At 37.1% G+C, this 46536-nt stretch carries 49 protein-coding genes; 12 read left to right on the forward strand and 37 right to left on the reverse strand.

Annotation, left to right across the window (positions count from 1 at the left end):
• Positions 1-236 precede the first annotated feature (236 nt).
• From T323_RS0123495 to T323_RS0123505, 3 genes are read right to left on the reverse strand one after another with little or no spacing between them, the layout of a single operon-like run.
• The gene (locus T323_RS0123495; protein WP_026675462.1) at positions 237-800 is read right to left on the reverse strand and encodes a GNAT family N-acetyltransferase; all 564 of its coding nucleotides are present in this window, start codon (positions 798-800) and stop codon (positions 237-239) included.
• A 20-nt stretch (positions 801-820) separates the two neighbouring features.
• Positions 821-1720 carry a fumarylacetoacetate hydrolase family protein gene (locus T323_RS0123500; protein WP_026675463.1) on the reverse strand — a complete coding sequence of 300 codons (900 nt, stop codon included), beginning with the start codon at positions 1718-1720 and terminating at the stop codon, positions 821-823.
• A gap of 5 nt (positions 1721-1725) precedes the next feature.
• Positions 1726-2802: a GGDEF domain-containing protein gene (locus T323_RS0123505; RefSeq protein ID WP_026675464.1), complete on the reverse strand. Its 1077-nt coding sequence runs from the start codon at positions 2800-2802 to the stop codon at positions 1726-1728.
• Between the two features lie 580 nt (positions 2803-3382).
• Here T323_RS0123505 and T323_RS0123515 point away from each other — a divergent pair.
• The 3 genes from T323_RS0123515 (at position 3383) to T323_RS0123525 (ending at position 6940) form a co-directional block, all read left to right on the forward strand.
• Positions 3383-4360 (forward strand): S8 family peptidase, encoded by a 978-nt coding sequence (locus tag T323_RS0123515; protein ID WP_035179832.1) that lies wholly within the window; start codon positions 3383-3385, stop codon positions 4358-4360.
• Positions 4361-4529: 169 nt separating this feature from the next.
• Positions 4530-5078, forward strand: coding sequence for an NADPH-dependent FMN reductase (locus T323_RS27580; RefSeq protein ID WP_051556701.1), 549 nt, complete (start codon positions 4530-4532; stop codon positions 5076-5078).
• Between the two features lie 104 nt (positions 5079-5182).
• The gene (locus T323_RS0123525; RefSeq protein ID WP_026675466.1) at positions 5183-6940 is read left to right on the forward strand and encodes a B12-binding domain-containing radical SAM protein; all 1758 of its coding nucleotides are present in this window, start codon (positions 5183-5185) and stop codon (positions 6938-6940) included.
• Positions 6941-7005: 65 nt separating this feature from the next.
• On the opposite strand, the gene T323_RS0123530 is transcribed toward T323_RS0123525, so the two are convergent.
• Together T323_RS0123530 and T323_RS0123535 are read right to left on the reverse strand one after the other, a co-directional pair.
• Positions 7006-7539, reverse strand: coding sequence for a GNAT family N-acetyltransferase (locus tag T323_RS0123530; RefSeq protein WP_245613762.1), 534 nt, complete (start codon positions 7537-7539; stop codon positions 7006-7008).
• A 44-nt stretch (positions 7540-7583) separates the two neighbouring features.
• Entirely contained in the window at positions 7584-7847 is a 264-nt protein-coding gene (locus T323_RS0123535; protein ID WP_026675468.1) for a hypothetical protein, read from the reverse strand.
• Between the two features lie 182 nt (positions 7848-8029).
• On the opposite strand from T323_RS0123535, the gene nfsA reads away from it, so the two are divergent.
• A complete protein-coding gene (gene nfsA / locus T323_RS0123540; RefSeq protein WP_026675469.1) occupies positions 8030-8785 on the forward strand; it encodes an oxygen-insensitive NADPH nitroreductase in 756 nt (251 codons plus the stop codon).
• Between the two features lie 50 nt (positions 8786-8835).
• On the opposite strand, the gene T323_RS29050 is transcribed toward nfsA, so the two are convergent.
• The 10 genes from T323_RS29050 to T323_RS0123595 all read right to left on the reverse strand — a co-directional run bounded on the left by T323_RS29050 (position 8836) and on the right by T323_RS0123595 (position 20822).
• Positions 8836-8976: a hypothetical protein gene (locus tag T323_RS29050; protein ID WP_156942521.1), complete on the reverse strand. Its 141-nt coding sequence runs from the start codon at positions 8974-8976 to the stop codon at positions 8836-8838.
• Positions 8977-9494: 518 nt separating this feature from the next.
• Complete coding sequence (locus T323_RS0123555) at positions 9495-10262, reverse strand: TatD family hydrolase (RefSeq protein WP_026675471.1); 768 nt, start codon at positions 10260-10262, stop codon at positions 9495-9497.
• An 11-nt stretch (positions 10263-10273) separates the two neighbouring features.
• On the reverse strand, positions 10274-11320 hold the full coding sequence (locus T323_RS27585) for an EAL domain-containing protein (RefSeq protein WP_035179805.1): 1047 nt from the start codon (positions 11318-11320) through the stop codon (positions 10274-10276).
• Between the two features lie 99 nt (positions 11321-11419).
• Positions 11420-11920: a DNA topology modulation protein gene (locus T323_RS0123565; RefSeq protein ID WP_026675472.1), complete on the reverse strand. Its 501-nt coding sequence runs from the start codon at positions 11918-11920 to the stop codon at positions 11420-11422.
• 80 nt (positions 11921-12000) lie between these two features.
• Complete coding sequence (gene meaB / locus T323_RS27590; RefSeq protein ID WP_035179807.1) at positions 12001-13005, reverse strand: methylmalonyl Co-A mutase-associated GTPase MeaB; 1005 nt, start codon at positions 13003-13005, stop codon at positions 12001-12003.
• Positions 13006-13031: 26 nt separating this feature from the next.
• The gene (gene scpA, locus T323_RS0123575) at positions 13032-15191 is read right to left on the reverse strand and encodes a methylmalonyl-CoA mutase (RefSeq protein ID WP_026675473.1); all 2160 of its coding nucleotides are present in this window, start codon (positions 15189-15191) and stop codon (positions 13032-13034) included.
• Entirely contained in the window at positions 15188-17290 is a 2103-nt protein-coding gene (locus T323_RS0123580; protein WP_026675474.1) for a methylmalonyl-CoA mutase family protein, read from the reverse strand. The genes scpA and T323_RS0123580 overlap by 4 nt, the downstream gene beginning before the upstream one ends.
• A 29-nt stretch (positions 17291-17319) precedes the next feature.
• Positions 17320-18870: an acyl-CoA carboxylase subunit beta gene (locus T323_RS0123585; RefSeq protein ID WP_026675475.1), complete on the reverse strand. Its 1551-nt coding sequence runs from the start codon at positions 18868-18870 to the stop codon at positions 17320-17322.
• Positions 18871-18888: 18 nt separating this feature from the next.
• On the reverse strand, positions 18889-19515 hold the full coding sequence (locus tag T323_RS0123590) for a TetR/AcrR family transcriptional regulator (protein ID WP_026675476.1): 627 nt from the start codon (positions 19513-19515) through the stop codon (positions 18889-18891).
• A gap of 134 nt (positions 19516-19649) precedes the next feature.
• A complete protein-coding gene (locus T323_RS0123595) occupies positions 19650-20822 on the reverse strand; it encodes an acetyl-CoA C-acetyltransferase (RefSeq protein ID WP_026675477.1) in 1173 nt (390 codons plus the stop codon).
• A gap of 130 nt (positions 20823-20952) precedes the next feature.
• Here T323_RS0123595 and T323_RS0123600 point away from each other — a divergent pair, with 130 nt between their 5' ends.
• Positions 20953-21144 carry a hypothetical protein gene (locus tag T323_RS0123600; RefSeq protein WP_026675478.1) on the forward strand — a complete coding sequence of 64 codons (192 nt, stop codon included), beginning with the start codon at positions 20953-20955 and terminating at the stop codon, positions 21142-21144.
• Positions 21145-21153: 9 nt separating this feature from the next.
• Here the strand turns inward: T323_RS0123600 and T323_RS0123605 are convergent, their stop codons facing one another.
• Positions 21154-21792 carry a PilZ domain-containing protein gene (locus tag T323_RS0123605; RefSeq protein WP_026675479.1) on the reverse strand — a complete coding sequence of 213 codons (639 nt, stop codon included), beginning with the start codon at positions 21790-21792 and terminating at the stop codon, positions 21154-21156.
• 405 nt (positions 21793-22197) lie between these two features.
• Here T323_RS0123605 and T323_RS28215 point away from each other — a divergent pair, with 405 nt between their 5' ends.
• A complete protein-coding gene (locus T323_RS28215; protein WP_051556704.1) occupies positions 22198-23718 on the forward strand; it encodes a pectate lyase family protein in 1521 nt (506 codons plus the stop codon).
• 104 nt (positions 23719-23822) lie between these two features.
• Here T323_RS28215 and T323_RS0123615 read toward each other — a convergent pair whose 3' ends face one another.
• The gene (locus tag T323_RS0123615) at positions 23823-24119 is read right to left on the reverse strand and encodes an IDEAL domain-containing protein (protein ID WP_026675480.1); all 297 of its coding nucleotides are present in this window, start codon (positions 24117-24119) and stop codon (positions 23823-23825) included.
• A gap of 281 nt (positions 24120-24400) precedes the next feature.
• On the reverse strand, positions 24401-25024 hold the full coding sequence (locus tag T323_RS0123620) for a pyroglutamyl-peptidase I (protein ID WP_026675481.1): 624 nt from the start codon (positions 25022-25024) through the stop codon (positions 24401-24403).
• 162 nt (positions 25025-25186) lie between these two features.
• Here T323_RS0123620 and T323_RS0123625 point away from each other — a divergent pair, with 162 nt between their 5' ends.
• Positions 25187-25531 (forward strand): YhjD family protein, encoded by a 345-nt coding sequence (locus T323_RS0123625; protein WP_026675482.1) that lies wholly within the window; start codon positions 25187-25189, stop codon positions 25529-25531.
• A 146-nt stretch (positions 25532-25677) separates the two neighbouring features.
• On the opposite strand, the gene T323_RS0123630 is transcribed toward T323_RS0123625, so the two are convergent.
• From T323_RS0123630 to T323_RS28600, 11 genes are all read right to left on the reverse strand, one after another.
• Positions 25678-26850, reverse strand: coding sequence for a cation:proton antiporter (locus T323_RS0123630; RefSeq protein ID WP_308417669.1), 1173 nt, complete (start codon positions 26848-26850; stop codon positions 25678-25680).
• A gap of 3 nt (positions 26851-26853) precedes the next feature.
• A complete protein-coding gene (locus T323_RS0123635; protein ID WP_026675484.1) occupies positions 26854-27345 on the reverse strand; it encodes a cation:proton antiporter regulatory subunit in 492 nt (163 codons plus the stop codon).
• 57 nt (positions 27346-27402) lie between these two features.
• Positions 27403-27780 (reverse strand): fluoride efflux transporter CrcB, encoded by a 378-nt coding sequence (gene crcB, locus T323_RS0123640; protein ID WP_026675485.1) that lies wholly within the window; start codon positions 27778-27780, stop codon positions 27403-27405.
• Complete coding sequence (locus T323_RS0123645) at positions 27777-28199, reverse strand: fluoride efflux transporter FluC (protein WP_026675486.1); 423 nt, start codon at positions 28197-28199, stop codon at positions 27777-27779. The genes crcB and T323_RS0123645 overlap by 4 nt, the downstream gene beginning before the upstream one ends.
• A 376-nt stretch (positions 28200-28575) precedes the next feature.
• Positions 28576-29031: a chemotaxis protein CheX gene (locus tag T323_RS0123655; RefSeq protein WP_026675488.1), complete on the reverse strand. Its 456-nt coding sequence runs from the start codon at positions 29029-29031 to the stop codon at positions 28576-28578.
• A 22-nt stretch (positions 29032-29053) separates the two neighbouring features.
• Positions 29054-29413 (reverse strand): response regulator, encoded by a 360-nt coding sequence (locus T323_RS0123660; protein WP_026675489.1) that lies wholly within the window; start codon positions 29411-29413, stop codon positions 29054-29056.
• A gap of 33 nt (positions 29414-29446) precedes the next feature.
• Positions 29447-29872 carry a chemotaxis protein CheW gene (locus tag T323_RS0123665; protein ID WP_373279362.1) on the reverse strand — a complete coding sequence of 142 codons (426 nt, stop codon included), beginning with the start codon at positions 29870-29872 and terminating at the stop codon, positions 29447-29449.
• Positions 29873-29913: 41 nt separating this feature from the next.
• A complete protein-coding gene (locus T323_RS0123670) occupies positions 29914-31929 on the reverse strand; it encodes a chemotaxis protein CheA (RefSeq protein WP_026675491.1) in 2016 nt (671 codons plus the stop codon).
• Between the two features lie 272 nt (positions 31930-32201).
• Positions 32202-32678: a thioredoxin family protein gene (locus T323_RS0123675; protein WP_026675492.1), complete on the reverse strand. Its 477-nt coding sequence runs from the start codon at positions 32676-32678 to the stop codon at positions 32202-32204.
• On the reverse strand, positions 32675-33115 hold the full coding sequence (locus T323_RS0123680; RefSeq protein ID WP_026675493.1) for a disulfide oxidoreductase: 441 nt from the start codon (positions 33113-33115) through the stop codon (positions 32675-32677). The genes T323_RS0123675 and T323_RS0123680 overlap by 4 nt, the downstream gene beginning before the upstream one ends.
• Positions 33116-33356: 241 nt before the next feature.
• Positions 33357-33512 (reverse strand): DUF1540 domain-containing protein, encoded by a 156-nt coding sequence (locus T323_RS28600; RefSeq protein WP_084309391.1) that lies wholly within the window; start codon positions 33510-33512, stop codon positions 33357-33359.
• A gap of 307 nt (positions 33513-33819) precedes the next feature.
• Here T323_RS28600 and T323_RS0123690 point away from each other — a divergent pair, with 307 nt between their 5' ends.
• The 4 genes from T323_RS0123690 to phnE (T323_RS0123705) all read left to right on the forward strand — a co-directional run bounded on the left by T323_RS0123690 (position 33820) and on the right by phnE (T323_RS0123705) (position 37264).
• On the forward strand, positions 33820-34788 hold the full coding sequence (locus T323_RS0123690) for a phosphate/phosphite/phosphonate ABC transporter substrate-binding protein (RefSeq protein WP_026675494.1): 969 nt from the start codon (positions 33820-33822) through the stop codon (positions 34786-34788).
• A 115-nt stretch (positions 34789-34903) separates the two neighbouring features.
• On the forward strand, positions 34904-35680 hold the full coding sequence (phnC, locus tag T323_RS0123695) for a phosphonate ABC transporter ATP-binding protein (protein ID WP_026675495.1): 777 nt from the start codon (positions 34904-34906) through the stop codon (positions 35678-35680).
• Positions 35673-36464: a phosphonate ABC transporter, permease protein PhnE gene (gene phnE, locus T323_RS0123700; RefSeq protein ID WP_026675496.1), complete on the forward strand. Its 792-nt coding sequence runs from the start codon at positions 35673-35675 to the stop codon at positions 36462-36464. Before phnC ends, phnE (T323_RS0123700) begins: the two co-directional genes overlap by 8 nt.
• Entirely contained in the window at positions 36464-37264 is an 801-nt protein-coding gene (phnE, locus tag T323_RS0123705; protein WP_026675497.1) for a phosphonate ABC transporter, permease protein PhnE, read from the forward strand. Before phnE (T323_RS0123700) ends, phnE (T323_RS0123705) begins: the two co-directional genes overlap by 1 nt.
• 154 nt (positions 37265-37418) lie before the next feature.
• Here the strand turns inward: phnE (T323_RS0123705) and T323_RS28605 are convergent, their stop codons facing one another.
• From T323_RS28605 to T323_RS0123745, 7 genes are all read right to left on the reverse strand, one after another.
• Entirely contained in the window at positions 37419-37565 is a 147-nt protein-coding gene (locus tag T323_RS28605) for a YrzI family small protein (protein ID WP_084309392.1), read from the reverse strand.
• Between the two features lie 428 nt (positions 37566-37993).
• The gene (locus T323_RS0123720) at positions 37994-38605 is read right to left on the reverse strand and encodes a YesL family protein (RefSeq protein ID WP_026675498.1); all 612 of its coding nucleotides are present in this window, start codon (positions 38603-38605) and stop codon (positions 37994-37996) included.
• Positions 38606-38711: 106 nt separating this feature from the next.
• On the reverse strand, positions 38712-39755 hold the full coding sequence (locus T323_RS0123725) for a LacI family DNA-binding transcriptional regulator (RefSeq protein WP_026675499.1): 1044 nt from the start codon (positions 39753-39755) through the stop codon (positions 38712-38714).
• Between the two features lie 22 nt (positions 39756-39777).
• Positions 39778-40623 (reverse strand): carbohydrate ABC transporter permease, encoded by an 846-nt coding sequence (locus T323_RS0123730; RefSeq protein ID WP_026675500.1) that lies wholly within the window; start codon positions 40621-40623, stop codon positions 39778-39780.
• Positions 40623-41546, reverse strand: a complete 924-nt coding sequence (locus T323_RS0123735) for a carbohydrate ABC transporter permease (RefSeq protein ID WP_026675501.1) — start codon at positions 41544-41546, stop codon at positions 40623-40625. Before T323_RS0123735 ends, T323_RS0123730 begins: the two co-directional genes overlap by 1 nt.
• A gap of 72 nt (positions 41547-41618) precedes the next feature.
• Positions 41619-42917, reverse strand: a complete 1299-nt coding sequence (locus T323_RS0123740; RefSeq protein WP_026675502.1) for an ABC transporter substrate-binding protein — start codon at positions 42915-42917, stop codon at positions 41619-41621.
• Positions 42918-43020: 103 nt separating this feature from the next.
• Entirely contained in the window at positions 43021-44361 is a 1341-nt protein-coding gene (locus tag T323_RS0123745; protein WP_026675503.1) for a GH1 family beta-glucosidase, read from the reverse strand.
• 401 nt (positions 44362-44762) lie between these two features.
• Between T323_RS0123745 and T323_RS0123750 the strand changes: the two genes are divergently transcribed.
• On the forward strand, positions 44763-45473 hold the full coding sequence (locus tag T323_RS0123750) for an SDR family NAD(P)-dependent oxidoreductase (RefSeq protein WP_026675504.1): 711 nt from the start codon (positions 44763-44765) through the stop codon (positions 45471-45473).
• A gap of 58 nt (positions 45474-45531) precedes the next feature.
• Here T323_RS0123750 and T323_RS0123755 read toward each other — a convergent pair whose 3' ends face one another.
• A complete protein-coding gene (locus tag T323_RS0123755; protein WP_026675505.1) occupies positions 45532-45900 on the reverse strand; it encodes a DUF1516 family protein in 369 nt (122 codons plus the stop codon).
• Positions 45901-46536 lie beyond the last annotated feature (636 nt).

A 46536-nucleotide genomic window follows, 5' to 3' on the forward strand; every position in this document is an offset into this window, starting at 1 on the left:
GACACTTTCGCTTCGTTTTCTCCTTGTTTTGTCCTTCATCACTGTATTAATAACAACGGCTATATTGCAACGAAGTTTGACGTGTTCGTTTCATAATAAATATAAAAAGCTAAAGAAAAACGCGGAGCGTCTTTTCTTTAGCTTTCAAAGTATCACTGCTATACCAAAATTTTTATGTGCTTTCTTAATATGTTGAGATAAGAGTCATTCTCCAATCGAGAATGACCCTTTTTCCTTTACGCTCTCTTTATTGATGTAAACTCATGCCTTAATAATGAGTACATAAATAAATCATCAAATTGACCACAAACATATTCATAACTTCGTAACAAACCTTCTTGTTGAAAGCCTATTTTTTCGACTAGACGTTGTGAAGCTATATTTGCTGGTTCGATTAACGCTTCAACTCGCTGTAATTCCCACTCGGTAAATCCGTATAAAAGAATCGGTTTCAACGCTTCTGCTGCAATTCCTTTTTGCCATTTTTCTTTCGTTAATTCAAATCCGATTTCAGTCCGAAAATGGCGGTTAACTTTATTATGAAAACCACAACTTCCAATAACTTTGCCTTCATCTTTCAGTGTAATCCCCCAACGAATTCCTTTGTTCTCTTTCCATAACGAATCGTACCAATCAATCTCATCATACACTTCCTCTATCGATCGAAATGGTGCTAAGCCATAATACTGCATCACTTCAGCATCCGATAAATAGGTAAACATACTCGTCGCATCTTCTTTAGTAATTTTTCTTAAATGCAATCGTTCTGTTTCAAGTGAGGGAAAATCGTTGGATTCCATAACATTGCTCCTCTCCTCCATTATTCAACTTGGTTTCGTAACACGCCTAATTCTTTTACTGATATTTCAATAACATCCCCAGATTGTAAAAACTTCGGTGGAGAAAACCCATTACCTACTCCCGCTGGTGTTCCTGTTGCAATAATATCACCTGGTTCAAGTGTGATTCCTTGAGAAATCGTTTCGATAATCGTTGGGATGTCAAATATAAATTGCTCTGTTGAAGCTGACTGCCTCACTTCGCCGTTCACTTTCGTTTCAAGATGGAAATGAACTCCTTTTTCCACTTGACATGTATGCGTAATCCAAGGTCCCATTGGACATGTCGTGTCTAAGCTTTTTCCTAGTAAATATTGTTTATGTTTTCGTTGTAAATCACGAGCCGTTACATCGTTAAGTAATGTATAGCCAAAAATATAATCATATGCCTCTTCTTTTCCGATCCCTCTGCCTTTTTTCCCGATCACAATAGCAATTTCACCTTCGTAATCTAGTTCTGATGTTACGGTTTGATGATGATAGATCTTTGCGTCTGGACCTATAACCGTTGTTGGTGCCTTAGAGAACACAATTGGATCTTTAGGGATATCGGCTTCACTTCCCATTTCAATCGCATGAGCGGCATAATTTTTCCCGATACAAAATATATTTTTTCGAGGTCTAGGAATTGGCGCAATAACCGTAATATTCGGATCATCCCATTCATACACAACCTCTTTCCCTTTTGTGTTTGTTACCCAAGTTAACACCTTTTCTACTCTATCAACAAAAGAATTGTCTTGTATACAATCAACCAATGTATTTGGAAAACGATGAGATAGTCCCATTGCAGAAGCTGCTTGTTGAATATCAATGATTTGTTTATTTTCATAAACCCCAACGGTTTCCACATCATCTTTAATAAAGGTTACAAATCTCATTTTCATCACTCCTTGTTTGCTATTTGTACATTGTTTCTTCCCATTGCTTTTGCTTCATATAAAGCTTGGTCAGCTAATCGGAATAGTTTAGCTTCATCCAAGGAAGGCTCATACATTGCTACTCCTAGTGAAAGTGTGACTGTAAATATTGTACCATCAGCACAAAACTCATAGTGTTCTACTTTTTCACGTACTTTCTCAGCAATCATTAGCGCTTCTTCTTGAGAACTAGTAGAGACTAGTAGACCAAACTCTTCACCACCGATTCTAGCAACAACATCTGTTTTTGACATACTTTCTTTTATCATTTTTCCTACTTCTTCTAAAACAATATCTCCAACAGAATGACCGTATGTATCATTAACTTTTTTAAAATAATCAATGTCCGCAATAATAAACGAAACAGAGGAAGACTCATTTGCTTCTACCTTCTCCAATACTTTCTTCATTTCTTGAAAAAAACCTCTTCGATTTAACAAACCTGTTACATGGTCTTCTACTGATAATCTTATCATTTTACGATAAACATCATTAGCCTCACGAACATAATTCACACAAATTTTTACAAAAATAGAAGAGAGTAAAAAAATAACATTGAAGATTAAAAGGATATTCATATCTTTTAATAAAAAATACAATGTTCCATTTCCAACAAGTAATGCAAAGGCTGTCATAGCAGTCCAAGAAAATTTTTGCATCTGATAGCGCTGACCGATTATTCCTGTTCCAAAGGCAAGAATTATAATGGTTACAACAGCTGTTATTGAGGATACTGTAACGCCATGAACAAGTAATCGTCCTATCGCTATAATCGTGCCCGCTAGTAATGCTGGAAGTAACCCTGTTGTGTATGCAGCAATCATAACAGCAATATATCTCATATCAATAATTGTCTCTTGTATTTGAAACCCATAAAAGATTAATAAAAATCCTAAAAAACCAGAGCACATTCCGATAACTAGTTTCATTTTCATAGGAGAACGAACGGAAATCCGCTTTGCCCGATATATATAACCAATGACAAATACAAATGAAGCAATAATTGCTGCATTTGTCACCATTTCTTTCATGATAACAATCATAACGACTCTCCTGCTTTCCAGTTTACATGCCTTTTGGTACACGTGTTCGGTTAATAAATTCAATATAATGAAAAAATAGCTAATAAATGACTAGCATAATCATAAAAATGATATGAAAAATTGATTATATAGAACAAGTATTGATAGTTAATTTGAATGAATATTCAAAATATTGTTGTTTGGTTTTATAGCCCATGGTACAATCATGTTGACATATATTCCATAATTATCCTTACCATATCATCCCACTACTCGTCCTAGCAGTTGTCTTCACTGTCTTAGGATTTTTTTGTTTTCGAAAGGGGGTGAGCATTGTGTTTCAGTGGCTAGAGCAAACATTGAAAGTCCTTGTCCTTTTGTCGTCGCTCTTTTCCACTTTTACACTCGGATTAATTAACAGTCGAAAACTTAAGAACAAAACAAAAAGAAAGGACGATTCCTCTAAAGAAATCGCCTAAAGGATTTTAATTGCTTACAGATTCATTATAATATAAATAAAAATAAAAAAGACTAATTTTTTTTAAAACACAAAAAATTTCATAAAAGGATAGGAATATATGTCACTTTTTTGACAGAAAGGATGAATATGATGAGCGCATTTCACCTTATTCCTTATACGATAAAAACGGTTGTCCATGAAACAAAACGAATTCCCCCTGGCATTGAATTAATTGAAGCCCCTTCCATGTGGGAGCAAGGGTATTACGGAAAAGATGTTGTTGTTGCTGTTCTTGATACAGGGTGTCATACGAGTCATCCGGAATTGAAACATCGAATCATAGATGGCTATAACTTCACTTCAGATGACAATTTCGCCTCTGATATTTATGAAGATTACAATGGCCATGGCACCCATGTATGTGGGACAATATGTGCAGAAAAAAACAATGCCGGTATTATCGGAGTTGCCCCATTTACCAAAGTGTTAGTTGTGAAAGTGTTAGCCAAACAAGGGTATGCTGAATCACAATGGATAACAGATGGGATACATTTTGCGAAAAATTGGGTCGGGCCAAATGGAGAACGCGTCCGAATCATCAATATGTCTCTTGGTGGCAAAATTCCTGATTTACAAATGCACGAAGCGATTAAAGAAGCAATTGCTTCTAACATACTTGTTGTTTGTGCAAGTGGAAATGATGGAGACGGTGACGATCGAACAAATGAGTATGCTTATCCTGGAGCTTTTCCAGAAGTTGTTCAAGTTGGTTCTGTCTCGTTACAAGAAGAAATGTCGCGCTTTAGTAATTCAAATTGTGAACTTGACCTTGTTGCACCTGGCGAAGACATCCTTTCCACTTATTTAAACAATGAATTTGCAGTCCTCTCAGGGACATCAATGGCCACACCACATGTATCTGGTGCATGTGCTTTACTCATTGAGCAATTTGAACAAGAATTTGAGCGAACCATTACTGAGCCCGAGCTTTATGCACAACTTATAAAGCGAACAGTATCATTACAGTATAGACGAACATTACAAGGGAATGGCATTTTAAAGCTTTCTACTAGTTTAGGTCATCAAATACAGGATGAAGCAGAAAAGCTTTCAATATAATAATAGGGGTGTTCATAAAGATTATTCTTTTGGACACCCTTTTTGCATAGATAATTCTCATTTTGGTCATATTGGATAATATGATTCTCTTAAAAGAGCGTTATTCTTTTTTTCTAGTGTGTGAATGGTAAAATAAGAATAAATACGTTCAACAAGGAGAGGTGACAGAATGAAAGTAGTAGCAATTATTGGAAGTACAAAGAAAAATTCAACGACAAGAAAAGCAGTTGAAAACATGACCAAAATAATAGAAGACGAAGGGATCGAAACGGAGATGATTCACTTTGCCGAAGTGTCTCTCCCCCTTTTTGATGCCAATCTTACAAAAGAAGAGCATCCCCCTATTGTCCATTCCTTTACTAAAAAAATAGCTGAAGCTGATGGCGTTATATTAGCTTCTCCTGAATATCATGGAAGTGTTTCTGGCGTTTTGAAAAATGCCCTTGATTATTTAGGCGCTAGAGAAATGAAAGGGAAACTCGTTACAATTTTGACGACTGCGGGAAGTGAGCTAGGTGCGACAAATACGATTAACACCCTTCATCAAATTTGTCGAAACTTACACGCTTGGGCACTTCCGCAAAGTCCAACCATTCCAGCAGCCTATGATGCTTTTGCTCCAGATGGAACTCTTCAAGATAAAAAATTAGAAGAACGCCTCAAAACGGTAGCGTCCACATTTATAACTGAACTGAAAAATAAATCAAAGCATCATTGATTTTTTTAAAGGTAGAGTGGAAAAATTACCTAATGTTCTTTAGAGCAAAAGATATGGTATGATACTAGAAGTAATTTTTCCTTTTTAGAATTGAGGTATGTCCGATGAACATTGTTGTTACAACGTTAAATGCAAAATATATCCATACATGCTTGGCACTCCGTTATTTAAAAGCCTATGCAGAACCAGACTTTTCTGTAGATATCGTCGAATATACAATTAACGATCCTGTCATGAACATCGTTTCAGATTTATTTAACAGAAACCCTGATGTTATCGGGTTTAGTTGTTATATATGGAATATTGAAGAGACCATTAAAGTGATCGAGATGATAAAAAAAGTAAAGCCTGAAATCACCATTGTTTTAGGTGGGCCAGAAGTAAGCTATGACACAAACTACTGGTTATCTCGACTAACAAATGTTGACTTTATTATTGTTGGTGAAGGGGAAGAAACATTTAAACATCTTCTAACAGAACTGCAAACAACAAAAAAATATCATATGGTGTTTGGTCTCGCTTATCGGAAAGAGGATGAGGTCATTATGAATCCTCCTCGTCCAAAATTAAATCTTGAAGAGTTGCCTTCACCATATCGTTTTGCAGAAGATCTCCCTGCCTTAGGCAAACGGGTCACTTATTTTGAAACGAGTCGTGGCTGTCCATTTAGCTGTCAATTTTGCTTATCTTCCATTGAAGTCGGGGTTCGCTATTTTGATATGGCAAAAGTAAAGTCAGACTTATTATTCTTAATTCACAATGGAGCTAAGCTTATTAAATTTGTCGACCGTACGTTTAATATTAAACGAGATTACGCAATGGAAATTTTCCAATTTTTAATCGACAATCATAATGGATGTGTGTTTCAATTTGAAATTACAGCTGACATTATGCGGCCTGAAGTGTTAGATTTTCTTAATGAGCACGCTCCAAAAGGGGTTTTCCGTTTTGAAATTGGGGTTCAGTCTACAAATGATGCAACAAATGAATTAGTGAAACGGAAACAAAATTTCGAAAAACTAAAACGAACAGTAACAATGGTGAAAGAAGGCGGAAAAATAGACCAGCATCTTGACTTAATTGCGGGACTACCTGAGGAAGACTATGATTCATTCCGCAATACATTCAACGATGTGTTCGCTCTTCGTCCAGAAGAACTGCAATTAGGGTTTCTAAAAATGTTACGTGGTACTGGATTACGCCTTCGTGCCGATGACCACCGCTATATTTATATGGACCATTCCCCATATGAAATCCTAGGAAATAATATCCTTCCTTTTAGTGATATCGTACGAATTAAACGAGTGGAAGATGTATTAGAAAAATATTGGAATGCTCATCGTATGGACCATACGATTGAATATCTAGTCACAACCGTATTTGAGTCGCCATTTGACTTTTTTCAACAGTTTGGTGATTTTTGGGATGAAAAAGGCTGGGCAAAAATCGGACATCAGTTAGAAGACTTATTTACTCGGCTCCATCAATTTTTACAATCACGCAATATCGAGCAAATGAAAATCGTTGAAACATTAATGAAGTACGACTTTTTCATGAATCATAAACATAAGCCACGAAAAACGTGGTGGCCATTTTCGCTAGATAAACAACAACAATCATCTATTTTAAAACATCTTGCCGATCAGCCTACCGTTGTCTCCACAACATTTGCTAACTTACAGCTTTCGGAAAAAGAACTGCATAAACATACGATGATTGAAATTGTTCCATACAATGTTCCTAAGTTTGTAGAACAAGGTCAACTTGAAGAACAAAACACTTTGCTTATCTTTCATTTTGATCCGAAACAACAAAAGGTTCAGTCCTTTTCATGTAAACAAAACGCGTTACTTATTTCGTAGCGTAAGCGCATAATACAGGTGAGACTTTTTGTGCCTTGCACAAGAAATCTCACCTTTTTTATAGATTAAAACGGGACATCGTTCATCTTTATTGCCGTCTTTGTTCCTCGTTCCCAGTCTGTTCTTATGATAGCATACACGAGTGAATCCTCAACGGACCCGTCAGCATTTTCCCAAGCCTTTCGTAAGTACCCTTCTTTTTGAAAATTACATTTTGAAAATACTTTTCTCATCGCATAATTATCATGACGAGTATAAGCCTCAATCCTAATTTTTTCGTTTGAATGTGTAAATACATGGTTGACAGCCCACTTAACGGCCTGTTCTCCATATCCTTTTCCCCGTGCATCATTTGATAAACGAATATCAAATAGCAATGGAATTGTATCGGAAATGTCACTTATTATGAGTAACCCGATATTCTTTCTGTTTTCCTTAATCCAATATGTTTCCTTCTCTTCTTCATACCATCCACAATGATAGCGATTAATGATTTCTGTTTTAGACACTGTAGGAGAAGCGTGAAATGTCCAACTGTTCGTCACGTAAAAATTAACGAGTTCATCTAGCTCTTTGTTTAGTTTTTTAAATGTTAGCACGATTAGTAACCTCCCCCCTTTTCCGTGATGCTATGATAAGAAAATCACTCTGGAACAGGAAGGAATTTTGTATAATAGGCTGCAATCACGAACAGAACTACATTCATTCCCCAATGAACGAAGCCAGAAAATAAAATGAAATCGAACGTGTAAGCCATTATAGTTAGTAGTGGTATTAGAAAAAAACATACTGGTGTTATCCAGCTTTTTACTCCACCTTTATTAGTTAGTTTTTTTCTTTTTTTAACGATGATGACAAACGCCGTAAGTATACAAATCAACGACACGATCAACATGAATAATTCCACCTTATTTTACCTCCTTAACAAAAGTAAACCGAATAAAGTTTTCACGTTTGTATGTTAACATATATATCCAATTGAGTGTGGTATATCGTCTATTTTTTACATTTCAAATCAGCATATTTGCAACGCTCTCATCCACAACGTATGATGATATCGTACACTTTAAGGAAAAGAGGGGATTTCTTTTGAATGAAACGATTCAAACATTAGTAAACCATCGCTCCATCCGTCGGTATGAAAATAAACCGGTCAAAAAAGAAGATTTACATATGATAGTCGAAGCAGCTCAAGCTGCCCCATCTTGGATTCACGGTCAACAAGTTTCCATTATTGCCATTGAAGATGAGACTCGGAAAGAAAAACTTGCCGAACTAGTCGGCAATCAAATAGCTGTTAAAGAAGCGCCTGTCTTTTTTGTTTTTTGTGCTGACTTTTATCGAGCAAAGCTTGCAAGTGAAAAACAACAAGTACCGTTGGCCGTCACAGACGATGTCGATTCATTACTTGTCGGTGCTACTGACGTCGGTCTTGCAATGGGGAATGCGATTGCTGCAGCGGAATCACTCGGGCTAGGCATTGTTCCAATCGGAGGAATCCGTAAAAATCCCCTTGAAGTTATTGAACTTCTCGATCTTCCTGAATACGTCATTCCGATTTCTGGTCTATGTATCGGTTATGCAAATGAAAATCCTGAACAAAAGCCGAGGTTACCAAAGGAAATTGTCTATCAAGAAGAAAAATACAATGCGGCTTTACAAAAAGAAAAATTAGATACATATGACCAAATGATGTCAGACTATACTTCCGCCCGGACAGATGGTGAAAATAACAGCAATTGGTCTGAACGTATAGCCGCTTTTTATAGGAAACCATATTATGGACAAATTGGGGATATGTTACTAAAACAAAAATTCACTTGTAACAATATGAATCGATCATAATAAGAAAAACTGAGTGAGGAAAACCACCTCACTCAGTCCTTTTTTGTTTTCTACAAATCTGAAAGCCTGTACTCTACTCCATGTACCCCTTTATAATACTCAGGATACAATTCTCCTCCACAAGTTTCACAGGAAAGCATTGGTGGTGTCAGCGGGTCACCACCGTTCATTAAACCAACATCTCTTACCACATCAAAACATCTCTTTTCCCTTTCATGACACATAAACAAACATAGCCGATAGAACCTTCTTATTGGACACTTCTCACCGATTTCACTCTTGTTTTGTCCTATAGAACCCTATAACACACAATTCAAATGCCCTCCGTTAAAGAAAAACGCGTGAACTTCTTTTCGTCTCAAGCGAAGTGCGGAGCCTTTGTTCATCTAGAATAGGCTTTCAAAGCTTCAGTGCTATACCAAAATTTTTCTAGTTTCTTATATAATGAATAGAAGCCTAATGGAACTCCATTAGGCTTCTCACTTAACGTTACGGACATAGATTCCGCTATTTCATAAAAAAACATCTCTTTTTTTATGTTAACGGACATCTGTTCCGCTAGTTTAGTCAAATCTATAGCAAAATCACTTGATTTCTCACGTTTAACGGAACCAATGTCCAATAGCTTCTCAGAAACTGTACTTTTCGTTAAAATACCGGAACAGATGTCCATTAGATGACAACGAACAACGCACCTATCCCTACCCTCTTATCTTTTATATAACCGATACGCGTTTTCTAATGTTTGTTTCTCCACTTCTGCTTTGCTAAGCCCTTTAATCCGTGCTAAAGTTTTGACAATTTCCTTTACAAGCAATGGTGTCGTTTGTTTCCCTTTAAAAGGTCCATCAAAAGGCCATGGTCCATCTGTTTCAACGAGTAACTGTGTTAGTGGGACTTCCTTTACTAGCTGTTGATCCCGTGTTCGATAACAAACTTCTGGGGTAACAGAAATGAAGCACCCGCTCTTGATTACCTTCTGCCTGATTTCAAAGGGTGCTTTTAGCCAATGAAAATGTGCTCGCTGATTCGGAAACTTCCCTACTAACTCAAGTGCTTTTTCGGTTGAATCATGAACAGCATGAATGTTTAACGGAAGACCTACTTCATTTGCAAGTTCAACCCACTCGATAAAATGCTCTTCTACTAATTCGAGTTGAGAAGCTGATAGTTTTTCTTTTGTATAATGGGGCAGACCCACCTCACCAACCGCTGCAATCTGTTGATGCTCCTTTTTAATAAGAGAAATTAACTCTCGTTTTTCTTGTTCGCCAATTGGGGATTGTTCTGGGTGATATCCTAAAGCCGGAAAAACGAATTCTGGAAAACGATGATGCAATTCTAATGTTCGATAGGAAGAAGATAGATTCGTTGACACCGCCATTACGTGTTGAATTCCTTGTTCTTGCCAATGAGCGATTAGAGTGGATAGCTTTGACCAATCATATTGGTCAAGATGTATATGAGTATCAAACACCAAATTCCTCCTTACAAGAATAACTCCTTAATCGGTTTTGGATTAGGTTTTCCAATGTAGAAGCCTTGCGCTAAAGAAATGCCGACATCTTTGCAATATTCTAGCTCTTCTTTTCTCTCAATGCCTTCTGCAAGAAGCGTAATATCGTATGCTGAGGCAATTTCAATGATTTGCTTTATTTTCCCTTGTTTATTCTTATCTTCATCACAGTGGTCTATTAAATGACGATCAATCTTCGCAAAATCTGGTTTTAACTCTTGTAACACTTCTACCGTTGCATAACCAGAGCCTAAGTCATCTAATGCAACATGGATACCGTGCGCTTGGTACACTTGAAAAATAGTCTTTAAATGAGCAATATTTTCTATTTTCTCAGTTTCGACCACTTCAAAAACTAAATCACTCGGATCTACATGAAACTGCTCTACCGCTTTAAATGTACTTTTCAAACAATGATTCGGGTCGTAAATCGACGACGGTAAAAAATTAATAAATCGTTTTTGACCGGTTTCTAGCAAAGACGAACTAATTTCAATCGAAGAAATACGTGCTTGGCTATCTAGCATTGATTGTAATCCTGCTTGCTGAGAAAAGGAAAATAGTTTTCCAGGTTGAAAAGGAAAGTCGTCATTTGTTTGTCGAAGTAAAAACTCATATCCATAAATTTCGTCATTTTCTAGTGAAATAATCGGCTGCAAATGTTGAGTAAACAAACGATGATTAATAACCGTTACAAAATCAATATGGTTAATTCGAGTAAGCAATTCAGAGAAAGAAACCATCTTTGAAAAACGACGGTTTGTTTTATTTGACCAGGTTCCGTATATTTTAGATTGCTCTTGCATTGGCAACAGCTCATGCATTTGTGTAAGGAATGTCAGCACATCCTCGATTGATTGATAATCGATACAAAATATGGAGTTATCCACCGAAAATTCTCGATTCATTATTTTCAATTGATTTTCTATCGCAATCGATTCTTCTCCTTTATAGTAAAGGAATAATCTCCCTTTTTCCTCTATGTCTGGTAACTGTGTACAATAATCGCAACTAGTCATTTGCTCCCCCTCTTTTAGAACCATACCACTTATTATACGTTGAAAAACACACTAATTAAAGCAAGATAAAGAGGAAAATAATACTATTCACTCTTCTAGCTAGCTACATAGAAACTGGTTGATTTCTTTTCGCTTTCGAAAAACCATTGTTTGTTTAGAACTCGAGTATAGAGCAATCACATCTAATGCTTTTTTTCTTCTTTCCTTCGGGTAATGCCATACAAATTTTAAGAACTCAAAATCTAGTTTTTCTGGACACCCTTCAGACATATCAGGTCTCGTTTTATTTTTGTACGTTACATACCGCTTTATTACACGATACATGCAAAGATATCTTGGCATATCAAGGAAAATAATTGTATCAGCTTCTTCAAAACGACGGTGCCATGTTCGACTGTAGTTTCCTTCTATGACCCAGCGCTCACGTTGCAAATAAGGCTCTTGCTTCACCTGAAGCTCTTCCATCGATGATTCGACCCAACCCGGTTTCCAAAATAACGTATCTAAATGGATTACATCTGCATTGAGCCGCTTTGCTAGTTTTCTAGCAAAAGTGGATTTTCCTGATCCAGCAGAACCAATAACTGCTACTTTTTTCAAATGAATCCCCTCCTTATTTAACTAATCTGCAATAAAAAGGATGTCTGAAAAGATCGTCCTCTTCAAACACCCTATATTGCCTATTGGTTATATTCATCAAGTAATGTTGTAGCAACGACAGTTGGAGTTGTTTCTCCATTTTTCATTTGCTCTTTTAATTGTGGCCATAATGTTTTTACTTGCGGATGTTGATAAAATCGCTGAATGAGTTGTTCCTCAATTAAAGCCTTCACCCAATCTTCTGACTGATTTGTTCTCCTCGTTTGAAAAAAGCCTTTTTCTTCACCTTTTTCCTTAAACTCTAAAATCAACTCCCACAACTCCGGAACACCTTCATGAGTTAAAGCCGAAACAGTATAAGCTTTCGTTTCCCAACCTTCTGTCACTTGTGGAAGAAAATGTAGAAGTCGATTAAACTCTGTTTTTACCATTTGAGCAGCTTGTTTATTTGCACCATCTGCTTTATTAATGACAATCGCATCTGCGAGTTCAAGAATGCCTTTTTTCATACCTTGGAGCTCATCACCCGCTCCTGTTAATGTCATAACTAAAAAGAAATCAACCATGGAACGAACCGTTATCTCACTTTGCCCAACACCAACTGTTTCTACAATGATAACATCATATCCTGCCGCTTCACATATTAACATCGTCTCTCGACTTTTTCTGGCGACCCCACCAAGTGTTCCACTTGAGGGCGAGGGACGCACATAGCCATTTGGATGTCTAGAAAGCTGGTCCATTCTTGTTTTATCCCCTAAAATACTTCCACGTGTCAGCGTACTTGAAGGGTCTACTGCTAAGACCGCAACACGATGACCTCGTTCACATAACATCGTCCCAAACGATTCAATTAACGTACTTTTCCCTGCACCAGGAACACCTGTAAATCCAATCCGAATCGATTGACCTGTATGTGGAGAAAGCTTCGTTAACACTTGTTGCGCTATTTCAGTATGTTTTTGGGACTGACTTTCCACTAACGTAATTGCCTGTGCGACAATCGCTCGGTTTTGAGACAACACCCCGTCTACATAATCATCTACCGTTAATTGCTTTCGTCTTGGTTTGTTGTTTCTTGTCATGAACGATTGCCCCCTCCCCGTTTTGTTTATTCGTCTTCATATCCTAACCGATATTTTATTTCTTCGATTACTTTTTGCGCAGCAACAGGAATCACCGTTCCCGGACCGAAAATCGCAGCTGCGCCATGCTCAAGTAAGTAGTCATAATCTTGGGCCGGAATGACGCCACCAATGACGACCGCTATATCTTCACGTCCTAACTGTTTCAATTGCTCAACGACTTGAGGAAGTAATGTTTTGTGTCCGGCTGCCAATGAGCTTACACCGATGACATGAACATCGTTTTCCACAGCTTGTAGTGCGGCTTCCTCTGGTGTTTGAAACAACGGTCCGATATCGACATCGAAACCTAAATCAGCGAACGCTGTTGCAATCACTTTAGCTCCACGGTCATGACCGTCTTGCCCCATTTTCGCGACCATAATACGTGGGCGACGACCTTCAAGTTCCGCAAATTCATCAGCAAGCTGACGGACGACTTGAACTTGTTCTTGCTCACCAAACTCCGACCGATACACACCACTAATCGAACGAATGACTGCTTTATGTCGACCTGATACATGTTCTACCGCATCACTAATTTCGCCTAAGCTTGCCCTTGCTCTTGCAGCCTCTATCGCTAATGCTAATAAATTGCCTTTTCCGCTTTCAGCTGCGTTAGTTATAGCGTTAAGGGTTTCTTTTACTTTTTGCTCATCTCTATTTGTACGAAGCTTTTTTAAGCGCTCAATTTGGGCTTGACGAACCGCTGTATTATCAATATTTAAGATGTCAATTGGCTCTTCTTGCTCAAGCCGATATTTGTTCACACCAATAATCGTTTCTTTACCTGAATCGATATGAGCTTGTCGTCTAGCTGCCGCTTCTTCAATTCGCATTTTTGGCAATCCTGTTTCAATCGCTTTTGCCATCCCGCCTAATTGTTCAATTTCTTCAATATGAGCCCATGCTTTTTCCATCAGTTCGGCTGTTAATGATTCCACATAATAAGAACCACCCCACGGGTCAAGCACATTACATATACCTGTCTCATCTTGTAAATACAATTGTGTATTTCTGGCAATGCGAGCTGAAAAATCAGTAGGAAGTGCAATGGCTTCATCTAGGGCATTTGTATGCAATGATTGAGTATGACCTAAAGCCGCTGCCATCGCCTCAATACATGTTCGCGTTACATTATTAAAGGGATCTTGTTCAGTAAGACTCCAACCCGATGTTTGTGAATGTGTTCGTAATGCAAGCGATTTCTCATTTTTAGGGTTAAATTGCTTCATTAGTTTGGCCCAAATGATTCTTGCTGCTCTCATTTTAGCCACTTCCATATAATAATTCATTCCAATCGCCCAGAAAAAAGATAATCTAGGAGCAAACTTATCGATATCAATTCCTGCTTTCAAGCCTGTTTTCACATACTCTAAACCATCTGCTAATGTATAGCCTAACTCAATGTCTGCTGTCGCACCTGCTTCTTGCATATGGTAGCCGGAAATGCTAATACTATTGAACTTCGGCATATAAGTCGATGTGTACTCAAAAATATCAGCAATAATTCTCATCGATGTTTCTGGTGGATAAATATACGTATTTCGAACCATATATTCTTTTAATATATCATTCTGAATCGTTCCCGAAAGCTCTGATTGTTGGACACCTTGCTCTTCTGCCGCTACAATGTAAAAGGCCATAATTGGGAGAACCGCACCGTTCATTGTCATCGATACGGACATTTGGTTCAATGGAATGTCATCAAATAAAATTTTCATATCTAAAATGGAGTCAACTGCCACTCCTGCTTTCCCAACATCCCCAACAACACGAGGATGGTCAGAATCATATCCCCGATGTGTTGCGAGATCAAACGCAATCGACAACCCTTTTTGTCCTGCAGCTAAATTACGACGATAAAATGCATTACTTTCCTCTGCTGTTGAAAAGCCCGCATATTGACGAATCGTCCATGGTCTTGTTTTATACATAGCAGGATATGGTCCACGAAAGAAAGGGGCAATCCCTGCGACATAATTTAAATGTTTCATTGGAGCAATATCTGCTTTTGTATACACGTCCTTCACATCGATTTTCTCTGTTGTTGAGAACGTGACGTTAGTCGTTGATTCTGTATTTCGCTGTTTCGGTTGATTAATAAGCTCTTCATAACTTAACTCCGAAAAATTAGGCTTTGTCATGTTAGCGTCACTCCCTTCTTTTCTAGAAGGAAACAAAGTTCCTCATAACAATTCGTTCTTCGATGAATAAATCGGTCGACACCCGCTTCTTTAAATTGTTGTTGTTCTTCCTCTGTTGGTAAGCCAACAACATAAACAAGACAATCAGGTATTTGTTGCTTTACGTCACTTATAAAGTTTGGAATCTCTTGACGATATTCCTCATCTGCTCCACATAAAACGATAAGCTTTTCTTTCTTCGCTTTTGCCAAGACTGTTTCGGTTGACTCTTCATTTCGATAGAAGGAAATATCAAACCCTCCTACTTGAAAAAATTCTTGAGCAAAATCCATACGAGGTTTATGACTTGCAACCGAACCAAATAAAAGAAATGGTAATTCAATCGGGTCATTTCCAGACTGTTTACATCCCTCATAAGCTTCTCTAATCCGTTCAAAAGGAATTGCCGCTCGATTTGGCTTTATTCTAATGACTTGCTCTTGTTCTTTTGCAGTCCCTTTGTTACATGCCTTCGCTAAGTCAGAAAGTAATGCTCCAGCTTTGGCTGCTTCGATTAATTGCGTGACAACACTTGTTCCTGCTGATAGAGAGATGTTTTGTTCAGATAGATGATCACTCGCTTTTAAATGTTCAGATAAATACGCTTGTTTATCTGAATGTCTTGTCTCTGCTCTTTCTTCTTTATTACTATATCGATTTGTCCCAACAATGACATCTTTTCGCATCATCACGTTTTTTATTTTTTTCTGTTCTGTTTTGGAAATCATCTTTTGAACAAACTGTTGCTGAGTCGCGGAAAATATTCCACCTTTAGCTTCGATCTGTTGAAAAATAGCCCATGTTTGTTTTCCGACTTCATTTGTTAATGATTCGACATACCAAGAACCGCCAACAGGGTCTGACGTAATTCCGATATGAGATTCTTCCTGTAAAATAATCGATGTATTGCGAGCAATCCTTCTCGAAAACTCAGTTGAACTTCCCAATGCTTCATCAAACTGGCTAACATGAATACTATTTGCCCCACCAACGGCTGCTGCAAATGCTTCTGTAGTACCCCGTAACATATTGACATACGGGTCATATTTTGTTTTTGTCCAAGCTGATGTTCTTCCGTGGATCCACATTTTTTGTGCTTCATCATTCCCACCAAAAACGCGAACAATATTTGACCACAATAAACGGGCAGCCCGTAATTTTGCCATTTCCATAAAATAATTAGAACCGACAGCAAATGAAAAACGAATCGACGAAGCAATTTGCTGAACATCATGACCGCGTTCGCTCAATTCGGCAAGATAAAAAGCTCCCGTCGCCAATGTACAAGCTAACTCCTCCACTGCACTTGCTCCGCCATTATGATACACTTCGCCGCGAACGAGTATCGTTTGTAAAGATGGTGTATGTTCTTTTGACCAAGTTAAAACATCAGACATTTGCTTTAAACATTGCTGCATCGTATACGGAATTTCTCCTTGTTCAAGCAATTCCCCGACCGGGTCAGCGCCAATACAGCCTGTTAGTTTATGAAGAGGTGTACCCGATTTCGTTATTGCACTTCCGATTATACTTAACAAAGGTAACACTGTTGCCCCACAATAAACGAATAATGGGACTTCTTCCATTGCAATGCCTTGGAGTGCTGCTTCCATATGTTCACTCGAAAAGACAGACAATCCCGCGTCTCCTGCGTGGTTTGATCCTCGCCCGTTTTCTCCTCTTCTTGTTGGAACGTCCACAACCATGTTTAATTCGGTTTGCCCCGTTGAAAGAGCATGCTTAGCCACTTCATTCCATTTCCTTGGTGATGCCATATCAATTTCTTGACTAATTTCCCATGCCCGCTTCACTTTTGTCTTTTTCTCATTTCCTCGAACAAAAGGGCGTTCACCAGGCCAATTTTCTATATATTCAAGGGTTTCAAGCGCATCTTTTTGATACATCGGTGAAAGTGTAATTCCTTCATATGTGTCAGTTAAGAGCTTTTCAAACGCTGCTCCTTTTAATGACTGCTCCGCTACTGTTTTCCACTGCTCATATGTTGGTATGGGAAACTCTGCAAATGACTCCCAACGGTTCGATTGTTTTCTCTCTTCCATCGTATACCTTCCTTTCCCTCATTCATTTTTTACAGTGGAATATTGCCATGTTTCTTTTTCGGGTTTGTTTTCTTTTTATTTCTTAACATCTCTAATGCGCTAGCTAGTCGTTTTCTCGTATCTCTTGGATCAATGACATCATCAACAATTCCATTCGCAGAAGCAACATAAGGGTTTGCATATCGTTCTCGATACTCTTTAATTTTGGCCGCTCTTGTTTCTTCTGGATTTTCACTTTCTCGTATTTCTTTTGCGAAAATAATATTGGCAGCTCCTTCAGGTCCCATCACTGCAATTTCTGCATTTGGCCATGCAAACACTAAATCAGCACCTATCGCTTTACTATTTAATGCGACATAAGCCCCACCAAATGCTTTCCGTAAAATAACAGTAATTTTCGGTACAGTCGCTTCTGAATACGCATAAAGAATTTTTGCACCATGTCTTATAATGCCACCATGCTCTTGCTGAACTCCCGGAATAAACCCACTTACATCTTCAAATGTAATTAAAGGGATATTAAAGCAATCACAGAAACGAATAAAACGCGCACATTTATCAGATGAATTGATATCAAGTCCACCTGCCATCATCTTTGGATTATTCGCGATAATTCCAACCGTATCTCCATTAATTCTCGCAAACCCAACAACAATATTTTTCGCAAAAGCGGCTTGAACTTCCATGAAATCGCCATCATCTACGATTTGCGTAATGACTTTTCTAACATCATATACTTTCGTACCGTCAACCGGGACAATATCAATTAATTCTTGAATTCTTTCATCAAGTGGCACTTCATTTTTCGGCTTTTGGACAGGAGGTTTTTCTTCATTATTCGATGGTAAATAGCGAATGAGTCGTCGGACTTCCTCTAACACTTCTTCTTCTGAACTAGCTGTAAAATGAGCATTTCCACTTACAGAAGAATGAACATTTGCTCCTCCTAAATCTTCACTATTAATTTTTGCACCTGTCACACTTTCGATAACTTTTGGACCTGTAATAAACATTTGGCTCGTTTTTTCAACCATAAACACAAAATCGGTAATTGCCGGAGAGTATACAGCTCCCCCTGCACAAGGGCCCATGATAACAGATATTTGCGGAACAACACCTGAATAAATTGAATTTCGGTAAAAAATATGGCCGTATCCATCTAACGATAATACGCCTTCTTGAATACGTGCACCACCTGAATCATTCAAACCAATAATAGGTGCCCCATTTTCAGCTGCCAAGTCCATTACTTTTGCAATTTTTAACGCGTGCATTTCTCCTAATGCACCACCGAATACCGTAAAGTCTTGTGCAAATACAAAGACGAGCTTGCCTTCCACTTTCCCGTACCCTGTGACAACTCCTTCTCCAGGTGCTTCCCCAATTCCAAAGTCTAATCCTCGATTTTCAATAAATGGATTTAACTCCACAAACGAACCTTCATCTAATAGGAAGTCGATCCGCTCTCTTGCTGTTTGTTTTCCTTTAGCATGTTGTGCCTCAATTCTAGCATCTCCACCGCCAAGCTTTACTTTATCCCTTCTATCTTCCATTTCCTCAATTTTGTCAAACATATCCATTCAAGTCACCTCATCCATTTACTTCGTTTTCAAAAAGAAACGTTCATTCTCTTCTTTGTCTATTCCTTGTTTTGTTAAAACAGCATGCATGACAATATCTGCGTACATCATTGAAATTTCCTCAATCGAATATTTCCCACTTGCTTTATACCATTTGTATGTCCAATTAATCATTCCAAAAATCGCCATAGACATAATTTCTACAGGCACTTCTTTTCGAAAAACACCTGATTCAATTCCTTCCTTCACAATCGTCATCATCATATTTTTATATTTATCTCTTTTTTCCTTAATAACTTTTTCGTATTCAGCTGATAAATACAAACTTTCTTGATAAAAAACAGTGACATGGGATCGATACATATCAAACATCATGACAAATGATTTTATTGTTTCATATAATCGCTCCTCTGGACTGTCATACTTCTCGTAAGCCTCTGTTGCTTTATCAAGAACATACGTGATAAAGGAATCATGGATCGTATAAAGTAACTCATCCTTTGACTTGAAATTGTGATAAAACCCTCCTTTAGATGTCTCACTTTTTTGAACGATCGTATCAACTGTTACTGCATGATAACCACATTCTTCAAAAAGCGAAAGGGCTGCCTCAATAATTCGTTCTTTTGTTGGTTTTTCTTTCATTCCATCACCTACTATTCTCGGCTTCATCTGTGACCGACTAGTCAGTCTGTATATACTCATTTTATGTAAGCGCTTTATACATTGTCAAGGAAAAACAACCGCTTCTTCACTAGAAATCGGTTGTTTTTTTAATTTTAACTATTCATATTTTCAATGACGAGCGCGATTCCTTGGCCGCCCCCAATGCATAAGCTGGCAACTCCGTATTTCAAACCTCTTGCTTTCAATTCATAAGCTAAGGAAAGAACGATTCTCGTCCCACTTGCTCCAACCGGATGTCCGAGTGCAATCGCCCCCCCATTCACATTTGTTTTCTCTCGGTTAAGCTGGAGTTCCTTTTCTACAGCGATATATTGAGCAGCAAATGCTTCATTAACCTCAAAAAGATCAATATCTCCTACTGTCAAGTTCGCTCGTTTCAATGCTTGTTGTATCGCTGGCACAGGCCCAATTCCCATCTTTTTCGGATCAACGCCTGCCACAGCCCATGACGTAATTTTCGCTAATGGCTTGTTTGTTGCTAATAAACGGTTTTCATGAACAACAATAACAGACGCTGCCCCGTCATTAATCCCACTTGCATTACCTGATGTTACGGTACCTTCTTTTTTAAAAGCCGGTGAAAATGTTGCTAATTTTTCTTTAGTTATCGTCTGTTTAATATGTTCGTCTTGATCTATTACGGAACCTTCGACTTCAACACCAATAATTTCTTTTGCAAACCGCTGACTTTCCACCGCTTTCTTTGCACGCTCCTGACTTAACAATGCAAAATCATCTTGTTCTTCTCTCGTTATCTCATACTGTGCCGCTAAGTTTTCCGCTGTAATCCCCATCCCACAACCTGCAAGTTCATCTGTTAATGTACTCGTTAACATATCTGCAAACTGAAGACTACCATACTTTACACCACCAAAGCGGCTAGTGAACGAAACATGCGGTGATAATGACATATTTTCAGCACCACCCGCTAATGCCACCTCAGACTCTCCTAACGCAATGCTTTGGGCTGCACTTACGATCGCTTGCATACCTGAACCACATAGACGGTTTACCGTTAACGCAGGCGTTTCGATTGGTACTTCGGCCGTTAGAGCAATATGCCTTGCCAAATACGCAGCATTCGTATGACTATGAATGACATTCCCATACACAACATTATCAATCTCTTTAGGAGCATATCCTGACCTTTTAAGTGCCTCTTTTGCAGTAATTGTTCCTAGCTCTGTTGCTGTTTTTGTACGAAGCGACTTTCCAAACGACCCAAAGGCTGTTCTAGCACCTTCAACAATATAAATATTTTCCATCATATCCCCCTATAGAGAAATTCTAGTCTTTTATTTTTCCTTTTTCTGTTTACCTTTTTTTAATTTTGCGAATACTACTATTAATATGATAACGCTTACGAAATCGAACGACAAGAAAGGAAAATAGAAAATGGACTATCATTCTATAAAAATGCAACAGCTTATTCAAATAGACCGATTTTTACAGGAAACATTTCATGAAGTAACCGAACAAATCGGCGATGACAACCTGGCTCTTTTGCTTATTTATGAGACGTATATTAAGAAAAATGCGATTCATTACAATGCGTATAACTATTTAACAAACGAAGTCACATCATGACTTCGTTTGTTAGATCGTAGACTTCATCAGCTGGACAAACTCAAAAAGTCTTTCTGAATGTTTATCACTAATATTTAAAAATTGTATAGAATAAACATAATCAGCCCCATCTTTACGAACATGAACAATCCGACTTACAATGATTTCACTTTCGTTCACAAACGGCTTATCAAGTTGAACTTCAATTAGCTGACCAGAACTAATATAGTCTGATGCCAGTAATTGAACTCCACCTGTACTAATATCTGAAGCTCTTCCCCGTATCCATTTTTGCCCAATTGGTGGGAACTTTTTAAATGACATTGAAATGGAATAATCATAGATTGCACTTAATTTGATTCTATCACTTTGTCTTTTATTGCTATGCTTTTTCTCTTCAATCGGACGAATAAACATCATCATTGTCGCATCCATATTATGAATAGATTCGATCTTAGCGAGAAGCACATAAACATCCGTAGATTGCTCATTTTCAATTTGGATTTGGTATAAATAGTCTAAGTCAATACTCCCACTACTTCGATCTGAAATTACTTTCATAGCAAAATACTCTTTGTTTATTTTCACAATTTCTCCCACGATAATCCCTGTTTTCAATGTAATAATCGTGACTTTTCCGATTAAATTATTATCAATACACACGGCCATATTAGTGCCCTCCGAATCATTCTTAATACTCAGTATTATACCATATTTTTCATATTTTACATCAAATTTTCGATATCCTATAAAAAACAATGCTTAATTGGTTCATTCTATCGAACCCTTTTTCGATGTCCATTACTGATGGTGAAAAGAAACTATGAAACTTTGTATACAAAACATTCAATGTCATTACAGGAATAAAGATTGAAATTTCTCCAAATAAAACGAAAAAACAAGAAAAAGATAAAGAATCCCTATAGGTATACTGTATTATTTTTTTCTTTCTCTCATTGTTTTTAGGCTATATCAACCATAGGTTTTTTCCATCGTCTTTGTTATCTTTGTTGTATTCATCGCAAATTAACAACGTTGTTAGATGAATAAACTAATCCTTGAAAGGGTGATTGTATGAAAAAAACAGGCGTATCTCAATTTTTCTTAGTCATTGTATTGGTCATCGCAAGCTTTGCTATTTCCTCAACTGGAGAGGCTAGTTCTTATTCAGAAAATAGTTATTACCACATCATTAATGCCAATAGCGGAAAATACCTTGAAGTTGGACATGCCGCAACGGAAAATGGTGGCAATGTACAACAATGGGAATTAACGAATTGTAGTTGCCAAGAATGGCGGATTGTACAAAACCAACATGGATATTATGAAATTGTAAATAGAAACAGTGGGAAAGCACTTGATCTTTATGCAAGATCAACAGAAAATGGCGGTAACATTGTTCAATGGGACCGAAATGGCGGAAGCAATCAGCAGTGGAGTATCTTACCATCTAGCTCAGGACAAAAGCTCATAAGCAGACATAGTGGAAAAGCATTAGAAGTTTTTGAGCATTCTCATAGTAATGGGGCCAACGTTGTTCAATGGGACGATTTAGGAAATCCTAATCAAACATGGATTATTCGCGAAGTTCAAACAAGCTCTTTTCCAGGTAATTTTCACCAACCTATTGGCTTTGCTGCTATGAATGGAGGGACAACAGGTGGGGCAGGTGGAAAAGTCGTGTATGCCTCTACAGGAGAACAGTTACAAAGGCATATTAATGACAGAAGCAGAAGTAGTAATCCTGATGAGCCTATGACCATTTATATAACAGGGACAATCACACAGCAAAATTCTTCAAGTAATAGTATCGAAGTAAAAAATCATCGTGGCCAAGCACATCCAATTAAAAATATCTCTATCATTGGTCAAGGGACGAGTGGAGAATTTAATGGGATTGGCTTGCGATTGATTAATGCACATAATGTCATTGTTCAAAACGTAAAAATCCATCATGTTCGTGAAGGAGAAGGCACCGCGATCGAAATTACAGAAAACAGCCGCAATGTATGGATTGATCATAATGAGTTTTTCAGTGAGTTTCCTGGAAATGGGAATCCAGATTATTACGATGGATTAGTCGATATAAAAAGAGGCTCACAATATATTACAGTGTCATGGAATAAATTCGAAAATCACTGGAAATCGATGTTAGTCGGACATACCGATAATGCTTCATTAGCTCCAAACCATATTACGTATCATCATAATTACTTTCACAACTTAAACTCACGTGTACCTCTTATTCGATTTGCTGATGTCCATATGTTCAACAATTATTTTAAAGATATTAATGACACAGCGATTAATAGTCGAATGGGTGCTAGAGTGTTTGTAGAAAATAATTATTTTGAAAATGTAGGCTCAGGACAAGTCGATCCAACAACAGGGCAGATTAAAACGGCTGTTGGTTGGTACTATGGAAGTCCACAAACAGGATATTGGAACCTTAGAGGTAATACATTTGTCAATACACCTTCTAGTCATTTACGTTCAACGACAAATTATGTTGCTCCATATTCATATCAAGTTCAAACCGCGTCTGATGCAAAATCGTCTGTAGAACGCTATTCAGGGGTCGGAATTGTTCGATAAGCCGAGTTAGTTTTCTCGTTTCGAATTATGAATTCCTTCCTTGATATAAACCTCTGCTGGATAGGATAGAAAAGAAACACGACTCCCTTCTTTATGGAGTCGTGTTATTCTTCAAATTTAATTTTCCACTGTAACCCTCGTTCTTCTAACACTTTACCGTCTTTATATTGCTCTAGAAAACGATTGTATTTCGTCGTAACCGTCATAAACATCTCTTTGTTTTTTTTCTCTAATGCTTCATCTATGTCTTTTAGAAATCGCTCTTTTTGCCAGTGATACAACGACAATTCAATTATAGCTTGGGCGTATAAAGAAAAAATCGTTCGTAGCGGAGTGTGTTGGTCATTTTGTATTAAGGCAAGCTGCTTTAAAATTCTTTCGGACCTGGCAGAATGATTCATAAACGCCCCTCCAATCTTTTTTACATTTTCACTTATTTATGAAATACCCGGTGTAATCCCGATGTAAACATAAAAACGGCATTTTCCAATGCCATTTTTTTCAAAAGAGGGAGTATATAAATTTTGGTCTAGCAGCGAAGCTTTGAAAGCTTATTCTAGAAGAGCGAAGGCTACGCACCTGCGCGTTTCACCCCAAGAAGAGCACTTGGGGTTCACTGTCAAAAGCGGGCAGGGCTCCGCACTTCGCTTGAAAGAAAAAACGTTTCTAGCGTTTTTCTTTATCACCCGTTATCTTTAATTGTTTCTATGATAATATGTAACGCTTTTTTTAGTTGTTCAAAAGGTAAACTTGGGATGTCCGGTTTGTCTATCACCATCTCTGGTGTCGCTGGAATATGGACAAAGCCTGCTTTTATTGGCAACTGATGCTGTTGAATATAATGTAAAACCCCATACAATGTATTATTACAAATATAAGTACCCGCTGTATTTGAAATCACCGCTGGAAGCTGATGTTGTTTCAACGCTTCCACAATAAGACGGTTCGGTAATGTTGAAAATAATCCATCTGGACCATTTGGATCAATCGGTACATCCACTGGCTTTCTTCCTTCATTATCACCTTTCGTTCCTTCACCAAATGTATCTTGTATATTAATACCAATTCGTTCTGGTGTGATTTCACTTCGTCCATAGGCTAAACCTAGCGAAAGCACGACAGCTGGCTTTTCTCGCTCGATTACTTCAATTAGTTGCTCCGTACATCGATGATACACAACCGGTAATAAAACCGTTTCGATTGTGACACCATCAATTGAAAACTTCTTTGCTTCTTGAACAAGTTGTTCAGTCGGATTTGTCGTTAATCCACCAAAAGGTTCAAATCCTGATACTAATACTTTCATGTCGTTCACCTCACCGTGTAGTATAGTTCCATTATATCTTTTTTGTTTCAAAACTCCTACTAACTCACATTTAACCGCCACTTCCCATTTGCTTTACCAATGAAAATCACTTACAATACAAAGAGAACATTTGTTCTTATTTATAATCTGTAGGTGATACACATGTTAACTAAACAACAAGAAGAAGTTATCTACCATTTTGTATTGCTCTCCATTGCCAAAAGGGTACTTGAACTTGACTTAGCTTCTTTAGAGAAAGTTCCTTTAAAACTAAAAATGCTTTACATCGAGCGCACTGTTCATGTGATGGATCAAATTAGTCAAGAGCTAGCAAACGTGAGAAAACAAATGAAAGTAACAAAGCTTCACATCACAAAACTTCGCAACGATGGTACTTTCACTTTTTACTTAGTGAAAACAAAAGACTATGAATGTACAAAACAATATTTAAACATTCATTTGAAACGGCAAATTTTTCAGTATATTGAAGAAAAGTCCCGAAGTTGAAAAATGAACTATTGGCTTTAAAAAATCCTTTAATAGAATAGTGGTGGCCTACATTCATAAGTGCCCTTGTCGCTAAAAAATCACCTTCTCAAAAAAGAAGGTGATAATGTGTGTATACTATTTTTTGTTTTTTTTAACAATTTCAATTAACTTGGTACTTTCACTTTTCCTTTCGGCTGTTTATTTCCATAAATCGCTTTTGATATTTTAGGAGCAAACTGAAAAAGAATAATTCCAATCATTGCTGAAGCTAATATGAGGACACTACTAAAAACCATAATAGAAGCTGTGGCTAGACTCGCAATAATAATGGAAAATTCTCCACGCTGTGTTAAGGATAAGCCAGCCCGTAGCGCCACCCGCTTTGATAAGCCATACCATCTTCCGCCGTAAATCCCGACAATAATTTTAGCGATAATTGACCAAACGAGCAACAAGAGTAAAGTACCTACCATCGGAACTCCTTCCCCAAACTCGATCGTTGTTCCAAAATATAAGAAAAAGAGCGGTAAAGTAATATCTCGGATTGGTAATATTAATTGTTCTAGCTGATGTGTTTTTCTAACTTCCGCAATCATTATCCCAGCTAGAAAAGCGCCTAGCACTTCAGATAAATCTAAATAAAGGGCAAGCCCACCATAAGCAAGAGCAACCCCTATAATAAATAGGACAAACACATCTCTGTTCATATGACGGTCAAACCATGTATCCAGTTTTTTAAAGACTACTTGTCCAATGACAATCGCTCCAACAGTAAGAAGTATAACTTTTACAAGCAACCATGATAATCCACCAACAGTTAACGCCCCACCTGCTGTTAATCCAACTAAAATGGCGACAAGAACAGGGGCAACTAAATCCTCAAAAATTAATAGCCCTAACATAAATTCAGATTCAGGGTTCGCCATTCGTTTCGAGCTTTCTAGTAATTTGGCAGTAATTGAAGAACTTGTAGCATATAAAACCCCACCAATTAAAAAGGACATGAGCGGGTCAATTCCTAATAGTAAACATATTCCTGTTGTTATCCCTAAATTTAAAACGACGTCTAATGTTCCAGCGGGTGTTACTCTTTTCGCTACCCCTGCTAATTGCTTAATTGGAAACTCCATTCCTAACATAAAAAAGAGTAATACAATTCCAATTTCACCGATGAAATGAAGCAAATGAGATCCCGATAATAAACCGCCTAGAGTAATTCCTAATAAAATAAATGTAATTACTTCTGGAACTTTCACCTTCATTCCAACATAGCCGATAATAAAAAGGAGTAAAAGAATTAACCCTGCTCCTAACATTTCAGGCATGTGCAGGTCCAATCCTTACACCGCCTTCCCGTTACATAAGCTTTCAAAGGCTTGGATTTGCTCACTTTTTCCAATGGCCATTAGTGTATCGCCAGCCTTTAGTGTTTCATTGACTTCTGGACTTGCAATGACTTCGTTATCACGGAAAATTCCGACGATGCTCACACCTGTACGTTTTCGAATTTCAGACTCTCCAATCGTCTTTTCCGCAATTGGTGATTCTGCCTTTAGTTCAAGCCATTCCATTACAATTTGACTTTTAAATAATACCATTTTGTCGGCGTCAACAGGCTGAAATACCGCACCTAATAATTGAGCTCCAAATTCACGCGTTTCATCAGCCGTTAAATTAATCGAAAAATCGGCTTCATCATCATCTGCATCTTGGAAAAAATATAATTCCCGTTTTCCTGTATGATGGATGATTAACACTAGCATACTTCCCTCCGCCGTGATAAACGACATTTTTTTCCCAATCCCTGGTAAATCAGCTGCTTTTACTTTCATTGATACCATCCTTTCTATTCCTTCTTTTTTATTCTATACAATTTTCTATTCTTTTGTTTAGGCAAATAACAAAAACCCTCCAAAAAACGCTAGAATCGAACCTATAATTGAGATACTAATATAAAGTAGAAGGGCCATCCACTTTTTATCTCTCCATAAATGGTAGGATTCCACACTAAATGTGGAAAACGTCGTAAATGCTCCGAAAAAACCAACACCTAGACTGAGGAAAAGCATGCTGTCATAGGCTGGTAAAGAAACGAGTCCAAACATTTTACCATAAAACAACCCTAAACCAAATGACCCAAGTAAATTAACCACAAGCATCGCTACTGGTATTTTAGGATGTGGAAATAATTTCATCATTGCGACTCCTACACTATAACGACAAACCGCCCCTAATGCTCCTCCACCAGCTAATAGTACATATATCATTCTTCTTTCTGCACCTCTTTCAGTGGCTTGTCTTGTTTTATCAAACGCTCACCACAATACCACCCTAGCCCAGCCATTGTAACTCCAGCAAAAACGGAAAGAAAAAGATATAATATCAGAAATGACAAATCCTCATGATTATAGAGAAACATCGTATCAGCTGCAAGGGTCGACATCGTCGTAAAACCTCCACATAACCCAACACCTAATCCAAGCTTGACCCATTCTTTAAGAGTTTTTTTCACAACCCATCCAGAGAGCAAACCGAGCATAAAACTTCCGATAACATTCACAATCATCGTACCTAATGGTAACCCAGTAGCATAACTTATAAAATTGACAAAAAACCTCGCTACTGTCCCAACCGCTCCACCAATGGCAATCGCGGCTATGTTTTTCCATGTATGTACTTGCACCATTTTTCACACTCCACTCCTGCCCGCTTCCACTCTCCTTATCATAACGATTTAAGGTGAAGAAGAAAAGTAAGAGTGTTGTATGCATGAATCCTGATCTATAAAAGACATTTTATGTTTATTTTTCCCCATTTTGGCCAATTGAGCTTTTTTTATTGGACACTTTCTCTCTGTTTTCTCTCTCTTTGTCCAATAGAACCTTTCTATTGGACACTTTTCCTTGGTTTTCCTCTCATTTTGTCCTTCATGTCCCTTATGAAGGACACTTCTCCTCATTTTCCGCTTCCTTATGTCCTTCATCCCCTCACCAAATCTACATAGGCCGACCTCCATAAAGGCAAAAAAGACGAAAATCCGAAGATTTTCGTCTTTTTTCTTATCACTTTTCTTTAATCGTCACATGAATATCAATCTGACCGATTTGACTTTCTAATGGGAGTGTAATAAATGAACTCGTTGAATGGAACGTAGATGTTCCATTATTTACAACTGGTGGAGTTACATCAATCACATAGTCTTGGGACAATTCCGTAGCTGTGTTGCCGGCGACCCAATTTCCAAACTCTTGAATTGCACTCCATCCCATCTCGTCAATGGCTTCAACCGGGAATCCACCCATCATTGTGGAAATGATTGATTTTGCCGTTGTTTCTTCCATCGTACAAATCAATTGTCCTTCTAACTGTCCAAAGATGCCAAGGATAACTGTAATATCATTAGTAGGCACAAGTTTTTTTTGTACGAAAGGATTCAAGAGTTTTACATCTAAACCAAGGTGGCTAGATAAGATGCTTTTCGTCGCTTTTGTAATTGCATTGACATGCCTTGCGTCCATTCCAACTCCCCCTACAACACCATTACCCTAGTACTTTTTTAATTGCTTCAATAACACGGTCCGCTTGGAATGGCTTTACAACAAAGTCTTTAGCTCCAGATTGAATCGCATCAATGACCATTGATTGTTGTCCCATTGCTGAACACATTATGATTTTTGCATTTCCATCAATTTCCTTAATTTCCTTTAATGCTTGAATGCCATCTTTTTCAGGCATTGTAATATCCATTGTTACTAAATCCGGTTTTAACTCTTTATACTTTTCAATTGCTTCGGCTCCGTTAGCAGCTTCTCCCGCAATTTCAAAGTCATTTTTTGATAAAATATCCTTGATCATCATTCTCATAAAAGCTGCATCGTCTACAATTAACACTGACGCCATATAATCCACCCCATAACTCGAATAATTAATGTTCTATTCTTTAATTACTTTATCTAAATTTAATAATGTAAACAAGCGATTTCCAATTTTTACGACTCCACGTAAATATTCCGCTTCGACTCCACCGACCACTTCTGGTGTAGGCTCGATTTTACTAACGGGAACATCCATCACATCATTAGCTCCATCCACGATAAAGCCCATTTCAATACCATCTTTAGAAATCACAAGAATTCTTGTTGCTTCATCAAATTCTTTTTCTTCAATTCCAAACCGTTTTCTTAAGTTAATAACAGGTGTAATGACACCACGTAGGTTCATGACGCCTGTTACAAATGGGAACGTCCTTGGAATCCGTGTCACAGGCTGCATGCGTTCAATGGATTGTACAACATCGACTTCAATCGCATATTCTTCATCTTTTAATTGAAAAATAATAAGTTTTAAATCGTTTTTCATTACCACATCATTTGACACAGACATTTCCCTCCTCACATTGTTTATTTAATTAATTCATTTGTATCTACAATTAACGCAACTTGTCCATTTCCTAAAATCGTTGCTCCGGAAATCGCAAATACTTCATTCAAATAATTTCCTAATGACTTAAGAACAATATCATGTTGACCAATTAATGAGCCAACAACTAAACCTGCGACTTTATCACCTTTATTAATAATAACTAGTGAATAAAACTCATCTTCTTGTTCTTCACAAGGGACTTCAAAAATATCTTTAAGGAAAACTAAAGGTACGACTTTTCCTCGGAAATCTATGACTTTTTGATTATGAGCACTATACACTTCATTTTTACTAACAATGGCTGTTTCCACAATCGAAGAAAGTGGAATTGCGTATTTTTCTACCCCAACTTCAACTAACATTACATCAATAATCGATAAAGTTAATGGTAATTGAATAGAGAAAATAGATCCTTTTCCAAGTGTTGAATCTACAGAAACAACCCCACCTAATGATTCAAACGTTGCTCGCACAACATCAAGACCAACTCCACGGCCAGACACGTCTGTAATTGTTTCTGCTGTACTGAACCCTGAGGCAAACAACAAACTATAAATTTGCTGGTCATTTAATGTCGATGCTTCTTCTTCAGTGATTACACCGTTTTCTAACGCTTTATTTAATACACGTTCACGGTTAATTCCTGCACCATCATCTTCAATCTCGATAAAGACATTGTTTCCACTATGGTACGCTCGAAGGACAACTGTTCCTTCCTCAGGTTTCCCTAATTCACGACGCTTCTCAGGTGTTTCAATACCATGGTCAATTGAATTTCGAATTAAGTGTACGAGCGGGTCCCCAATTTCATCGATAATCGTACGGTCTAACTCCGTTTCTGCACCGATAATTTGTAGATTGACTTTTTTATTTAAATCTTTAGATAAGCTACGAACCATACGAGGGAAACGGTTGAATACTTGATCCACTGGCATCATTCGCATTGTTAAAATAATTTCCTGCAAATCTCCTGAGATGCGAGACATGCGCTCAACCGTTTCGTTTAATTCATTATTTTTTAATTCACTTGAAATTTGCTCTAACCGACCACGGTCAATAACAAGCTCTTCAAACAAGTTCATTAAAATATCTAAACGCTCAATGCTAACACGTATCGTTTTATTTCCTTCATTCGCCTTCTTTACTTGTTCGCCTTCTTGTTTCTTTTCTACTTGTTGTGTTGCGCTAGTGGATGTTACTTTCTTTTCTTTTTCAGCCGTTTCTTTTTTCAAATGTGCTTCCACATCAAGTGTATGAACTTGAACGTCAGCAACCTCAGAAACCTTATTAATTCTTTGTTTAATTTCTTCTGCATCAAGTTGTGATAAAACGGTAACTAAAAACTCATTCTCAAACTTTTCTTCTTCTAACTCTTCTGTTGGTGGTGTTGATTTAATAACTTCCCCAACTTGTTCTAACACTTCAAACACCATAAACACACGAGCTGCTTTTAACATTGTTTTTTCATCTAATGTTACTTTGACTTGATAAGCGGTAAAACCTTGTTCTTTTGATTGAGAAAGAACAGTTAACTCAAATTGATCATAAGACTCATCAAAAGAGACAGTACCAGCTGATGTTGGTGATTCCGTATTAGTTTGCGGCGTTGGTGTTTCACCTTTTTCGATTTGCTCTAACATCGATACAGTCGCTGTTACGTCACGTTTTCCTGTACCGCCACTCGATATATCATTTACCATTTCTTCAAGGTCATCTACAGAAGCAAATACAACATCTAATACTTCTGAGGATGCATCTAACTTTTGATTTCGAATTAAATCAAGCACATTTTCCATATTATGAGTTAAATGTGCAAGATCTTCGTAACCCATCGTAGCTGCCATCCCTTTTAGAGTATGAGCGGAACGAAAAATTTCTCCAACAATCGACAAATCACTTGGTGCAGTTTCTAGTTTTAACAAATTATCATTAATTGCTTGCAAATGTTCCTGGCTTTCATCAATAAATACGTCTAAATATTCTGCATGACTCAAGACCCTATTCACCTCAACATTCTATATTTCTAACTTTACTTACTTTCTTTGACAATATTCTTCACTATTTATCATAATAATAGCATAGTCGGAAATAAATAAGTATTTATTTCCATCAAAACCACTAAATAAGTAACGTGACTATTTAACTATATAATACATGATTCTCTTCTGAATTGATAGTATTTATTTATTAAAACTTTTAACAAAAAACTTTACTTTATTCCAAAAACAAAAAGGCTAGGAATGTTTTACCATCCTAGCCCTTTTCTTTATTTAATTTCTTCTAAAAATTGGGTAAGAATTGCTTCTCTTTCTCCTTCTGGTGGTAACCCTTCTAGTTTTTGAACAGGCTGACCGTTTTCAAAATGAATAATTGTTGGGGTTGATTGAATTCCATATTGTTGCCAACCTTGCTCGAATTCTAACAAATTATACATTTTTAAATCTACGAAATAATCGTTTGCCATAGGCACAATAATCGGAGTCATTGCAACACAGGCAGGACATGTAGGACTATAAAAATAAACCGTTGTTTTCCCACCTTCTTCAAGTCTATTTTCTAGTTGTTCTGGAAGAATTATATTTTGATAGTTCGGGTTATCTAATTGTTTAATCGTTTCTGGATGAAGTTTATCTTTTCCAAATGGGTTACCGGCTACTTGTCGTTCATTTGCTGCATTTGTAATTAAAATAATTCCAATAGATAAAACAACGATAATTGATAAGAAAATAATAACTTTTTTCAATCCTGTTCTCTCCTTTTTTCAATCAAAATCATATACACTAGCATAATCGTAATCAAAATAAATGCTGTTAGGGCTAAAAAGGGAATCGTAATAAAGCCTAACCAGTTTATATACTGACCAGTACACGGAATAACCCCACAAGAGTCTGTTACTGATAATGCCGGAACTTTTTGTAATAAATAGTGGTACGTTGCAATGATAATCCCTATTGTTGATAAACCAAGTCCGTAAATGGCTTGCTTGTAATCTTTTTTAACGACAGCTATTCCTAATAGTACGACGAGTGGGTACATCGCAATCCGTTGGTACCAACAAAGTTCACACGGAATATATCCGACTATTTCCGAGAAATAAAGGCTACCTGCAGTTGCAATCACTGATATCGCCCACGCGGAAAATAACAAGTACTCTAATCGTTTTTCGTCTTGTTTACTCATTTTATCTTTACTCCTTTTTCAGTCTAGCAACAGCACTTTCAATTATACTACATAATAGGAAGAAACAGTGCAATTATAACGCTCTAACACAATTTACTAAAATTGAGCTTACCAATTAAATATGTGTTTTTTGTGAATATTATCGATAATGATAATCAATAATAAGATAGGAGAAGACATATTTTCCTGTCAGTCAATAAAAAGAGAACAGCCATCCGTCAATAGCTGCTCTCTGTCAATCTTACGCTTCAGGTTCAAATGTTTTACAGTCTGTTTCTTCTTGCTTTTCAGCCTGTTTTCCAGTATGACTTACAACGTAAATACGGTCAGCGGCACATTGATTTCCTTGTGCCCAAAACTTACAGTTATTCACTTCACATAATACATCTACTGCCATGTCGTCTCACCTCCCTACTATTAGCCTTGACGAAAACAACGAAAATCATTCGTGAAGCTTAAAATTGGTATCGCTTCCTTTCTTTTATAATAATTTTTAAAAATTATTGTGAAATATCATAAATTGGAACTTTATATTAATCTACTATTAAGAAAATATTAAGATAATATTTATGTTTCTTTGATTTTATTAACTTTCTAAAGATGTAAAAACTTCTCACATAAGTATAGTTTTTCTTCCCTTTCTGTACTATAATCGTTGATGTACGAAATTTTTACACAATTTTAACAAAAGGGGTCGAAAAAACGTGAAAAAACTTTTATCTTTACTTATTGTACTAGCTCTTGCTTTCTTCATGGCAGCATGTGGTACAGGAGAAGACACACCTGAAGAAACACCAGGTGCAGAACCAGAAGCAGAAGAAACAGAACAAACAGATGAGGCAGCTGGAGAAGAAGCGACAGAAGCAGACTATCCAGATGAACTAGTCATGGGATTTGTTCCTTCTCAAGATTCAGCAAACATTGCTGATACAATTGCTCCACTTGCAGATCGTCTTTCAGAAGAATTAGGAATTCCTGTTCGTGGTGAAGTGATGACAAACTATACTGCAACAGTTGAAGCTATGGGTAACAACCAAGTACATATTGGCTTCCTTCCTCCATTTGGTTATGTATTAGGAACTGAGCGTTATGACCATATTCAAGCCGTTTTAAAATCTGTTCGTCATGGTAGCTCAACATACAAAGCTCAATATGTTGTTCGTACTGACTCTGACATTCAATCCCTTGAAGATTTAGAAGGTAAAATTTGGGCATTTGCTGATCCAACTTCTACTAGTGGATATCTTTTCCCAGCTGCACAATTAATGGATGACTATGGTGTAACAGATGTAGAAAACTTCTTCTCTAACTTAATTACAGCTGGAGGACATGATAACGCATTAATTCAAGTATTAGAAGGCGACGCTGATGTTGCGACTACATTTGATGATGCTCGTACTGCAATTGAAGAGGACTACCCTGAAGTAATGGATGAATTACGTATCCTTGACTACACTGACGATATTCCAAACGACACGATTTCGGTTTCAACAAATCTTCCACAAGATTTAATTGACCGTATCATTGAAGTATTCCTTTCATTCAATGACGATCCGGAAATGATTGAAATTATGGAATCTGTGTATAACTGGACTGGAATCGACACAGCAGAAGACAGTGATTATGATGTTGTTCGTAGTGTGTACGAAAAATTCCAAGATCAAATTAATTAATAATTAATTGAAGGGAGAATTCTATTCTCCCTCCTCTTTTGTTTTCTTATACAATATGCTAAGAAAATAAAAGAGGGGGATAACCTTCTACAAGATATAGAAATGAGGGAATGAGATGATTGAATTTAAAGATGTATCACTTGTTTATCCAAATGGTACACAAGGTTTAAAAAATGTAAACCTTAAAATAAATCAAGGGGAATTTGTCGTCATCGTAGGATTATCTGGTGCGGGGAAATCTACACTAATTCGGAGTATGAACCGTCTTGTAACACCAACCTCTGGAGAATTACGAATTGAAGATGATGATATTCTAAAGTACAATCAGCGTAAGTTACGTAAATTACGCACTGAAGTTGGAATGATTTTCCAAAACTATAATTTAGTCAAACGTTCTACAGTCATGAAAAATGTTATCTCTGGTCGCCTAGGTCATACAGGAACAATTAAAAGCTTATTAAATATTTTCCCGAAAAAAGATTTAGCTTTGGCTTATCGTAGCCTTGAGCGTGTAAATATTGCTGAAAAAGTGTATATGCGTGCCGATCAATTAAGTGGTGGCCAACAACAGCGTGTTGCCATTGCTCGTGTTTTAACACAACAACCTAAAGTCATTTTAGCTGACGAGCCAGTTGCGAGTCTTGATCCACCAACATCACATCAAGTGATGACCTACTTACGAAAAGTAAACAAAGAAGATAATATTACAACGATTGTTAATCTACACTTTATTGACATGGCAATGGAATATGCGGATCGAATTATCGGAATGCGTGCAGGTGAAGTCGTGTTTGATGGTCCAGCAAGCGAAGTATCTGAGAAAACGTTTGAAGAAATATATGGTCGAAAAATTCGAGAGGATGACCTTGTAGGAGGTCAAGACGATGAGTAAACCAGAATTAGCTGGTGTTGTTTCAACAAAAGCCAAATTAAGAATGACCATTATCTTTTTTGCTATTGTTGGTGTTTATGCTTATACATCTTGGGCAACGAAGTCAACACCAATGGACATTATTCACGGTTGGGGCGGATTTCAACGCATCATGACGGATCTTTTCCCACCAAACTGGAGTTATGCCCCACAAGTATGGGAAAAGCTTGTAGAAACGATACACATGGCGATTATTGCAACAACATTTGCTGCTATTGTTAGTATACCTATCTTTTTACTTTCGGCTGCAAATCTGTTTCCACAGGCTTGGATTCATCAGCCCGTTCGTTTTATTATGAACGTATTACGAACGATTCCTGATATTTTACTTGCGATTATTTTTGTTGGAATTTTCGGTGTTGGTGTTTTTCCTGGGATTATGGCGTTATTCATTTTCTCATTAGGTCTCCTGGCTAAACTGATGTATGAAACAATTGAGGCTATTGATATGAATCCATTAGATGCTATTCGCGCTTCAGGTGGAAATACGATACAAGTCATTTGGTATGCTGTATTACCACAAGTATTACCACAGTTCGTTTCCTTTAGCTTGTATGTTTTTGAAGTAAATGTCCGTGCCTCAACGGTATTAGGCTTTGTCGGGGCTGGTGGTATCGGTTTATTACTTCAACAACAAATAAGTTTCTTCAACTATCCACGGGTCATGACCATTATTATTATTATATTTGCAGCCGTTGTTGTCATTGACTACATTAGTAATAAGATAAGGGAGAGAATTGTCTAATGGAACTTACATTGCCTCCAAAGAAAAAACGTTCGGCTTGGAAAATAACCCGTAACATAGTAATTACCGTCGCGATTGTTGCGCTTTATATTTGGACTTTCGTCTCGATTGATGTGAACTGGGGTCGTGTATTCAGTGAAAGGACCCTTACAAATATGGGACGAGTCATTCCGCAATTGTTTTCTCCAGACTGGAGTGCGTTCGGTAAAGTGATGGGGTTAATGTGGCAAACGCTACAAATGGCCTATACAGGGACTCTTCTTGCTGCCATACTAGCGATTCCGTTTGGATTTTTCGCAGCAAGTAATATGGTGAAAAGTCGCTTACTTAATAATTTTTCAAAAGGAGTCCTAAATGGGATTCGAGCTTTCCCAGAGCTCGTTCTTGCTCTTATGTTCGTTGCTGCTGTTGGACCAAGACCTTTTGCAGGGGTTCTTGCTATCGCAATCGGCTCTATCGGGATGTTAGGAAAGCTGTATTCTGAAGTAATTGAATCGATTGATATGCATGTTGTGGAAGCACTTCAAGCAAATGGTGCAAATAAAATTCAAGTATTGTTTTATGGGGTTATCCCACAAATTATTCCTGAGTTTTTATCTTATGCGATTTATCGATTTGAAATCGATGTTCGTGCATCAACAATCTTAGGGATTATCGGTGCAGGTGGTATCGGTACACTCATTACCATTTCCATTGCTAACCGTAAGTGGGATGAAGTTGGTATGATTTTACTTGTCATTATCGTTGTTGTTACGATTATTGATATGACAAGTTCATTCATTCGCAAGCGTATCGTATAATAAGAAAAACGCGGGGGCGTCTTTTCTTTCAAGCGAAGTGCGAAGCCTTCGCTCTCCAAGAGTAAGCTTTCAAGATTTCGCTGCTAGACCAAAATTTTTATACTTTCTATCTTTTAGAAAAGCTGAGTGGTATTTGTCCACTCAGCTTTTTATATTACACATGTCTCACATCACGAAAACGATCTTTTACTGTCTTTAATTGCTTTTGTCGTTTTTCGTATTGATTTGCTTTTTCAATATCACATGCGTTCCATTTATGTTTCGAAACTGTAACAGTAAAAATGAAAAATTGAAATCTCATAACCGATTGCCTCCTTTTTGCTTTTCATTACGCTGATTAGGTGAGGCCCTTCACCTTTTTGTACCATACGAATACTGCACTTCTTATCATCATTTCCTTCTCCTCCTTTTTTGTTTTTTCTATATAAAAAACCACAGGTCGACAGACCTGTGGTTTTACATAGCAAAGCTATTGTAATTTTTGAATTAATAAAATTCTTTCAAAACCATAGGATTCGAACACATGACTTGATTATTCAATTGATGTTTAAAAATAGTTAAAGCTTTCATCATTGTATTCGCCTCCTTTTAAAATAATTATACTTACAGAGGTAATTTTAACCAATATTTATTTAAAAGTAAACCATTTTTTTCTTTTTTTTAGAAATACACTTGGTTTGCCTACTTAATTAATATAAAAAACACCGTTAAAGATATCTTTAACGGTGTTTACGAACCTACTTCATGATCTTGTCTGTATTGTTGAATCGTATCAAAATTAATTCTCATGAGAAAATAAATGAGTATACTTACCCCTAATGCCGGTAATAAAACTAAAAATTGATGCAAGACTAACAAATAACAAAAAATCCATAATAATTGCATCGCCATTTTTATTGGATGAAGAAAAGCAAGAGCACAAGCTGCTTTAATATACCCAAGCGTTTTTAGTTCTAAATGGGCCAAGACAGGGAAAACATTAATAAATGTCACGCCAACGACAAATGCCATTGCACAATAAAGAAAAAACAAAATATTGCTGAGTGGTTCTGGATTTAAGTCAACATAGTAAAAATTTAAATAAAGGATGGTAAACAGAAAAAGAAAAATGAGTCCCACCTTATTTGAACGGAAAAACTCTTCCTTATAGTATTGAATAAACGATGATACAATCGGAACGTCACGTTCACCAATAAACCATCTTCTAACAATAGAATATACAGCAACAGTCGCTGGCATAAAACCAAAGATTCCTAACCCAACAAGAAAAAACACGAGCCATAATATATTTAGAAGGACAAATTTATAAATCCATTCGGAGAAAACAAAGGCTTGCTTCATTTATAACACCTAGCTTTGCTTTAGTTTACATTATTAGTTTAACCGTTTCAGAATCTATTTCATACCGAATAGCTTCAAAAAAATAGTAATCTGTAAATACCACAGATTACTCAATCATTTTTGTCATGATAGCATTATTCACTTTCCCACATGTGCCACGAATGATTAAATCTGGTTCTACCATAACAGAGGTGGAGTGAATTTTTTCATTGATAAAATCAACTAACATGTGAGCCGCTAATTTCCCAATTTTTTCTTTATCTTGTCTGATTGTTGTTAAAGGAGGTTCTACATACCCAGCCGCTTCAATATCATCACAGCCGATAACAACAATATCATCAGGCACACGTAAACCTTGTTCTTTTATCGCTTGAATCGCTCCTAATGCCATTAAATCAGATGCCGCAAAGACGGCTTCGGGAATGGGTTTCCTAGAAAGCAGTTGTTTCATAGCTTCATAACCGCTCTTTTTAAAATAGTCTCCAAAAATAATCCAGTCCTCATTCAATTGTAAGCCATATTGTCCTACAACTTTCTTAAATGATTCGTAGCGGATTGTACCAACCTCTGAATCGACTTTACCGCCAATATAGGCGATATCACGATATCCTTGTAAATAAAAATGCTCAACTACTTTTGCTGAGATTTGAGAATTATCGGTCATAATATAACCGGACCGATTTCCTGTCAGTTTAATATCTACTCCTATACACGGAATCTCACTTTTATCCAAATCATAAATTGATTCTTGAATTTCTTCTCCGCCAATGATAATACAACCTTCAACTTGATAATGTCGACATCTTGCTAAATAATCTTCACTTTCATAGTTAAATTTTTCATTTGAAAAGAACATTAAATCATACCCAAAAAAACCAATTGACTTTTTGAAAGAGTTCATAACATCAACAAAGAAAGGGTGATTAAAATCAGCGTTTACTTTCCCTGCATAAACCACTCCGATTAAATTCGAATGATTACTGGCTAACGTCTTCGCAGAGTACGAAGGACGGTAGCCATGTTGATCCATGATGTCTAACACTCGTCTCTTTGTTGCTTCTCCAACATCATCATAATTATTAATAATTTTAGAAACTGTCGCTTGAGAAACACCTGCTATTTTCGCAATTTGTTTAATCGTCACCTTCATAGGCCCTTCTCCTTTTAAATCGTTACGATTTAACAGACCCCGCAGTTAAGCTATCAATGAAGAGTCGGTTGAAACATAAGAAAACAAGAATTAATGGGACTGTTGCCCAAAATGTACCTGACATAATCATACCGTTATCTCTAAGTCTGTTATCGTTTAATGAACGTAGTGCAACCTGTAATGTATGAGATGCTTGGTCTTGAAGAACAACAAGTGGCCACAAGAAGTCATTCCATACATTCATAAATACAATTATACCTAAAGTTGCAAACGCTGGTAATATCATTGGAACAACTATATTCCAATAAATTCTAAAGTTAGAACATCCATCAATTCTCGATGCTTCAATTAACTCAAACGGGACCCCTTCTTTAATATATTGCCTCATCCAGAATATCCCAAATGCATTAATTAAGCCTGGGACGATAAGTGCTCGTAAATCACTTAACCACCCTAATTGAGTAATGATATAATATTGTGGAATTAATCCAAGTTGCGGAGGAATCATCATTGTCACTAAAATAAAGACAAAAAATATATTTTTCCCTTTAAAGTCTAGTTTAGCAAAAGAATACCCTGCTAGGGAACATAAAAATAAAGTACCAAAAGTGACAGTTGTTGCCACAAAAAACGAGTTCCCCATTGCTTGGAAAAAGTTAATATTATCTAATACCTTTTGAAAATTTAAGACTAAATCGCTACCAGGTGTAAATGGTGGTGGAACGCGATTGATTTCACTGTTTTGCCTTGTTGCCATCACTAACATCCAATAAAAAGGGAATAACGACAACAATGAACCTGAAACGAGCATAAAATAAACGATGAATTTTTGAATCGAAAATCCTTTTGTCCCTACTTCTGCTGCCATTATTTAACACCTACTTTCTTTGAACGTCCAACACGGTTTGTGATGAGCAAGTTAATCGCTGAGAATATTATAATTAAGAAAAATAAGACGACAGCAACTGCTGAGGCTGGTCCAAATGCATTATTGACAAAAGCATCTCGCCACAAATAGGCAACGACAGTAATCCCTTCTTCTCGAAGTCCTCTTCCTAAAAATACAAGCGGTTCTGTAAAAAGCTGTAAACTTCCAATTGTAGCTGTAAACACCGCAAATAAAATAAATGGCTTCAAAATTGGAACAGTAATGAGTGTAATTTGCTGCCGAACTGTTGCTCCATCAATTTTTGCTGCTTCATATAATTCTCCTGGAATACTTTGCATTCCCGCTAGAAATATAATCGTGTTGTAACCAACCCACCTCCAAAAAACCATCGAGGCAATTGCGATTTTAACAGGCCATTCCGTAGTGGACCAACGTATAGGGTCAACACCAAAGAAGTCTAAAACAAAGTTGGCCAAGCCAAATGGCTGATTACTAAATACGATTCCAAAGACTATGGCAACCGATACGATTGAAGTAACATATGGCATAAAAATAGCTGTTCTAAATATATTTCTACCGCGAATCAATGTTGAATTAAGGGCAAAAGCCAATAGAATTCCGACGAAAATTTGAGGTAATGTCCCCATTATACCGATAATAATCGTATTAGAAAGTGATTTCCAAAAAATCGGATCTTGAAAAATTAAATTAAAGTTACGTAACCCAACAAACTCCATTGGCCCTAGACCATTCCAACGGAAAAAAGCAATATAAAAACTAAATAAAATAGGAAAAAGTCCAAAGATAGCAAACAAAATATAAAACGGCGAAATGAACAAGTAACCAGAAATCGCATTTTTTCTGCGTTCATTTAACCACTTGGATTTGCCCACTGATTCCATGCTGATGTCCCTCCTTAATGTTGAAAGCAAAGGATATGACAGAATACTGTCATATCCTAGCTTTATAAGAAATTATTGTCTTTCTAGACGTTGTTTTGCACGTTGCATTGCAGCATCCCACTCTTCATCAACATCTCCACCGCCATGGATACGTGTAAGAGCTTCTTGAATCTCATCGTTAACTAAATAGAAGTTACGGCCTTTATAAACTGGCTCAACCGCTTGTGCAGCCTCTGAGAAAATTCTTGCCGTTTCAATACCACCAAAATAGTCATCCGTATAGCTTTGGAACTCAGGCTCGTCGTATACAGCTGGCGCTGATGGGAATAATCCATAACCTTGGAACGCTTTAAATTGTTGCTCAGGAGCTGTTAGCCACTCAGCAAAATTATAAGCTTCTTCTGCTACATCAGACTCTGCAGGGATAGCTAAATATGATCCACCCCAGTTTCCAGCACCTTCTGGCATTGTTGTAATCGACCATATGCCTTCTGGCTCAGGAGCGTTATCTTTAATTACACCTTGCATCCATGCTGGAGCTAATAATACACCATAGCTACCATCAGCCATTCCAGAAAACCATTCAGGCGTCCATAGCTCAATGTCACCGACGTAACCTTGTTGAATTAAATTTGCTGTGTAATCATATGCTTCACGAATAATATCGTTGTTTTCTGCAATAAACTCATCATCCGTGTTGAAATACTGCTCTTTAGCTTGGTCACGACGGGCATTGTATACTAGTTCGGCACCATCAGCCATTAAAATTCCTTCTTCAGCAAGCAGTGCTGCTACATTTTCAAAGTCTTCCCATGTTGAAATTGCTGCTTGAACTTCTTCAGGAGTACTTCCAATACCAGCTTGTTCCATCACATCTGTACGATAGTACATTACTGTTGGACCGATATCTGTCGGTAACCCAAAAACAAAATCGCCATCTGGACTTGAACCTGTATTCCAAACCCAATCAAGGAAATTATCTTGGACATCACTTGCACCATAATCATTTAAATTATGGAAACGATCTTGTGCATCTCGGTAACGCTCAATTTCATTAACTTCAATCATAGTTAAATCCGGAGCACCACTTCCTGCAGAAAGTGTCGTAAATAAATTATCATGTAGATCGTTCATGTCTATGTTTTGAATTTCAATTGAAACATGAGGATTAGCTTCCATATATTCCGCTGCAAGTACATCGTATCCTGTATTTCCAAATTCCCAGAATGTAATTGAAACCGCTTCGCCATCGCCACCACCTGTTGCAGTGTCGCCACCTTGGTCTGCTGGCGTTTCATCTCCACCACCATTACAAGCTGCAATAACAAATACGGATAAAAGTGCTGCTAAAGACATCTTTAACTTTCTCATTTTCTGTTCCCCCTTTAATTTTTTTCATAATTTACCCCAATAGTCGTTAAGTATCCGTTCTTTCCTATTTTTGTGATTCACCTCCTTAAAAGAGTACAACGCTTTAAAAACCATTGTTTTTTATGACGTCGCTATACCAATAAGCACTTTTTTTAGGAATTCGCTTTTGAGTCTCATAATCAACATAGGTCATACCAAACCTTTTATCGTAACCATACGCCCATTCAAAATTATCCATAAAGGACCATAAGTAGTATCCTTTTAGATTCACACCATCTTGAATCGCACGATGGCATGCATCTAAATGCTCTTTGACATAGCTAATTCTATTTTCGTCATTCACTTTACCATCAATTAATTCATCATCAAAAGCCGCACCATTTTCAGTGATATAAATTTTCGGGTCATTGTAATCACTTTTTATTCTCGTCAATAAATCATATAACCCTTGAGAATAAATTTCCCAATTCATCCCCGTCGTTGGAAGGCCTTTTTTTACAGACTCAAATCCTAAAAAATGTTGGTTACAATCTTTTGCAGGTATAATGTTTGTAATTGAATAATAATTAATACCTAAAAAATCAATTGGATTTGCAATCGTGTTTAAATCATCTTCTTTTATAAAATCTAATGACACAAACTGGCTGTATAAATCTAGTATTTCTTTAGGATATGACCCGTTAAAAACAGGATCTAAAAACCATCGATTCATAAATCCATCATAAATATTAGTTGCTTTTTCATATTCTTCTCCATCAAAAGCGGGGTATGCTGGGTTAAGATTTAACGTTATTCCGATATCCTTCCCTATAATACCGCTTTCACGAAAAGCCTGAACGGTTTTACCGTGTGAAAGTAATAAATGGTGTGATGCTTTGACAAAAGACGGAAAATCCTGATATCCTGGGGCGTGCTCTCCTGAACCATATCCTAAGTACGAAACAACCCAAGGCTCATTATGAGTAATCCAGTTGTCAACGACATCTCCAAAATTTTTGAATAAAACACTTCCATAATCAACGAAATAATCAACTATATCTCGATTCGTCCATCCACCTTTATCTTGAAGGGCTTGCGGTAAATCCCAATGATACATTGTAAGTGCTGGTGTTATCCCATTTTCTAATAACGTATCAATGATTCTTTTGTAAAAATCTAAACCCCTTTCGTTGACTTGACCCGTACCGTTTGGAAATATTCTTGGCCAACTTACCGAAAATCGATAAGATTTAATTCCAAGCTCTTTCATAAGTTTGATATCGCTTTCATAAAGGTGGTAATGATCACACGCGATTATCCCAGTATCATTATTATGTACTTTCCCAGGTATACGAGAAAACTGATCCCATATCGATTCACCTTTACCATCTTCCCTAGCTGCTCCTTCTATTTGGTATGAAGATGTGGCCGTTCCCCAGACAAAATCATTTGGAAATTTTAACATTTTCACAACTCCTCAAAGTGGTTTATCTTTATTTCTACTAAACCGGTTTCGTTAATTTCATAGTAGCTTTTGAAAAGTTTCTTGTCAATAGATTTTTTTCAAAAAAATTACTTTATTTCAAAAGTGCTTATTTTACCGTTTCATTACCCTTAATTAATGCGCTTCGCTACATTGTTTTCCGCTTTTTTGTCCAACTTATTATATCCATTATACGTAGGTATTTCCCTACCAATCTATGATTTCTCGTATTTCACTTCTTTTCTTTCGTAAAACCACTAAAATATTCGTAACTAATTTTACGAAACATTCTATCCTGGTTATATTTTCTTAATTCATTGACTTTTCTGTAAACTTTAGTTACAATTAAGTATCTATTGGTTTTTATTAAAGGAGGGTGAAAAATGGGTGCTTTATCTGAAAAAGTGATTGTTATCACTGGTGCCGGAACAGGCTTAGGACGCGAAGCTGCCTTAGAAGCAGTAAAGCAAGGAGGGAAAGTTTCCATTTGTTGCCGTTCTATCGGAAGTATCGAACAGATGGAGAAGGATTTATCTCCATATCAGGGTCAATTTTTAGTAACGCAAGCTGATGTCTCTATTGAGGAGGACGTGAATCGTTTCATTGAAGCGACGATAAGTCAATTTGGAACAATTGATGTTCTCATTAACAATGCTGCTGTCTTTGAAAATTATGACATTGTGGATTCTACATTAGAATCATGGACTCATCATTTTGAAAACAATGTAACATCTGCTTTCCTTATGACGCGTGCGTGTATCCCAATCATGAGGCAACAAAGGTCTGGTCAGATTATCTCAATTACTTCTGGATTAGCCCGCCAAGGTGCTGCTGGATTTAGTGCATATAGCGCAAGTAAAGCTGCTTTAGAAGCGTTAACCTTTACTGCTGAAGAAGAAGAAGCCAAAAATGGTATTAGCGCAACGGTCTTTAACCCAGGTGTCATGAAAACAAAACTCCAATCTAGAGGTGACGACCCAAGTGAAGTCGCTCCTTACCTGTTACAGCTATTGATTAGCTCTGATTTACCTAAAAATCGTGTAATTACTGTAGATGAAGTAAAATTAAGAGCGAATGCGAAAGTGACCCTTTAATTAGATATAACAAATGAAAACCCTGCAAAGCAGCTTGTGGCTTTGCAGGGTTTTTTCGTTAAAACGATAATACATTAAATCCAATCAAGACAACTAACAGCGCAGTAACACCAAATTGCAGCCAGTGGTACATTTTGACTTTGCGGTCAAGGTTTTTCTTTTTAGCACGTGTTAAAATAACTTCCATGAAGTAAATCAGTGCTAACGCTAATAGTGCTTTAATAATAAAAGTGAGCTCACTTAAATACCAGGCAAAAAGTAACCATCCTCCTGTCACAATCATAATGACATAGAATAAACGCAAAATCATATGAACAATTTTACCAGCTTTGTCTTTGTTAGTTACAATTAACAAATACGCAATAAAAAATAACAGCAACGTGATAGCCCAAGATCCTGCGTGAGATTGATAAATCGCATTATACATAATATTCCTCCTTATCATAGATTTGTTATGTACTACTTCCTTTATAGTTTATATGAAAATCGTTGAACAAACAAATGCTTCGTCCCTTTACTCGTAACAGGATTGTGACAATTTTAGTAACAGTATAATTTCAACATTTGGACTTTTAAAGAAAGAAAAAGGATCAATGTGAGCACGGGTATGCTGCACTGATCCTTTTTCATTAAGGTCGTATAGTATATTGGCCATTAGAACAAGGAGCTGAAAAGGGCTTAATTTATGTAGATCGGTAAAAATCTTTGTCCACTCCCCAATCCCTCTCAATCCCTTCTCCCCCAAGCCTTCCCCCCACTTTTACCACACTCTTACAGGTAAAAATGTTTGTCCAGAATAGAAAAGATAAGGGGACAGGAATTAGGGTTTTGAGCGATGAAAAAAGGTAAAAATGTTTGTCCGTAGTAGAGGTAAGGATTAAGGAATTAGGGTAAATGGCTGAATGAAAAAAAGAGCCAATGTCAGTGTTATCAACACTTTCAAAGACTCCTTCATGCTTTTTCTCTACCCCTTATCCCTTTCACCTTAAAAATACTTTGGACAGAGTTTTTTACCCTTGGACAAGGTTTTTTACCTGCGGACAGAGTTTTTTTGGGGGGTTCA

The organism is Alkalihalobacillus bogoriensis ATCC BAA-922 (assembly GCF_000621445.1).
Taxonomy (GTDB): domain Bacteria; phylum Bacillota; class Bacilli; order Bacillales; family Bacillaceae_F; genus Bacillus_AO; species Bacillus_AO bogoriense.

Excerpts from the sequence above, each read along its gene's own strand:
- T323_RS0123600 (WP_026675478.1), top strand. The coding sequence starts at position 20,953 with ATGGACTATCATTCTATAAAAATGCAACAGCTTATTCAAATAGACCGA.
- T323_RS0123620 (WP_026675481.1), bottom strand. The coding sequence starts at position 25,024 with ATGAAAGTATTAGTATCAGGATTTGAACCTTTTGGTGGATTAACGACA.
- T323_RS0123625 (WP_026675482.1), top strand. The coding sequence starts at position 25,187 with ATGTTAACTAAACAACAAGAAGAAGTTATCTACCATTTTGTATTGCTC.
- T323_RS0123745 (WP_026675503.1), bottom strand. The coding sequence starts at position 44,361 with ATGTTAAAATTTCCAAATGATTTTGTCTGGGGAACGGCCACATCTTCA.
- T323_RS0123495 (WP_026675462.1), bottom strand. The coding sequence starts at position 800 with ATGGAATCCAACGATTTTCCCTCACTTGAAACAGAACGATTGCATTTA.
- phnC (WP_026675495.1), top strand. The coding sequence starts at position 34,904 with ATGATTGAATTTAAAGATGTATCACTTGTTTATCCAAATGGTACACAA.
- T323_RS28215 (WP_051556704.1), top strand. The coding sequence starts at position 22,198 with ATGAAAAAAACAGGCGTATCTCAATTTTTCTTAGTCATTGTATTGGTC.
- T323_RS0123590 (WP_026675476.1), bottom strand. The coding sequence starts at position 19,515 with ATGAAAGAAAAACCAACAAAAGAACGAATTATTGAGGCAGCCCTTTCG.
- T323_RS0123720 (WP_026675498.1), bottom strand. The coding sequence starts at position 38,605 with ATGAAGCAAGCCTTTGTTTTCTCCGAATGGATTTATAAATTTGTCCTT.
- meaB (WP_035179807.1), bottom strand. The coding sequence starts at position 13,005 with ATGACAAGAAACAACAAACCAAGACGAAAGCAATTAACGGTAGATGAT.
- T323_RS0123730 (WP_026675500.1), bottom strand. The coding sequence starts at position 40,623 with ATGGCAGCAGAAGTAGGGACAAAAGGATTTTCGATTCAAAAATTCATC.
- T323_RS0123740 (WP_026675502.1), bottom strand. The coding sequence starts at position 42,917 with ATGAGAAAGTTAAAGATGTCTTTAGCAGCACTTTTATCCGTATTTGTT.
- T323_RS0123665 (WP_373279362.1), bottom strand. The coding sequence starts at position 29,872 with ATGAAAAACGATTTAAAACTTATTATTTTTCAATTAAAAGATGAAGAA.
- T323_RS0123525 (WP_026675466.1), top strand. The coding sequence starts at position 5,183 with ATGAACATTGTTGTTACAACGTTAAATGCAAAATATATCCATACATGC.
- T323_RS0123725 (WP_026675499.1), bottom strand. The coding sequence starts at position 39,755 with ATGAAGGTGACGATTAAACAAATTGCGAAAATAGCAGGTGTTTCTCAA.
- T323_RS0123500 (WP_026675463.1), bottom strand. The coding sequence starts at position 1,720 with ATGAGATTTGTAACCTTTATTAAAGATGATGTGGAAACCGTTGGGGTT.
- T323_RS0123615 (WP_026675480.1), bottom strand. The coding sequence starts at position 24,119 with ATGAATCATTCTGCCAGGTCCGAAAGAATTTTAAAGCAGCTTGCCTTA.
- T323_RS28605 (WP_084309392.1), bottom strand. The coding sequence starts at position 37,565 with ATGAGATTTCAATTTTTCATTTTTACTGTTACAGTTTCGAAACATAAA.
- T323_RS0123655 (WP_026675488.1), bottom strand. The coding sequence starts at position 29,031 with ATGGACGCAAGGCATGTCAATGCAATTACAAAAGCGACGAAAAGCATC.
- phnE (WP_026675497.1), top strand. The coding sequence starts at position 36,464 with ATGGAACTTACATTGCCTCCAAAGAAAAAACGTTCGGCTTGGAAAATA.
- crcB (WP_026675485.1), bottom strand. The coding sequence starts at position 27,780 with ATGATATATGTACTATTAGCTGGTGGAGGAGCATTAGGGGCGGTTTGT.
- T323_RS0123755 (WP_026675505.1), bottom strand. The coding sequence starts at position 45,900 with ATGTATAATGCGATTTATCAATCTCACGCAGGATCTTGGGCTATCACG.
- T323_RS0123515 (WP_035179832.1), top strand. The coding sequence starts at position 3,383 with ATGAATATGATGAGCGCATTTCACCTTATTCCTTATACGATAAAAACG.
- T323_RS0123580 (WP_026675474.1), bottom strand. The coding sequence starts at position 17,290 with ATGGAAGAGAGAAAACAATCGAACCGTTGGGAGTCATTTGCAGAGTTT.
- T323_RS28600 (WP_084309391.1), bottom strand. The coding sequence starts at position 33,512 with ATGGCAGTAGATGTATTATGTGAAGTGAATAACTGTAAGTTTTGGGCA.
- T323_RS0123605 (WP_026675479.1), bottom strand. The coding sequence starts at position 21,792 with ATGGCCGTGTGTATTGATAATAATTTAATCGGAAAAGTCACGATTATT.
- scpA (WP_026675473.1), bottom strand. The coding sequence starts at position 15,191 with ATGACAAAGCCTAATTTTTCGGAGTTAAGTTATGAAGAGCTTATTAAT.
- T323_RS27580 (WP_051556701.1), top strand. The coding sequence starts at position 4,530 with ATGAAAGTAGTAGCAATTATTGGAAGTACAAAGAAAAATTCAACGACA.
- T323_RS0123735 (WP_026675501.1), bottom strand. The coding sequence starts at position 41,546 with ATGGAATCAGTGGGCAAATCCAAGTGGTTAAATGAACGCAGAAAAAAT.
- T323_RS27585 (WP_035179805.1), bottom strand. The coding sequence starts at position 11,320 with ATGACTAGTTGCGATTATTGTACACAGTTACCAGACATAGAGGAAAAA.
- T323_RS0123660 (WP_026675489.1), bottom strand. The coding sequence starts at position 29,413 with ATGGCGTCAGTGTTAATTGTAGACGATGCAGCTTTTATGAGAATGATG.
- phnE (WP_026675496.1), top strand. The coding sequence starts at position 35,673 with ATGAGTAAACCAGAATTAGCTGGTGTTGTTTCAACAAAAGCCAAATTA.
- T323_RS0123505 (WP_026675464.1), bottom strand. The coding sequence starts at position 2,802 with ATGATTGTTATCATGAAAGAAATGGTGACAAATGCAGCAATTATTGCT.
- T323_RS0123680 (WP_026675493.1), bottom strand. The coding sequence starts at position 33,115 with ATGAGTAAACAAGACGAAAAACGATTAGAGTACTTGTTATTTTCCGCG.
- T323_RS0123585 (WP_026675475.1), bottom strand. The coding sequence starts at position 18,870 with ATGGATATGTTTGACAAAATTGAGGAAATGGAAGATAGAAGGGATAAA.
- T323_RS0123750 (WP_026675504.1), top strand. The coding sequence starts at position 44,763 with ATGGGTGCTTTATCTGAAAAAGTGATTGTTATCACTGGTGCCGGAACA.
- T323_RS0123595 (WP_026675477.1), bottom strand. The coding sequence starts at position 20,822 with ATGGAAAATATTTATATTGTTGAAGGTGCTAGAACAGCCTTTGGGTCG.
- T323_RS0123635 (WP_026675484.1), bottom strand. The coding sequence starts at position 27,345 with ATGAAAGTAAAAGCAGCTGATTTACCAGGGATTGGGAAAAAAATGTCG.
- T323_RS0123645 (WP_026675486.1), bottom strand. The coding sequence starts at position 28,199 with ATGGTGCAAGTACATACATGGAAAAACATAGCCGCGATTGCCATTGGT.